The following is a 54982-nucleotide window of genomic DNA, read 5'->3' as shown; positions in this document are numbered from 1 at the left end:
CGGCATCCGTGCAGCGCGCGTCGAGGGCGATCCGCGCCTGCTGGGTCAGCTGCTGCGCAATCTCGCCGACAACGCTGCGCGACACAGTGCAGCACGGGTCGCGATCAGCGTCATTCCGCAGGACTCGTGGGTGTTCGTGACCGTCGAGGACGACGGCTCCGGCGTGCCGGCCGACGAGCGCGATCGCATCTTCGAGCGCTTCGTGCGGCTCGACGAGGCGCGCAGTCGGGATGCCGGCGGCAGCGGTCTCGGCCTCGCGATCGTGCAGGGCATCGCGGCGGCCACCGGCGGAACCGTGTCGGTCGACAGCTCCCGCTGGGGCGGCGCGCGGTTCGTGGTGACTCTGCCCCTGTCAGCCTGACCCGGACGCGATCCCGCGAGAGCAGTGCATCGCCGCATGCGAGCATGGTGGATATGCAGACCCCCATGATCGACTACCTTGACGTGCTGCTCGAGTCGTGCGGAGAGGATGCGGGTGAGGTCGCCTCGTACATCCCCGAGCTCGCGCATGCCGATCCCGACCGCCTCGCCATCGCCGTCGCGACGCTCGACGGGGAGGTCTATGTCGCCGGGGATGCGGACGTGGAGTTCACGATCCAGTCGATCTCGAAGCCGTTCACCTACGCGCTCGCGATCGCCGATCAGGGTCTCGAGACGGTGCTCGAGCACATCGACGTCGAGCCGTCGGGCGACGCCTTCAACGAGATCTCGCTCGAGCGCGAGACCGGTCGGCCGCGCAACCCGATGATCAACGCGGGCGCCCTCGCCTCGCACGCTCTCGTGCGGGGCGAGAAGGCCGATGACCGCGTCGAGCGCATCCTCGACCTCTACAGCCGTCTCGCCGGACGCGAACTCTCGATCGCCGAGGACGTGTTCGAGTCCGAGCTGTCGGCCGCCGACCGCAACATGGCCCTCGCCTACATGCTGCGCACGGTCGGCACCCTCGACGCCGACCCCGCCGACGTCGTGCGTGGATACACACGGCAGTGCTCGGTGTCGGTCACGGTGCGCGACCTCGCCCGCATGGGGTCGGTGCTCGCCGCCGGGGGCCGCACGCCCGACGGCGACCAGGTGATCGACCCGGCCATCAACCGGCAGGTGCTCAGCGTCATGACGACCTGCGGCATGTACGACTCGGCGGGCGACTGGCTGACCTCGGTCGGGATCCCCGCCAAGAGCGGCGTGGCCGGAGGCCTGATGGGCGTGCTGCCGGGGCAGGTCGGCATCGCCGTGTTCTCGCCGCGCCTCGACCCGCACGGCAACAGCACGCGCGGCGTGCGCATGTTCGAGCGGATGAACCACGACCTCGGCCTGCACCTGATGACCTCGACCGACACCGCCCGCTCGGTGTCGCGGCGGGTCGAGCATGACGGTGCGACCGTGCACGAGATCGCGGGCGACCTGCACTTCATGGAGGCGGAGCGCGTGCTGCGCGGCTTCGCCGAGGAACCTGCCGGCGAGGAACCTGTGATCGTCGACCTCGACCGCGTGCAACGGGCCAACGACATCGCCAAGCGGATGCTGCTCGAGGGCGTCCGTCGCCTGCACCTCGACGGTCACGACGTGCGGATCGTCGACCCGTGGGGTGTGCTCGGCAGTGCCGAGACCGGGTCGGGCGAGCTCGTGCACGGCGAGCAGGCGCACGGCGGGTATGTGCCCGCATCCTTCTCCGACGTGGCGAGCGCGGTGCGCGGCTGACCCGGCGGTCGCCGTCTTCCTGCCCCGATCCTGTCTGCAGGACCGATTCCGGCGGACACTCCCCCTGTCCCGGCCGTCTGCAGGACCGATTCCGGCGGATACTCCCCCTGTCCCGGCCGTTTGCAGGACCGAAGCACGGATGCAGGACCAGACACGGGTTTTCATCCTGCATCCGTGCCCGGGTCCTGCAGGCGGTAGATGGACACCGACCCGGGGCGAGCGCGGTGCGCGGCTGACGACCGCAGTCCTTTCCTGAAGGGGGCTTCAGGACGCTTCAGGGTGGCTTCAGCACTGTCGCGAGAGCATCGAGACATGAACGACAAGAACCCGACCCCCGACCAGACGCCCGAGAACCCGTCCGCGAACTCGACTCCGCCGGCACCCCCCGCACCCCCTGCGCCGACGCCGGCCCATGACGCCGAGACCGTGCCCGTCGCACCGCTCGCCGCTGACCCGGGCGCTCCGGCAGCCGCTCCCGCAGCCCCGGCGAAGCGCGGACGCAAGCGCGCACTGCTGATCGGCGGCGGAATCGCGGCCGCGCTGGTTCTCGCCGGCGGCGGCGTCGCCATCGGCGCCGCGATCGGCGACGATCTCGGTGACGACGACGACCGCCCCTCGGTCTCCGACGGCCCCCGCGGAGACGACGCCGACAATGGCGGACAGCCCGGCGACGACCGGGATGACAGCGATGACGGCGACCAGCAGGGCGCACCTCAGGGCGGCGGACCCGTGACCGGGATCGGGACCGACTCGGCCGACGAGCTCGTGGAGATCGCGGATGCCGCTCGCGGCGCAGCCGACGGAGATGTCACCTCGATCGACGCGAAGCGCGACGGCACCTGGGAGGTGCAGCTGACCGCGGCGAACGGCAGCGAGACCGAGGTGCGGGTGGATGCGGACTTGACCGCCACCGTGATCTCCACCGAGCAGGACGACGACGACACGGCCCCCACTCACACACTCGACGAGGCGGCCATCCGCGCCCTCGTCGACGCGGCACTGGCTGAGGCCGACGGCATGATCACCGACCTCGACGCCGACAACGACGATGTGAGCCCCTACGACGCGTCGGTGCTCACGAGCGACCGCCGCTCGATCGACATCGACTTCAGCGCCGACTACGCCGTCGTCGGCACCGACATCGACGACTGAGCGACCAGCGTCGTTCCTCGAGCCGCCGGCCCCACGGGGTCGGCGGCTCGACGCATTTCAGACGGGTTCGGTGCTTTCGCATCATGATCCGTTCACCGCGCGGTCTCTCTAGGTGGGTACGGTCTCGATCGCAGACCGAAGATGCTGTCGTCAGGGGATTCCATGCCGGTCACGGTGCACACGTACTTCTACACCCCCGCGCGGGCGGACTCCGTCGTGCGGGTGCTGCAGCAGCTCACGACGGAGCTGAAGCACGTCGAGTGGCGAGTATCCGATCAGCGTTCCGTGGCGTTCAGCACACGACGGACGCTGTTCGAGGGGCCGGCCGATGTGAGGGTCGTCGCGACCCCGATGACCTCGGGCGGGTCGGACGTGAGGATCGCTCTGCAGTCGCCCACACGTCGGCGGACGACCTCGAAGGCCGCAGATCGGCTCAGCGAACGGATCCAGCGGGCGCTCGGCGGACCACGTCGCCGCACTCGGTCGCGCGGATCGACGCTGATCAATTCGGAGTCGAGGCGAGCCAGACGTAGCCGAACGGCGCGATGCGAAGTCCCTCGTGAAGCGCACCGGTGAGCAGATCGATGCCACTCAGCGAGGGCAGGTCGACCGTCGAATCGCTGACGTTCACCACCGCGGTCACCTCGTCGCGTGTGCCCGCCGCCCTGTGGATCACGAGCACTCGATCATCGAGCGATTCGACCTGCTGTGACGCGAACGGCGAGAACGCGGGGGTTCTCCGGCGCACGGAGAGCATCGCCCGCACCCCGTCGAGCATGCCCGATCTGCGATCCGAAACCTTCAGCTCGTCGCGCAGGCGGTCGGCGTCGAGCACCTCGCGGTTGATGCGTCTGGCTATGTCACTCTCCTGCACCCCCGCGTGATCCTGCTCGGAGCCGAACAGCGAGTGGTGGTAGATCGCGGGCACTCCCACCACCGACAGCAGGATTGCGTGGGCGGCAAGGCCGCGCACGACAGCCGATGCGTCCGGTTCGTCATCCTGAGGGTCGACCAGCGCCTCGAGGTAGTTGGTGTTGAGCTCGTAGACGCCTTCAGTGCCGTCAGGGCGACGCGCCATCGACACCCGGCCGCCCCGGGCGAGCGTGCGGTCCACGAGCAGTGCGCGATCACCGTCGGTGAGCAGTCCCTCTGTGGGGCGCAGCCCGATTCCGTCATGGCTGGCCAAGAAGTTGAACCAGGTCGCGGTCCCGCTCACCGGCCCCACACGGCTGGCCCACTCTGCGAGAGCGGTCGCCCGGCCTGTCACGAACGCATGCAGCACCAGCGGTGGCAAGGCGAACTGGTAGACCATGTTCGCCTCGTCACCTCCGTCGCCGAAGTAGGTGATGTTGTCGGAATGGGGCACGTTGGTCTCCGTGAGCAGCATCGTGCCCGGCGCCAGTTCGTCGACGAGCGCACGCCAGATGCGGATGATCACGTGAGTCTGCGTCAGATGGATGCAGCTGGTGCCCGACTGCTTCCACAGGTAGCCGATCGCGTCGAGGCGCACGGTCGTCGCTCCGTGAGCGAGGTATCCGAGGAGGATGTCGGTGAGCTCCAGCAAGACCGCGGGAGTGCTCGGATCGACGTCGACCTGGTCAGGCCCGAAGGTCGTCCACGCCCGGGCCGTCGAGCCGTCCGATCGCCTGTACTCGTGCACGAGAGGGGTGGTTCGCGGTCGCACGACGTGCGAGACATCGAAGTCGGGGCCCGGGTCGAGGAAGTATCCGGCGTATCGCTCGTCCCGATCCAGCCAGCGCTGGAACCAGTGCGATGAGCTCGAGATGTGGTTGGCGACGAAGTCCAGGGCGAGGGCGTACTCCTCGCGCAGATCGGCGACATCGTGCCACGTGCCCAGCGCCGGGTTCACCTCCCGGTGGTCGAGCACTCCGAAGCCGTCATCCGAGGTCCACGGGTAGATGGGCAGCAGGTGCACGTCGCTGATGACGTCGCCGATGTGCTCCCTCAGCACTCCCGCGAGAGTGCGGAGCGGCGCTTCGCCGGCCCTGCGGAAGGAGTCGCCGTAGGTGATCAGGTAGGCGGTGCTCTCATCCGGTCGCGCCTTCGCCGCCGGCGACAGTCGATCACGCCAGGTCTCGGCGAGATCGAGCAGGGCGGCGACCACCTCGGGTGCGGCATCCGGGTAGAGCTGCTCGACGAGAGGAGTCAGACGCTGCTCGAGCTGAACCATGGTCCTCATGCCACCGACTCCTTCAGAAGCTCGCGGACGATCTGCATGCCGCGGGCATCGAGACCCTCTATGCGATCAGAGAACCCGCGGATTCCCGGAGCATCGAGAACCACGTCGGCCCACTCCTCCCTGAGGACGAATTCGGGTCGCGCGACCAGGCAGTCGGGGTCGTTCACCCAGAAACGACCGTGCTGCCATGACCTCGCTTCGAGCGACATCCGCCCTCGGAGACCCTGCGAGCCGTCTTCTCCGCCCTCGTGGAAGGTGTCGCCCGACACCCGCATCGCGTCGACGAGCCCGACGCTCGGCAGGATCGGTGCACCGCAGCCCAGGAGGAAGGCGTCGTCGCCGAGCGTGTCTCGGATCAGTTCGAGCCCGGAGCGGTACGCCGAGATCGGCGTGGCCTCCGCATCCCAACGCGCCCCCGGGATCGCGCCGGAGTAGAGGAAGTCGAGCTTGACGTAATCGATCCCGAGATCGCGGATGTCGGCGAACACCCGCGCGAGGTACTCGCGCACGCCCGGATGCGTCAAGTCGAGGCCACGGAGATCGTCGCCCCAGTTGCGCCCCGCATCGCCCACGAGCCAGTCCGGGTGCTCCCGGGCGACGGTCGAGCGGGCGCCGACCGAGAAGGGCGCGGCCCAGATGCCCGCGCGGCGCCCGCTCTCGCGAATCGCGTCGACCGCGGCCGGGAGAGACCCGAATCGCGGGTGGGGCGCTGTCCACTCGCCGGTGCCCAGGCTCCAGCCGTCGTCGATCTGCACCACGTCGACGTCGAGCCCCCGATCGTCGATCGCTCGGAGGTTCTCGAACACGTCTGCGTCCTGCACCTCTTCGAAGTACTCGTACCAGGTGCACCACACGCGAGGTGACCGAGCGGCGGTCCTGGCACCGGCGGCTGCGCCGAATCGCTCGCCGAACGCGGCGAGCGCAGCGAGGCCCGCGCCGTCACCGCCCTCATCCGCAGTCCACGACGAGACATCGGCGACATCGCCGACCGCGTCCACGATCACCCGGTCGCCATGCCGGCGGGCGCGCAGTGTCGGAACCTCGCAGCGGGCGTCGAGCGTGCCGAAGACGCGAGCGGGAGCGCCGTCGCCCGGATCGACCACGAGAAGACCCTCGCCCTGCGCGGCATCCGTCGCCACTTCGACCCCCGGACGGAAGCGCATGGCGTGCTGCCACGGCTCTTGGGGCCGGTGGATCGTGTCGCCCTGCGCCTGCCAGGTGGTCGGACTCCAACTCTGCCAGCCCTCCGCGTACACCCGGGCGCCAGGCCCGACAGGGATCTCATCGAGGACGGTCACTGTGCTCCACTCCGCCCGGTGAGGGCTGTCGTCAGTTCGAGATCGTGCGGGCGCACGGGCGCCCCGCCGAGTTCGGCGGATTCGACGGCGGCGAAGGTGGCGCGCACCGTCGCCACGACGTGGTCGGCGGAGTTCTCGGGCTCCCGCCCCTCATCGATCGCGCACTGCAGCTCGCCCATCGCACCGGCGAAGCCGTCGGTGAACCATTGACCGTCGAGGGCGAGCTCGGTGCTCTCTCCGTCGGTCTCCAGCACCAGCCGGTCGGATCCGAGCAGGATGCTGCCGCGGAGGGTTCCGCGCGTGCCGTGGATCCAGAAGGGGCATCCTCCGGCGTCGGTGCGGGCGCTGCCGACGATGCGGATCGACGCGCTCGCCCCCGTCGAGGTCTGCATCCGCACGTCGGCACCCCAGGGATTCCTGGCGGCCGACGGCTGATCGGGCACGCGGTGGTCGCGTGCGGCGATCTCGACGACTCGGGCGCCCTCGAGCCAGCAGCGGGTGATGTCGAGCCAGTGCACGAGGTAGTCATTCAGGAGCATGTGCGGCACATCGTCGAACGACGTGCCGACCAGCGGAGGAAGAGGTTTGTCGTGCAGATGCGTCACACCGACCACGTCTCCGATCCGACCCTCGCGGATCAGCAGCGAGGCGAGACGCCACGCCGGAGCCCACCGCGCGTTCTGATTCACCGCCACGCGGATCCCGCGGGAGCGCGCGTCGGCGAGCACCTCGAGCAGGCGCGGCAGATCGGCGGGGTCGCTGATCAGAGGCTTCTGTGCGAGGACGTGCTTTCCCGCCGCCACCGCGGCGGCGATCAGCTCGACGCGACCGGTCGGCCCGGTCGCCAGATCCACCACCTCGACGCGCGGGTCGGCGAGCAGAGCGTCGACCGACGCGTGCACGGTTCCGACCTCGAAGTCTGCGGCGAGCGCCTCCGCGGCGGCGCGCGTGCGCGAGGCGACGGCCACGACCGGAAGGCCCCAGGTGCGGTATGCCGGGAGGTGCGCGCTGCGGGCGATGGCGCCTGCACCGATGATGCCGATCGCGCGACGCCGCTCCGGGAAGCGCGGACGATGGTCGGGGATGCCGTTCACAGGACTCGCTCGGGCGCGGCGTCGAAACGGAGCACGGCCTGCAGGATCGCGGGGTCGCCCTCGTCGAGTCGCTCGAAGACGCCGGCGACGTCGGTCGCGGGCACGATGTCGGAGACGAGGGCCGCCGCATCCACCGATCCGTCGAAGATGAGCGACATGACCGTTCGCACGAGGCGAGACTGGTCCCATCGGCCGCCGAGTGCGGCGGGCACTCCCGAGATCTGGCTGGCGACGATCCGCACCCGATTGTGGTGGAACTCCTCCCCCAGTCGGAGGTGGGCTGCACCGCCCTGGTAGAAGCCGGAAGCCGCGACGAGACCCTCCGTCACCACGCACCTGATCGCCTCGTGCAGGGCCCGATCGGTGCCGGACAGCTCGATCGCGCTGTCGGCGCCGCCGCCCGTGAGCTCTCGGATCAGTGCGCCCGCGCCGCCGGGGCGCAGTGCGTCGACCGTGTGGATCGCGCCGAACACCTCGGCCATGGCCAGGCGGGTCGAGAGTGTGTCCACGGCGGTGACGCGACCACCCGCGAGGGTGCCGAGGCGTGTCGCGAGAAGCCCGATCACGCCCTGGCCGAACACAGCGACCTGCTCGCCGAGCCGCACGTCGGCAGCGAGGACGGCGTTCAGCGCGATGGCCCCGACGCGGGCGAACGTGCCGAGCACAGGGTCGGCCCCGTCAGGAACAAGGCGTCCCGCGACCGTGGACGCCGGGACGACGGCGTCACTGCGGTGCCCCCAGATGCCGTGCACCACGTCTCCGGCCCGCACTCCGCTCACGTCGTCCGCGACCTCGGTCACCTCGCCGACCTCGGAGTATCCCCAGCCCGAGACCGGGTAGCCGAAACTGGGCTCGCCCGGTACGAAGAGCCGCAGGTCGGAGTCCCACGTGGAGGTGAGATACGGGTTGGTTCCGCGGTAGGCGGTGAGCTCGGTGCCGGCCGAGATGCCCGAGTACCAGGTGGAGATCCGCACGCTTCCGGGTGTGAGCGGCTGCGGCGCGATCTCGACCAGCTCGACCTCTCGGACGGCGGAGAACTGCACGACGTGGGGCACGGGGGGCCTTCTTTCCAGCGGAGACTCAGCCCTTCTCCGCACCGGCGGTGAGGCCTCCGACGAGGAGCCGCTCGGAGGCGAAGAAGAGAAGGATGATGGGCAGGGTGAGGATCACGGATCCGGCCATGAGCACCGTGGTGGGGACCTCGATGCTCCCGGAGAGCTGCGAGAGGCCGAGCGAGACCGTCCACGAATCGCGCTTCTCGACGAGGAACAGCAGCGCGAAGAGGAACTCGTTCCACGCGATCATGAAGATGAACAGGCCGTTCGAGACGATCGCGGGCATGGCGAGCGGGATGCTGACTCTGCGCATGATCTGGAACCGGGTGCAGCCGTCGAGCGCCGCAGCCTCCTCGAGCGACACAGGGATCGTCGCGAAGTAGTTGCGCAGCGTGTAGATCGACACCGCCGCAACCTGCGACACGTAGACGATCAGGAGTCCGACGAGGGACCCGCGCAGGCCGATCTGGGTGAAGAACACGAACAGCGGCACCGCCAGCAGGATCGCGGGGAAGAAGTACACCGCCAGGAACAGTCCGGAGACCTGTCGGCGTCCGAAGAACGCCAGCCTGCTGACGGCGTACGAGCCGGGGATCGACACCAGGAGCGTCAGCACCACGGTCGCGAGCGCGACCAGCAGCGAGTTGCGCATGAAGACGATGAAGCCCTGCCCCCCGGCGTCGACGGGTGCGAGGACGTCGAGGTAGGTCGAGAAGTCGAGCTCCTCGATCGTGATCCACAGAGCGCCCGGGTTCTGCAGCAGCGAGTCGAGTGACCTGAAGCTCAGGAGCACATGTAGTAGAACGGCACGACGGCGGCGAGCACCAGCAGCACGATCACGATCGGTCGCAGGATGCCGAACAGCCCGTTCTCGAATCGATCGCGGTCGAATCCGCTCCTCGCGCGCCTGGTTCCGGTGGCGGCGTCGGTCGAAGCGCTCATGCCTGTTCCTCCTGTCGGCCGAAGATCTTGAGATAGACACCGACGAGCACGGCCAGAATCGCCGCGAGAACCAGGGCCTGAGCCGCCGCGGCGCCGATGTCACCGCGAGCCGTGAGCAGGTCGAACACCCGCACCGAGACGACCTCGGTGCCGGCTCCGCCACCGGTGAGCAGGTAGATGTCGTCGAAGTTGTTGAATGTCCAGATGAACCGCAGCACGCAGAGAACGGCGATCGTCGGAAGCAGCTGGGGAAGGAGGATGTGCCGGAAGCGCTGCGTGGGCGTCGCGCCATCGACCCTGGCGGCCTCATCGAGCACGCCGGGCACCGCCTCGAGGCGTGCAGTGAGGAACAGGAAGGCGAACGGGAACGAGCGCCAGGCCTCGAACAGGATGACGGTGATGAGCGCCATGGGCAGCTCCACCTGCCAGCCGAAGATGCTCACGGGCAGGGCGCGGTCTGAGAGGAACGCGATCGGCTCCTCCCATCCGAGCACGGTGGTGCCGAACCAGTTCACGATGCCGAACTGGGGATTGAGCATGGTCGACCACACGAAAGTGGCGGCGACGACAGGGGCGACGTACGGCAGCAGCAGCGACGCACGCACGAGACCGCGTCCGCGGAACGGCTTGCGCAGGGCGAGAGCCGCGGCGAGGCCGATGCCGATCGCCAGCGCGGTGCCGCACACGGCGTAGACGATCGTGGTCCACAGGGCGCTGAAGAACCCGGGTGACGTCAAGACGTCGATGAAGTTGTCGAGGGTGTAGTCGCCGATGATGCCGGTGCCGCGGATGTTGATCAGGCGGACGTCCTGGAAAGCGAGGGAGATCGCCCAGATGATCGGGAGGACCACGGCCACCAGGATGATGACGAACGTCGGCGAGATGAGCAGGAGTCCGGCGCGGTTCTCCTCCCGGGTGTGCCTCGAGCCGCGCCGCGGCTTCGCGGCCACGCTCGTTCTGCGCGGGGTGGTGCCGGGCTCGGGGCTCGGTGCCCCGAGCCCGGATCCCTCGACGACTCTGCTCACTTCAGCGACTCTGCGATCGAGCGCACGGTCTCCGCGGCGGTCGAGGCGGCGTCCGTCGGGTCCCCGCCCTGGGCGACGTCGCTCACCGCCGTCGCTACGGGGAGCTCGCCCTGCAGCGCGCCGAGCAGCGAGCCCTGTCCCTGGGTGATGCCCCAGCGAGCGAGATCCTCGGGACCGGAGGCGACGGCCTCGAGAACCTCAGGCGTGTAGAAGTCGGACAACGGCGCCTTGGTGTCTACACCGGCGGGCAGCGTGGCCCACATGTCGGAGAAGCGCGTCGGCTCTTCGGGTGTCCCGGTGCGGACGGGTACCTTGCCCTCGGGGGCGATGGCGATCCAGGGCTCGTAGCCGTCGCTCATCATGTACTCGACGAACGACTGCGAGGCGTCGGTGTTCGCACCCTCGGTGATCGTCCACGAGGTGATCTCGCCGAACTGCGCCGCGGCGTCGGCATCGGGTCCGGCGATCGAGGTGACCACGCCGGTGTTGGCTGCGAGGAAGGCCGGGTCTGCGAGGCATTCGGGGCACGACGGCTTGGCATCCTCACGCAGGCCCGCCAGCTCGTCGAGCACGAAGCTCGACCAGATGAACATGGCGGCGTCTCCGGCGAAGTACGTCGCGCGGGTCGTATCGACGTCCTGCGCACCCGGCACCGAATAGTCTCCGGTCAGCTCGCCGTAGAACTCGAACGCGCCCACGCAGGCGTCGGAGTCGAGTTCGACGTCGCCGTCTTCGTTCACGAGCTCGCATCCGTTGCCGAGCGCGATCTGCTCGAAGGTCTGCTCCGTGAAGGCGTCTCCCGGGGCAGTGGCGCCGACGAAGCCGGCGATCTCCGGCGAGTCGAGGGTCTTCGCCGCTTCGAGGATCGACTCGTAGGAGTCGGGGGCGTCCAGGCCCGCGGCCTCGAAGAGATCGGTGCGGTAGAAGAGCATCTGGGTCCACGATTCGCTCGGGATCGCCAGGCTGGTGTCGCCGTCGGAGGTCAGCGCGAGCGCGTTCTCGGAGAACGTCGTGGCGTCGAGCGCGTCGATCGTCGCCGCCACCGCATCCGTGTCGACGAACTCATTGGCAGACAGCGTGCGCACCTGAGGCAGCGAGATGCCGCCGATCACGTCCGGCAGGTCACCTGCTGCGGCAGACGAGGTGATGAGCTGGGCGAACTGGTCTTCGGCGACCGAGACGACCTCGACCTCGATGCCGGTCTCCTCGGTGAACGCGTCGACGATCTCCTGCGTCGCCGCCACCCGATCGGGGAGGTCCTCCTGCAGCCAGAAGGTGATGCCGGCATCGCCGCCCTCGTCGTCTCCGGAACTCGTGCATCCGGTGAGGGCGAGCGCCGTCACGCACACCGCGGCCATTGCTGCTGCTGTCGCACGGGTATTCACTATGCGCCTCCTTGCGCTGGAAATGCAGGACAGAGCCGTCGGGGCGACTCCCATTAAGACTAAAAGCTAGACATAAGTCGCCTAGCTGTCAAGCATTAAGCTGAACTCGTCGTCAGGAGGTTCGATGTCCGGTCCCGGTGAAGTCCTCGATCTCATCAGAGAGCGCCGTGCGGTCACGCGCGGCGACGTGCTCGATGTGACCGGAATGTCACGGATGACCGTCGCCACGCGCATCGACGCGTTGCTCGATGCAGGGCTCATCATCGAGTCGGGAACCGAGAAGGTCACATCTGGTCGACCATCGCGGCGCCTCGAGTTCAACACCGCGCACGCACACATCATCGCCGCCAACGTCGACACCACGCACACCACCGTGGCCCTGACCGACCTGGCCGGTCGCGTGACCGCGGAGGACCGCATCGAGGTCGCCGTCGCCGACGGGCCCGACGTCACCCTCAACGCGATCGCCGAGCATGCGAAGCGGCTCCTGTCGCGTGCCGGCATCAAGCGGGAGGACGTGGCGGCGATCGCGCTCAGCATCCCCGGTCCGGTCGATCCCGATACCGAGCGCCCTTCCCAGCCCCCGATCATGCCCGGATGGGACGCCTATCCGATCCCCGATCATCTGCACGACGCACTCGGAGTCCCGGTGCTCGTCTCGAATGACGCCGATGCCGCCGCCCTCGGCGAGCAGCGCGCCGCACATCCCGACTCGCGGTCGCTGTGCTTCATCAAGGTGTCGTCCGGAATCGGCACGGGCATCGTGCTGGGCGGCAGGGCCTACCGCGGCGCCGATGGAGGTGCGGGCGACATCGGTCATGTGAAGATCGCCGGGCACGACGACCTCCTGTGCCAGTGCGGCGCACACGGGTGCCTCGCCGCAGCGGCATCCGGCCGCGCCGTCGCCAGAGCTCTCTCCGAGCTCGGCAAGCCCGCCTCATCGGCATCCGACGTCGGCACCTACCTCGCCGACGGCGACCCCGATGCGGCACGCCTCACTCAGGCAGCCGGTCGAGTGATCGGCGAGGTCGTCGCGACGGTCGTCTCGCTCCTCAATCCGTCCGAAGTCGTGCTCGGCGGGATGCTGGCGTCGCCGCCATTGCTGGCCGGCGTGCGCGAGACCCTCTACCCCCGCTCGCTCCCCCGCGCCACCCGGCACCTGAGCATCAGCCAGTCGACACTGGGCGAGAGGGCGACGGCCGTGGGCCTCGCCGCGATGGTCGTCGAGCGGGAGTACTCGGCGTCGGCGGTCAACGCGGCGCTCGCTCGCGGCTGAGCGGAGCCGGATACCATCGGAGTCATGACGAATTCCGGCCGTATCGACGATGTCTCCATCGGCGGCGAGATGATCCGCCTCGGGCAGTTCCTGAAGTACTCGGGTCTGCTCGACTCAGGCGGCAACGCCAAGGAGGTCGTGATCGACGGGTTCGTGAAGGTCAACGATGAGGTCGATCGTCGCCGAGGCCGTCAGCTGCACGACGGCGACCTGGTCACCTTCGAGGGCCGCACCGTCCGCGTGCGCCCCTGACGCCGCCCGCCGCCTGCCGCGGTCATCGCCGCGTCGCGTAGCGGAGGAACATCACCCCGCTGCTGAAGCGCCGATCGTCGAGCAGTTCGAGATCGACGTGCACATCGCCGGGGAAGAACGGCTTGCCGCCGCCGACGATCCCGGGGCCGATGAACAGACCGAACTCGTCGACCAGGCCCGCGCGGATCGCCTCGGCCGCAAGCGTCGGCCCGTCGACCGTGAGGTCTCTGTCGGACTCGGCCTTCCACCGTTCGATCGTCTCAGGGTCGAAGGTCCGCTCGAGCCGCGTGCGCTCGCTCGACACCTCGGTGAGAGTCTTCGAGAAGACGACCTTGTCGGCCGCCTGCCAGACCCGTGCGTAGTCGATGCCGACCTGCGGCTGATCGGGCTCGAGGTGGGCGGTCTCCCAATAGACCATCGTCTCGTACATGCGTCGGCCGTACAGATACGTGCCGACATCGGCGAACTGCCGGTTGATGAAGTCGTGCAGCTCTTCATCGAGCGCCCAGTCGAACCCTCCATGGGGCCCGCTGACGTACCCGTCGAGTGACGTGATCATGGAGTAGACGAGTCGGGCCATGCGGCGAGGCTACTCCGGGCGCCCGGGGCTGGTCGACCCCTTCGCCTCGCCCTCTCGGGAGGAGATCACCCGTTCGGGAGGAGGAATTCCGCGCATCTCTCCTCCCTACCCGGAGATCTCCTCCTCACGCGACCTCGGTCAGTCCCGAGACTCGCACTAGCGACCTGACTGCCGAGACGCAAGGCGCTGGCCCACATCTCCGCCTCGGCGCAGGCTGGGGACATACCCCAGACCGACGACCGAGAGGACACATCATGTCTCGCGACCAGTACACCTTCGTCAACCCGGCCGAGCTGTATTCCGACATCGAGCCCGAGAAGCAGCACATGCCAGAACCCGGACTCGACGCCGATCTCGCACCGAAGGCCGACCTGGGCGAGGAGAGCTACCGTGGCACCGGCCGTCTCACCGGTCGCAAGGCTCTCATCACCGGCGGCGACTCGGGCATCGGTGCGGCGACCGCGATCGCCTTCGCTCGCGAAGGCGCAGATGTGGCGCTCTCGTACCTGCCAGAAGAGGAAGAGGATGCTGCGCGCATCGCCGGCATCCTTCGCGATGCAGGCGCGACCGTGGCGCAGATCCCCGGCGATCTGCGGGATCCCGAGTACTGCCGCACTCTCGTCGCAGAGGCGGTCGGGGCTCTCGGCGGTCTCGACATCCTCGTCAACAACGGCGGCAAGCAGGTCTACCAGGAGTCTCTGACCGACATCACGGACGAGCAGTTCGACGACACCTTCAAGACGAACGTCTACGCGATGTTCTGGATCACGAAGGCGGCGCTGCCGCACCTCCCGGCCGGTTCGACGATCATCAACACCACGTCGATCCAGGCGTACTCCCCGTCGGGAATCCTCGTCGACTACGCGTCGACCAAGGCCACGATCAACGCGTTCACCAAGGGCCTCGCCGAGCAGCTCGCACCGAAGGGCATCCGCGTGAACGCCGTGGCTCCGGGCCCGATCTGGACGCCGCTGCAGCCGAGCGACGGACAGCCGCAGGAGAAGCTCCCGGAGTTCGGGGAGGACACGCCTCTCGGCCGCATGGGACAGCCCGCCGAACTGGCACCCGCCTACGTGTTCCTCGCCTCGGCCGAGTCGAGCTACGTCGCGGGCGAGACGCTCAACGTCAACGGCGGCATGCCCACCCCGTGAGTCGCTGATCGCGAACGCCCCCTCCCGAATCGATCGGGAGGGGGCGTTCCGCTTTCGGCAGCCCTGGGAGATGTCGGTGGAACGAGGCAATATGGCGGTATGCCAGACGGATACGACCCCGACTTCCTCCCGACACGGGTTCCCCTCCCCCGGCCGGCGCAGGATGCGACAGAACTGACGTATCCGCGTTTCTCCGTACTGCTGGACGCCGCCCGGCGGCTGGCTGCGGTGACCGGCGTGAACATCGACGGAGCGCTGCTCCGCGAGCTGCCCCGCACCGGCGAGTGGCGGCTCGATCCCCGGGTCGACGCCGGCCTGCAGACCGGGCCCGAGGTGTACGCGCGCAACGACCTCGACCGCGGCCACCTCGTGCGGCGTCGCGACCCCGGCTGGGGCGATGTCGACGATGCCAGATCGGCCACCGAGGCGACGTTCTTCTACACGAACGCCGCCCCGCAGGCAGCCGGCTTCAATCAGTCGAAAGAACTCTGGCTCGGGCTCGAAGACCACGTGATCGAGTATGCCGAGGCGACCGATCAGCGCCTCTCGGTCTTCACCGCTCCTGTGCTGGGCGACGATGACCCGCCGTATCGCGGCATCCGCATCCCCGTCCGGTTCTGGAAGATCGCGGCGTGGCAGGGGGACGAGGGCCTGTCCGCCACCGCGTTCGTGCTCGACCAGTCCGAACTCGTCGACACCTCCGACGGCCTGCTCGCCGCGCCGCCATTGGGTGCCTTCCGCACGTTCCAGGTGCCGATCGCCGAGATCGCTCGAGCCACGGGGCTCGACGTGGGGCCGTTGCTCGACGCCGACGTGCTCGCCCAGCGCAGCGCCCGATCGACGGAGTGGCGGCCGCTCGCCTCCGCATCCGACATCATGCTCTAGCCGTCTAGCCGTCGAGCCGTGAGCGAATGGATGAACGCCGCCACGATCCGGGGAGGAAGAAGTCGCGATCGGGGAGGAATGCGACTCTGTGGCGGCGTTCGCGCGGATGATCCGCGGTGATCCGACTGGGTGATCGAACCCTCCAACAATCTCTCGCACCGCGTGCCCGCGCCCGGAGATCGGGCCGGATTCCGAGCCGCAGCGGCGGTCTTCGGTGCCGATCCCTGACCTTTCAGTGGCGCGGAGCGACCGACGCAGTAGTGCCGTGTGCGGCGCACTCGCTGACGAGGATGCTACGCCGCGTTCTTCAGCACCACATGCTCGAGTGGCGGAAGACGGCACGGCGCTGCATACAGCACTTGCGGTCACGCAGGGGTTGCCTGCAGCCGTGAGAAATCAATGGCTGTCTCCCAGCGGTTCAGCAGTGGTCCGCGCGGATCTCAGTGGCCGCCCGTCGCCGTTGCGTAGCCCGAACGGGGGCGCCTGCAGGGTCCGAGACGATCATGCTCAGTACTCACGACCCCGCTACTGCCCTGCGCCTCTCATCCCGCGGATCATCACCGAGCGGTACGCAAGCTGCTCGGTCGGTCCGCGTACCATGCCGCATTCGAGGCAGCATCCGCTCGGTCGTGCGGAAGGCTCTCTGTGAGGAGCAGCAGCGTCGGCTCGCCATTGTGTCTATCCCGTCTCGGGTCCTGGAGTGTACGTTTTGCAGAGGAACAGCGCGTGAGGAAGCGGGATCTCATGGTGGTCGGTCGCGAAGAGAGTCTCGCTGCAGCAGTGGACCTCATTCAGGCGGGTGTCAGCGTCGATGTCGTCGGCAGCCGCGGTTCCGGTCGCAGCGCATTCCTCACAGCGCTGCGCGCCAGGGTCGAGCAGGACGAGTGGACGGTCGTCTCCGTGCGTGGGATCGCTTCACTGCGCCAGCATCCTCTCGCCGCGCTGCACCTCGCCGGGATCGGCGCCACCCCGGGGCAGCGGCCGGGACCGAACCTCCACGAGACGGCCGACTCGCTGCGCCAGGCGCTCCGCGCGTCCCGCTCGGTGCTGTTCCTCGACGACTGGGACGACCTCGACGAGTCGTCATGGGGCGTCTCGGAGTCGGTGCGACGCGAGTACGGGGTTCCGATCGTCCTCTCGCGCCTGCAGGGCCTTCGTGCCAGGCACACTCCGAGCGGGCTCCCCGCGTCGACTCTCGAGCCCTCGTATGTGATCGACATGACTCCGCTGCGATTCGAAGAGCTCGAGACGGCGCTCGAGACGTATCTCGCGCACCCGATCGAAGCGAGCACGATGAGCCGGGTGTTCGCGAAGTCGGGTGGAAACATCGGCCTCGCCCTGAGCCTGGTGGACGCGACCGTCCGCGAGCAGCGGCTCGTCCTGCGCGGCGGCGAGTGGACGGCGACGCGCGACCTGTGGAGCAGTGGGCTTCGAGCGGTGCTGGAGGCCCACCTCGAGAGCCTCGACGATGCGACTCGCGACGCGCTCGAGATCATCGCGATCGTCGGGGTCGCCGATATCGACACGGCGAGTCAGCTCGTCGACTGGAGCACCCTCGAGCTGCTCGAGGAGCGACGGATGATCACCTTCATCCCCAGCGGCGACCGTCAGCTCGTCGCCGTGATGCCGCCCCTGTTGGTCGAGTTCTTCCGGCATGAGCCGCTGACAGCGCGACGCACCCGACTCACGAGTCAGATCGTCCGTCAGCTGAGCACCCCGGAGTCGGTGTGGTCGGTTCTCACCGACCAGCAGTCGTCCCCGACCGCGGCGGGTGGTCAGGACGCCCTGTTCGTCAGGCTGCTGCAGGAGCGCGCCCGCGCACGCCGCATCGTCACGGCCGCCGAGTGGGAGGCCAACCCGACCGCCGCGAGCGCCGTGCGTTACATCCGCGCACTCATGCACACGCACACGGCGAAGGTGCGAGACGTGATCGCCGAGGTCCTCTCGTCTCCTGCCGCCCGCACAGGCGACGACGCCAGTCGCGCCGAGTTCGCCGCGCTCAAGGCCGAGTGGACCGCCTACGTCGACGACGACCTGAACGGGGCCGTCGTGCAGTTGCAGGAAGCCGCTCCGACCGTGGGGACCCATGCCGGGATGCTGAGGGCAGCAGAGGTGCAGCTGCTCGGGAACCTCGACACGGTGCCCGCCGACTTCGGCAATCGGCTCGAGGTCTCCGACGAGCTGCCGGTGACGGTGAAGCTGGCCATGTTCGAGACTCAGATGAGCGTGCTGGTCAGCCTCGGTCGTTTCTCCGATGCGTTGCGCGTCTTCGGTCTCATCGAGGCTCTCGACAATGAAGAGCAGAGGCACACGCCCCGGGTGCTCCTCGGAATGGCGCTCTTCGGTCAGGGCGACCCCGACGCAGCTCTCGACGTGCTGCAACGCGGATTCGATGAGGCCCACGGATACCTCGACATCGACGCGGTTCGGGCCTTCGGCACCGCCGCGTCCGTGTGCCATCTGGCAGCAGGGGATCATGCCGCCGTCGACGAGCTGCTCGAGGTGATCTTCTCTGCAGGAGAGCCCTCGCCTCTACCTCCGGGAGTGCAGCTCTCGCTGCTCGCGGTGGCCGCCGTGGTCGCGATCCGGCGGGGGCAGGTGGCGACCGGTGAGCGGCTGGCCGCCGACCTGGAGCAGCTCGGCGCTGAAGACGGCCCCCTGCCCGGGCAGAGCGGGGCGTGGCCCCAAGTGCAGCTGCTCGCGTTCGACGGGAGCAGCGAGAAGGCAGCGGAACTGCTCGCACGGTCCGGCAACGCTCTCTGGAATCGTGGAGCACGGGTCGCGGGGCTCACCGCCGAGCTCTCGGCAGTCGAGCTCGACCCGACGCAGGCCCGACTGGCCGTCGCGATGGCACATGCGAAGGAACTCCCGGAGGCGGCGGGATTGGCCGCGCACGCTGTGTTCGTGAGCGCCCTGGTGCAGCGCGACCCTCAGGCGATGCTCGACGTCGCAGATGAACTGGACGTTCGCGGGCTCGCCGGCACGGCTCTCTCCGCCTGCCGCTTCGCGCGGGCCTGGTTCGCAGAGAGCGGAGACGAGTCCGGACAGCGGAATGCCGTCGAACGCGAGGAACAGATCCGTGCGCGTCACCCCGGGAAACACTACGACCTCGCACGGTTCGGAGCGACGGCCGTCACCCTCACTGACCGCGAGAAGGAGGTGGGGCGCCTCGCCGCGGGCGGGCTCGCCAACGCCGAGATCGCCTCCCGGCTCGTGCTGAGTGTGCGCACGGTCGAGAGCCACATGCATCGGATCATGCGCAAGCTCGACGTCTCGAACCGCAGGGAGCTGCGCCGTCACGCCGAAGCGCTGAACTGATCGGCGACCGGCACCGATCGGCGGCATACCGGTCGACAATAGGGCTTGTGCGCTGAGGTCGGTGGTGTCACGCTTGCGTCACAGCTCTGTCGCGCTGTAACGCGACAGCTGGGGTGCCGCCCATTGACGGCATCGGATGGGGCGCCCTTTCTGCCGCCTCCCCCGTGGTGGGGGCGTCCCGTCCTCTCCCGGCTCAGAGTTCTGTGGGAAATCCCGGCAGGCCGTCGATACTCAGTGCGTTGCGGGAGGCGCGGTACTCGGCCATGCCGTCCTCGCCCTTCTTCTCCGCCTGAAGGCGCAGCAGGTCGCGTTCGCCCTTCACCTCCATGACCGGCACACCCCATCCGCACGAGTCGCTGATGCGCGTGACGTTCACCGTGATGACGGCTCTGGTGCTCGGGTGCTCAGGATGCCGCGAGGCCACCTCGTCGAAGCCGGGCTGTCCAGGCAGGAAGACCTCGCCCCGACCATGCAGCCGAACGATGCGGGGACGGATGTCGACCGAGGTGAACATGAGACACACGCGGCCGTTCTCCCGGATGTGCGCGATCGTCTCGATGCCGCTGCCGGTGTAGTCGACCCAGCCGACCCGATGCTCGTCGAGAACCGAGAACGAGTCATGGCCGCGGGGCGACATGTTGACGTGTCCCTCCGCCCCGAGGGGCGCTGTCGCCACGAACCACAGGGGTTGCTTCTCGATCCACTGCGTCAGGTTCTGGTCGATGGAATCGAAGACTTTGGCCACGATCGAAGGCTACCCCTGCGGCGTCCGCGTCCGTCGCCCCGGCGGCGAGGGACTGCTTCGCCGGTCCGCCGCAGACGGCACACTCATCGAGCACGCGGAGACCGGGGACCGACCGACTCGGGTGCAGGAACCGCTCAGATATGTCCGCGCGGACGCGACGGTTCCTGGCCCCGATCAGATGAAATGTCCACGTTCGGCGGCAGTTGGCGGCAAGCGATTTGTCCATCTCGAGGCTCGCTCGGAGGGTACGCCAGACACGGTAGGTTTCACGTATGGCGAAGAACCGGAAGAGCGAACAGCAGATCGCTGTCTTCGGAGAGAGCGGCAGCGGCAAGACCGTCCTGGCCTCATCGTTCTGTGGTGCGACGCAGCAAAAGGCATGCAAGGAGTACTACTGATGAGCGGGCTCGAACCACTCATCGCTTCCGGATTTACCGCCGCTGGGAAGGCTGCCCCGGCGGCTGTGGGACGGCTCGCCGCCGCGATCGGGCTGAAGCTCGCGAAGTCGTGGACATGGCGATGGCGAGTTGCCCGTGACGTAAGACGACAGACTGGGTCCACATTTCCGGCCAAGCGCTACCGAGCGTGGCTGAAGGGCGTGGCGGGAAGAGATCTCCGGAGACCGATTGGCGAAGCGGGTGCAGAGCTGACCGTCACTCTCGATGAGGCACTGTCGGGTGACAAGTCCTGGTCCGTGCGGGACGACCGGCACTCGGTTGCACTCATGCTTGTCCAGGCGACGTATCTTGCCGCCGTGGCCCTTTCAGAGCCCGGAGACGCGGCGCTATTGCAAGAAACATGGGCGCAGGCTCGTCATGACGAGCTACTTGGGCATGTGGCTCAGAAGGCTTCAGGACGACCGCTTCTCAGCCGCGAAGATCGTGGCGCATTGCTCTTGACTGAGTCATCGGCGCGGCGTCGGCGCAGACTGGCTGCGCTCGGCGTCTCGGAGGACCGCGTCACCAATGCACTAGACCTCCTCAACTCGAACACCCCCGTAATCAAGCCTGGAAATCTCTTGATTGTCGTCGGCTCGTTCGGCGCTGGCAAGTCAGAGTTGGCGGAGGCTTGGATCCGCCAACGCATCGGCGACTATGAGGGCGGTTCGTCACTCTCAGTACCCGTGTGGCTCCACGCTAGCGATCTGGGCCACCGACCTCTTGATGAGAGCCTGTCTCATCACGCGAAGCTCGATGAACCCTGCGCAATTGTAGTCGACGGGCTCGACGAGGTTGACGGTCAGGTCGCAGCTCGGATCGTAGAACGCGTGGGAGTGTTCGTCGAGACAAACGCCCAGTCGGTCGCGCTTCTTACGTCCCGGCATGGCGTGCTTCCCAAATCAGATGAGCAGCAGCCGTGGGACGGAGTGACTGCGGATCAAGCTCGCCTACTGATCGAGGCGGTATCTGGCACGAGCCATGCAACCTGGGACTGGAATCCGATGCTCATCGAATCGGTGAGGCGGCCATTCTTCGCGATCGGGGCGGGAGTTCTGCTCGCAGAGGGGGCACGCCCCTCTAGCCAGGCTGACCTCGTTCGACGGCTGGTCGAACTAGCCCTCGCGATGCCTTCGTCTGCTTCGGTATCAGTACAAGACTCCGAGCTGTATCAGCTCCTGGTCCAGGCCGCAGTAGCGCTCGTCACAAACGGTGGGACCTCGGACAGTCTTACGTTTCAGGAGCGTCAGAAGATTCGGACGACCCGCCTCATCACGGGTTCAGACAGTTGCGCTGAGTTCACCTTGCCCATCTTCCAGCAGTGGTTCGCTGCACAAGCCTTGCTGTCTCAGGATGGGCTCTTGACCGAGGCAATATCCGGTCCAAGTTCTTTCGACCGATGGCGCTGGTCGATGTCGATAGCTGGGCTGTCGGCGCCCACCGCAGATGCATTCGACGCATTCGCTCAGACCATCCTGCAAGCCAACCCGGGTGCCGCTGCCTGGGTTCTCGAACAAGTCTCGTCTGCCCGCGGCTGGCCTAACAGGAAGGCAAATCAGTTTGTCGACCCCTCCACAGCCGGTGCGCGGATCCTCCACGCCACGCGAATGTGGATCAATGCCACCGGTGTCTAAGCCGCCAAGTTGTTCCCAGTTAGACACCCGGGTCAGCCGATCTCTCTTCGCATATCGGTTCATGGTGGCACTGTCGGCACTGTCTGGGACAGCATCGCGCCGACGACTGACACCGTGACGTACCTTGACGGTAACTTGAAAGTTCCTCACGATGGCACGTGGACCGTGTATGAGGAAGGCGGAGCGATTCAAGGCCATGAGTGGCCCTGGGCGCGCCAACAGGATCGCGTTGCGAAAGGAATGGCGAAGGCGCTCGAATCAACCTACAGATTGGGACCTGTCGGCGGTATCTGGCACAACGAGTCTCGATACCGTCTCGCACGGGTCATCGCCAACGATCAATCGTTTATGTTCAAACCGCTCGATCGACTGACCATCGCGACGGCTGTAGACGCCCTTCTCGCAGGAGTGGATGATCCACGCGATACTCAATTTTCCCTAAACCGGGAACTTCTTGATGGAGCGGATTTGGTGGACCTCGCCTCATGGCTTAGGAGCCTCCCCGACCCATTCCTCTTTCGCTCCGTGCCTGCGCCCGACCAGGACCCCCAGACAGGGTGGGTGTGGAGCGTGTACTCCGACGCCCAGCTGCTGCGCTTCGTAGCGGAAGCGTACGGGCAAGCGTGCACCGCATATGATGAAGCCCGCAGCGCGGCTTTCCTAGACTTCGACTGGTCGATGGGTACGGCCACGCCGGGTCAATTCGGAGTGGTGGCCGCCGTAGACCCCGGGGATCATACCGATGGCCTAAGCGGTTCCCCCTCGCTAACTATGAGCGTGGTGCCGCTCTCTGTCGTCGAAGCGGAATCGACACGATTCGGCGACTCGGCCCGATTCTCAAGCAATCGGAGGTCGCTGGTTGTTGCTCGGTCAAGTTTCGGACCGCTCGACGACCCTGATGCTGAGCACGACTATTTCATGAGCCTTGCCGAGCGAGGTTCGATATCGAACCTCGCTCCCTTCGGACACCGATCGGTCGTCCATCGCGTCCTGGATCTTACATCCCATCCACGCCCCGCGACCGAGATCGCACTTGAATGGATCTGGGACGACTTGCAGAGGGTGAAGCTCGCACACGGCGCACGCCCTATGCTCCGTTGACGCTGTCCTGGATCGTTTGTCGGAACCGAGAGTCGACTCGCGTTCTCGCCGGTCGCTCGACCGAAATATCCACGTGGGAACACCGTGGATATTTCATCTGCGAAACGGAAATTTCCAACTAGTCCCTACACCTCAGTCGTAGTCGCGGTGCAGCAGGATCACCATGTCGGCGTCCTGCTCGATCGAACCGGACTCGCGCAGGTCGCTGATCGCGGGCTTCTTGTCGGTGCGCTGCTCGGGACCACGGTTCAGTTGCGACAGTGCGATGACGGGAACCTGCAGCTCCTTGGCGATGAGCTTGAGGCTTCGGGAGAACTCCGAGACCTCCTGCTGACGCGACTCGACACGCTTGCCCGACGTCATCAGCTGCAGGTAGTCGATGATGACCATCCGCAGCCCCTCGCGCTGCTTGAGTCGACGGCACTTCGCGCGGATCTCGACGAGCGTCATGTTCGGGCTGTCATCGATGTAGAGCGGAGCAAACCGAAGGCTCAGGTGCGCGAGCCCGTTGCCGGACAGGACTACTTCGCTAGTCGACTACGGACGGCCCGTTCGGTGAGCACGGTGAGATAGTCGGTGACTTTGCTGTTCGAGATCTTCCCGAGTTCCTCGACGGCGAGCGACGAGATGTGCTCATTCTCGACGTCGGGATAGCGCTCGGCCAGTCGGTTGGTGACTTGCTTCACGATCTCTTGAGGGTCGATGTTTGTCGCCACAGCAGCATCGTATGACGAACGCCCTGCTCACACTAGAGCTGAGCGTGGGTTGCGATGCTCAGTTGAAGTCGCCGCCCGGGGCCATGTCCATGAAGCGCGAGTAGTGACCCTGGAAGGCCACGGTGATGGTCGCCGTCGGGCCGTTACGGTGCTTGGCCACGATCAGGTCGGCCTCACCCGGACGCACGTCCTTGTCGTAGACCGAGTCGCGGTGCAGCAGGATCACCATGTCGGCGTCCTGCTCGATCGAACCGGACTCACGCAGGTCGCTGATCGCGGGCTTCTTGTCGGTGCGCTGCTCGGGACCACGGTTCAGTTGCGACAGTGCGATGACGGGAACCTGCAGCTCCTTGGCGATGAGCTTGAGGCTTCGGGAGAACTCCGAGACCTCCTGCTGACGCGACTCGACGCGCTTGCCCGACGTCATCAGCTGCAGGTAGTCGATGATGACCATCCGCAGCCCCTCGCGCTGCTTGAGTCGACGGCACTTCGCGCGGATCTCGACGAGCGTCATGTTCGGGCTGTCATCGATGTAGAGGGGAGCATCGTTGATGCGTCCTCGTGTGGCGGCGACGGTGGTCCAGTCCCGGGGGTCGAGGTTTCCCTTTCGCATGTTCTGCAGCGGGATCTGCCCCTCGGCGCTCAGCAGACGCATGGCGATCTCGCTCTTGCCCATCTCGAGCGAGAAGAAGACGGAGGGGATGTTGTGACCGATGGATGCCGAGCGGGCGAAGTCGAGCGCGAGCGTCGACTTACCCATCGCAGGACGCGCGGCGACGACGATCATCTGCCCGCCGTGAAGGCCGTTGGTCAGCTCGTCGAGCTCTTTGAAGCCTGTCGGAACGCCGGTCATCGATCCGTCGCGGCCGCTGGCGGCCTCGATCTCCTCGAGCGCGGCGTCGACGGCGATCTGCAGCGGCACATAGTCTTCCGCGGTCTCAGAGCCGGTGATCGAGTAGATCTCGGCCTGCGCGTTGTTGACGATGTCGGTCGCGTCGCCCTGCCCGTCGTAACCGAGCTGCACGATGCGGGTCCCCGCGTCCACGAGACGGCGCAGGATGGCACGCTCCGACACGATGCCCGCGTAATAGCCGGCGTTCGCCGCAGTGGGGACGATCGAGGTGAGCGTGTGCAGATAGTCGGCTCCGCCGGCACGGCTCAGCTCGCCCGTCTTGATGAGCTCGTCGGTGACGGCGACGACGTCGGTCGGCTCGCCGTGCGAGTAGAGCGACAGGATCGCCTCGAAGATGAGCTCATGCTTGGGGATGTAGAAGTCGGCGCCCTTGAGCGTCTCGATCACATCGGCGACAGCATCCTTCGAGAGGAGCATTCCGCCCAGCGCGCTCTGTTCGGCGAGCGTGTCGTGCGGGGGCGTGCGCTCTGGTGGGCGCTTGCCCCCGAGGCGCTCCTCTGAGATGTCGGCGATCGACACGCTGCTCCCTTCGATGCGACGTTCTTCCGGTGTGCTCGGTGCCGACTGCGTCGGTCACTCGATGCGATTCAGCTCGAGAAGGACCGTTCGCACAGCAAACCAGGCACTTCCGACATCGGGTCGCTGCACCACGCTACGAGCGGGGGTTTTCGGTCGCAACACGCCCTGTGGATAACTTTGTGGAAAGAGTGCGAACAAGTCCGGAGAGTCTGTGCAGAACGCATGTGGATAACTCGGTGGACTACCTGGATACCGACTTCTATTTTTGCTTCTGAACTGGCATTTAGAGTTTCCCCACCCTGTGGATGAGAACGTGCTTCAACCGGGCCTTGAAGGTTCATCGAATCCGAGTCGGGATGTGTACAACCTGGGGAAAGTCAAGCCGAGATTCAACCGGGCGCGTCACACTGCGCAACCCTCCGAAATGTGGGCGAGATGTCATCGTTTTCGAGCGGAACCCTCTAGACATCGCGATATACCGGGAGTATCGTCACCGGCAATCGACGCGGTGTGCGTCGACGACGAACGATGGCTCTCGGGGGAGGGAAGTCGACGTGAACGCTCAGGAAACCCGGCGCGGCCTACCGGCTGTCGCCCTCTGGGGTGGCCTGGGCGCGGTCGCGTGGGCTGCGATCACGATCTTGACTGGAGGGGCGTCTGCGAGCGCGGACGACGGCTCGAACGATTCGCTGCTCGACGGCGTCTCCTCCGTCGTGAGCGAGACGGTCGAATCGGTCGAAGACACCGTGACGGCAGCGACCTCGCCGATCGTGGTGCCGGTCGCACCCGTCGTCACCCAGGTCGTGGCCCCGGCAGTCACCCAGGTGGTCGAGCCGGTCGTCACCCACGTCGTCGAGCCCGCCGTCGCGCAGGTCGTCGAGCCGGTCGTCGCGCAGGTCGTCGAGCCGGCCGTCGCGCAGGTCGTCGAGCCGGTGCAGCAGGTGGCTCAGCCGACCGTGGAACACGTCGCGGAGACGATCGCGCAGGTTCCGGTCGTCGGCCCGGCGACGTCGCCGATCGTCGACATCGTCGCCGACACCACCGAGGCCGTCGCCACTCCTGTGACCGATCTGGTCGACGGATCCCCGGTGGCGCCGATCGTGACACCCGTGACGGACCTGATCGCAGGGCTGCCGATCGTCGGAGCTGTGACCGACGATCTCGGAGTGCCCGCGGTGATCGACGTGGTCGTCGGAGTCGTCGATAGGACGACACCGATCGTCGGCGGGGTCATCGACAACACCGTGCCGCCGATTGTTCCGGGCGTCACGCCCACTCGGCCAGGCATTGCCGCATCCGAGCCGGACTCCGATCCCGTCGGAGCGATCCCGCTCGGCTTCAGCCCTGCAGGAGCGATCTCTGCGGCAGCCGATGCACGAACAGGCCTCCACTCCCCTGCGGTCGCGCGCCTTCAGCCCGTCGACCCGGCAGCATCCGGCCTCCAGCCGGCAGCACCCATCGCTGTGCCCGCCACGTCTGCGCCGGCATCCGATGACCGGCACTCACCTTCGTCACCGCCCTCGGGTGCTCCCGCGGCTCCCTCTTCCTCCGCCGGTTCGAGCGGAGCCTCCTCACTCTCTCCCGCGCACCTCAGCGACGCGGGTCTTGTTGCGTTCCGTGCTGTGGAGCGCACTCCCGGTGCACCCGACGACGTCCTGCCGACGTCTCAGGTCGCCGACACCGACGTCTCTCCTGACTGACGGGTTGTCCGGTCGTTCCTCGTGAACGACAGATGCCGTGCTGCGCGCGCACATGCTCTTCGCGTGCACCCATCCAGACACACCCAACTCCAGTCAGGAGAAGAACATCATGCGTACATACATCAAGCGGGCCCTGTGGGGCACGCTTCTCGCCGGCGGGATCACCCTGCTCGGCGCAACAGCCGCCAACGCGGCAGACACCTCAGGAGAAGACGGTCTGCTCTCGGGCACCCAGGCGGATACCGCGATCACGGCGCCCGTCACGATCGTCGACAACGCCGTCTCACTGCTCGGAGATTCTTCCGCGCAGCAGGCACCGGCACCGGCATCAGCGCCCGCACCGGCCCCGGCACCCGCGCCGGCACCAGCGCCCGCACCGGCCCCCACCACGAGCGGCGAATCCGGCACGGCGTCCGGCACCCAGGCCGTCGTGGACGTCGTCGTGCCCGTCACGGTGACCGGCAACGCGATCACCGTGCTCGGCGACTCGTCCAGCGAGTCGGCGGCGCCGGCCGAGGCTCCCCAGGCACCGGCCCCCGCCCCCGCTCCGGCGATCACGACGAACGGCGATGACGGTCTGCTGTCGGGCACCCAGGCTCTGATTCAGGTCGACGCTCCGGTCACCGTGTCGGGCAACTCCGTCGCAGTACTCGGCGACAGCGAGACCCTCGGACAGGATGCCGCAGCACCGGCGCCCGCGAGCGACAGCGCAGCCGGATCCGCGGAGCCGTCCACCTCTGGCGACGACGGCATCGGAAGCGGCACCCAGGTCACCGCACCCGTCACCGCACCGGTCACCATCGGCGGCAACGCGATCTCCGTCATCGGAGACAGCGAGAGCGCCGGCGACACCGGCACCACCTCACCCACCACGGGAAGCCCTAGCCCCGGCAGCACCACCACCGGTGACGACGGAATCCTCGGCGGCACCCAGGTCACCGCGCCCGTGACCGCTCCGATCACCGCCGCCGGCAACGCGATCTCCGTGATCGGAGACAGCGAGTCGACGAGCGGAACCGGCTCGACCGGAACCACCGGGGGAACCCCGACCACCGGCAGCACCACCACCGGTGACGACGGAATCCTCGGCGGCACCCAGGTCACGGCGCCCGTGACCCTTCCGATCACGGTCGGCGGCAACGCCATCTCCGTGATCGGGGAGAGCACGGCGACGGTGCCTGCGGCCGATCCGGGCACGGACCCGGGAACCGACCCCGGCGCCGACCCCGGCACGGACCCTGGGACCGACCCCGGGACGGACCCTGGAACCGACCCGGGCACGAACCCGGGAACCGACCCCGGAACCGACCCGGGCACGAACCCTGGAATCGACCCCGGAACTGACCCCGGATTCAATCCCGGCACGAGTCCCGGCGCAGTGGCGGGAACCGGCACCGACGCCGGCACGACCGAGCCCGCGGCCTCTGTCGCACGCGGCGCTGCCGTGACGGCATCCGCGCCGGCAGAGGGACTCGCTGCCACCGGTGACTCCACCTCGCTCGGCTTCGCAGTCCTCGCCGCGCTGCTGCTGCTTCTCGGAGCAGGGGTGCTGCGCCGTCGCCCCACGACGGCCTAGCCGCAGACCCCGGCGGTGACGTCATCCTCGGGGGAGGAGATGCGTCACCGTCGGTGTGCGGATCCCGTGATGCCTTGAGCAGGGTCCCCAGCCCTGCCCGCGTCTGCGATGCCGCACAACTCACGGATGCTCCGCGTCCCCAGCGCGGGGCATCCGTCGTGCCCGGAATCCGAGGGAAAGCGCTGCGGATCGGCCGGGCACGATACGCCTAGAATCTCTGGGGGGAGGTCATCATGCAGGTCGATTACGGTCAAATGGCGCTCGCGTCGCAGGTGCTGCGGAGGCAGCAGGACACGCACACTCGAGCGGTCGCCGACTACATCCAGCGCTACGGCATACTCACGCCATCGGACACAGGAATCGTCATGCTTCCGTTCACCGGTGTCTCGCTGATGGTCGCGATGCTCGGGGTGCAGGCGGCGGAGACATTCGGGCAGGTCTGCGCGCTGGCGGCCGATCGGGTCGACGATGCCGCGCGCTCGTACGAAGCTCATGAACAGCAGGCCCATCAGGCCGCGCAGCAGCTGATGCAGCAGATCGGCCTGAGCCTGCCTCCGTATCAGAGCCCTCTGTCGTCCTCGCCCACGCTCGGCGCAGCCGGTTCTGCGGCGGATGCCGACCACGGCGCACCGGAATCCAATCTCCTCGTGGAGATCGTCGAGACACCGGGAACACTGTCGGACGGCGTCACCGACCTCTACGAGAACGCGACCTCCCGCATCGACGGATGGACGGGAGCCGGTTCGGTGAGCGAGCGATCGGATGCGTCGTCGTGGCTGGTCGCCCCGAACGCCACGAAGAGCGAGATCGAGAACATGCGCTGGGGCGCCGGGCCGATCCTGGGCGGTGTCGACTGGCTCATCGAGCAGCTCATCGGCATGAGCCTGCTCGAGGACGTCATCATGAAGCCGTTCGCCGGAGACTGGACGGGCATCGAGGAGGTGCAGCAGGCGTGGACCCATGTCGGGGAGGCGATGCGCGCGATCTCCGACAACGGCGCCGGCCTCGCCGAGACGGCCACCTTCTGGGAGGGCGATGCCGGGACCGCCTATCAGGGCGGGATGACGGCGATCGGACTCGGGGCCTTCGGACTGGGAAGCGTGGCCGATACCGTCGCCGGTCTCGTCGGCCAGCTGGTCCTGGCGTCGAAGACCGCGGCGGCGACCATCGGCTTCGCGATCAACCAGCTCTCGCAGACGCTCCTTCGCATGGCGGTGGAAGCGACCGTCCCCATCGCCGGGTGGATCGTCGCCGCCGCAGAGGGCGCTCTCGCCGCAACCAAGATCTTCGGAGTCATCCGCCTGATCTACTCCATCATCAACATCATCTACGACGTGATCGAGAGCGTCGTGTCGGCCCGCGCCCAGTTGGCGGAGAACCTTCTCCGACTCGAGGATCTCGCTCAGGTCCTCCTTCACACCACGAGGAAGTACGCATGATCTCTGCGAACGACCCTGCTGCGTGGCGGGAGCGACTCGCCGCAGTCCGATCGGAGCTCGATGCGCTCTTCCCTCCCGGGGAGGCGGAAGACGCGGACGAGGCCTTCGCCGCGCAGGCACGCGCGGGAGCGCTGGGCCGCGAATGGCAGGTGCTGCAGGGCCGGATCGATCTGAACCTCACGACGCGCGAAGCCGTGCTCTCGGGGGAAGACGACTCGGTCGAGGCCGCCTTCGTGAGGGAGACCGGAGCCCGACAGTCGGAAGCGCTCGTCGAAGCCCTGCGACGCACCGCACCGGGCGATCCGCGTGATCCCGGAGCAGAACTGCGTGCTCTGCACGCGGAGACGACCGAACGCGGTGCACGCATCGATGCGATGCTGCGCGACATGGCGGCACGTGAGAGGCGGATCTGATGGCAGTCCTCAAGGCCGAGCCCACGCAGATCACTGCCCTGGCGGCGGAGATCTCCTCGGGCAGCGCGCAGATCAGCGCGGCACTCGCCCGGTTGGAGTCCATGTCCGACGACCTCTCCCACCGCTGGAGTGGTGAAGCCCAGTCGGCCTATGCCGCAGCGCATCGCCGGTGGACGAGCCAGATGATCGAGCTCGCCGCCATCGCGAAGGCCGCCGGCGAGCTGGCGGACGAATGGTCGACGGGGCTGCGCGACCTCGAACGGTCGCTCGCTCAGGGGTGGCCGCGGTGACTGAGGATCCGCGCCGTCTGCGGTGGGCGGTCAACGGCGCACGGACGTTTCGCATTCCGGCTGATGCGGCCGATGTCGCCCTGGTCGAGGTCGATCGCGCGCTGCAGGCCGCCCATTTCCGTGCAGAGACGCCGGGTGCCGAGGCGGGAGTGCAGCGGGTCTACAGACGCGGATCGGTTGTCGGTGATGTCCTGATCGGCGGCAGCGGACTCTCCACCTTCACGACCAGGCTCGGTCCGCTGTCTGCCCGAGGCGTGGCCGTCACCTGGATCGGCGCGGTCGACGCGCACTTCAGCCGCGTGATCGTCTCGCTCGTCGCCGGATCCCACGTCGGAGGAGATTTCGTGGACGGGGTCGACGACGCCGTGGGCGCTCTCGTCTCCCGCGGCGTCCCGGTCGAGGACGAAGGGTGGTCACGGTCCGTCGACGTCGATCAGACGCTGCCGGCGAATCCCCGACGCGCCGCTGAGCTCGGACTCACCCGCTAGCCGACGTCACCAGAACGATCTCGGCCGGCCGCTCACGCAGAACGCCCCCTGTCCCGAAGGACAGGGGGCGTTCGAGAGCGTCGCGCCTTACTTGGCGGCGACGACCTGCAGCGTGATGACTGCGGTCACGTCGTCGTGAAGACGAACCGTGGCCTCGTGCTCACCGGTCGTCTTGATCGCCGACGGGATGTGCACCTTGCGCTTGTCGATCGAGCCGAGACCCGCGGCTGCAACAGCATCCGCGATGTGATCGGTCTTGACCGAACCGAAGAGGCGACCCTCGTTGCCGGCCTTGACGGCCAGGCGCACCTTGGTGGCCTCGAGGGAGTTCTTCAGTGCCACGGCCTCGTCGCGGTCGTGGATCGCGCGCGCCTGACGAGCAGCCTGGATCGAAGCGACCTGCTTTTCGCCACCGCGGGTCCACGCCGTAGCGAAGCCCTTGGGGATGAGGTAGTTGCGGGCGAACCCGTTCTTGACCTCGACCACGTCACCAGCGCTACCAAGCCCGGCGACCTCGTTCGTGAGAATCAGCTTTGCCATCTCGTTACCCCTTACCGGCCGGCGCCAGCGTAGGGCAGGAGTGCCATTTCGCGTGCGTTCTTGATCGCGGTGGCGATCAGACGCTGCTCCTGCACCGAAACACCGGTGATACGACGGGCGCGGATCTTGCCACGCTCCGAGACGAACTTGCGGAGGGTGGAGACATCCTTGTAATCGATGACTCCGACCCGGATCGACTTCGCGGGAGCGGTGGGCTTGCCACCCTTCCGCGGCTTGCGGCGGTCGCCGCTAGACTTTCCAGCCATTGTTTTTCCTTAATGATGAGACGGATGCCGAAGCATCCGGAGATCCTGTTTCAGAAGGGGGTGTCGTCACCGAAGCTGCCCGGAGTGCTCCAGGCATCTGCGCTGGTCGACGAGCCGGGCGTTGACCACGGCTCCTCCGACACCTGCTGCTGCTGTGCGGGGCGCGACTGTCCGCCGCCACCGCCGCCGCCACCGGTCGACGCCGCACGGGTGACCTGCGCGGTCGCGTACCGAAGCGAGGGGCCGATCTCGTCGACCTCCAGCTCGATAGCGGTGCGCTGGTTGCCCTCGCGGTCCTGGTAGGAACGCTGACGCAGACGGCCCTGCGCCATGACGCGCATGCCCTTGGTCAGCGAACCCGCCACGTGCTCGGCGAACTCGCGCCAGACCGACGCACGGAGGAACAGCGCTTCGCCGTCCTTCCACTCGTTGGCGGCGCGGTCGAAGTTCCGAGGCGTCGAAGCGATGGTGAAGTTCGCCACCGGCAGTCCGTTCTGCGTGTAGCGCAGCTCGGGGTCGGCCGTGAGGTTGCCCACCACGGTGATGACTGTTTCGCCGGCCATCGGACTCAGGCCTTCGCAGCCTTGGCGGCCTTGCGAGCAGCCTTCTCTTCGGAGCGCTTCGCTTCGAACGCGACCATCGCCTGAGCTTCCTCAGAACGGAGGACCTTGGTGCGCATGATCTGCTCGTTCAGCTTCAGCTGACGGTCGAGCTCCTGCGTGGCCTCGCTGGTAGCGGTGAAGTTGACGACGGCGTAGATGCCCTCGTTCTTCTTCTGGATCTCGTAAGCCAGACGGCGCTTACCCCAGATGTCGACCTTGTCAATCGAGCCACCATCGTTGGTGATGACCTTCAGGAACTTGTCGAGCGTCGGGGCGACCGTGCGCTCGTCGATCTCGGGGGTCAGAATGACCATGAGTTCGTACTGGTGCGTCACTTACCCACCTCCTTCGGACTAGAACGGCTTCCGGGACGTTCCCGGAAGCAGGAGGGTGTGTGAACGTCATCCGCCGAGCCGCCCGAGTGGGCGCCTGATGGCAGACAACCTTGACAGTCTAGCGGAGAAACCTTCGGTATGCCTCCACGGACTGGCAGTGCGACTTGGCATGCTGGAATGCGTGTGCGCTGACACTCAGTGCTCACGCGACCGAAGGGGGAACGCCATGCGCGTCAACAAGTGGGGGGTTGGCATCGTCCTGACCGCCACCGTACTGCTCACCGGGTGCACCGCGGGTGCCGAGGAGCCCGCCGAAGAAGAGCCCACCGCGGCGGCGGAGGAGACCACCGCGCCCGAGTCCGACTGCCCTGAGCTGGCCGAAGGCGCGACCGTGGACGGCACCGCGCTCGGCGCCTGCATCACCGAGGCGATGACCGACACGGCCGGATACCAGGCCAAGACGTCGATCCTGGGCATGGACACCACCGCCCGCTACAACCCCAAGACGGATGCCGTCGAGACGATCACGCCCATGGGGTCGCTGATCCTGATCGGCGACGACGCATGGGTCAAGACGCCCACGAGCGAGTGGCAGGTCGCCGACCCCAACTCGAGCGACCCGATGATCGCCGCGCTCAGCAGCGGTGCGGCGACGGCCGCCGGCACCGACCCGGCCACGGCCGCGGGCGCCCTCACCGGCGAGTTCACCGTCACCGGCACCGGCAGCCGCCTGGGCCAGGACGTGTACCTGGTGAGCGGCACGTCCGAGGCACAGGGCGTCCCGGTCGACGTGGTGTTCGAGGTCACCGACGACTACGTGGTGCTGGCGACGACCGGCAGCACCGAGGCCGCGGGCCAGATGATCGAGACCTCGCTCGAGATCACCGAGTGGGACGTCGAGCAGGACATCGTCGCACCTCTCTGATCCACGAGCGGATGCTGCGGGCCGGGGCGATCGCCTCGGCCCGCAGTGCGTTTCTAGGCTCCTGGCGCAGCATCCGCTCGGGTGCCCTCTCGGGGCCTGCTCGGGCCGCCCTCTCGGCTGCCCGCTCGGGAGGAGAACTCCCCGTTGGGAGGAGAACTCCCCGTCGGGAGGAGTCTCAGGCTCGGTATGTCCTCCCCAGAGGGAGATCTCCTCCCCAGGTGCGGGCGCGACGGCCTCAGCCCGATTCACCCGGTACCGCGGGAGGCGCCCGTCATGCTGAGGCGTCGGCGATACGCCGGTCGACCTCAGCGAGCTCGGCTCGGATCTGGGCCAACGATCGCGGGGTGAATCGCCGCACCTGCATGTCGAGGATCGCCTGGGCCGCGTCGTCGCTCACATCGAAAGCCTCGGCCACGGCCACCACCGCCGATGCGATGTCCCCGGGGGTATCTGCGCAGATCCGCAGCAGTTCCTCGGGCCGTTCGAGAGCGACGACGTACGCCGCGATGATCTCCCGACGCTTTCGCAGATTGCCACGATCCTCAGCCATGGGGCCACCCTACGACGTGGGGCTGCACCGATATCTCATTCGCAGCGTTGTGCGGCCCCACCCTGCTGGGCGGAGAACTCCCCGATGGGCGGAGGCTAGACACCGCAGGATCCGCCCAACACGGTGAAGTCAGCCCAACACGGTGAAGTCAGCCCAACACGGCGAAGTCAGCCCCACACGGCGAAGCCAGACCGACCAGCCGAGTGGCTGCAGACCGCGGACGCGGGCGAACAGACGACGCGCGCGTCAGTCGATGACGGGTGCGACCTCAGACCAGACGATGCGCTCGTTCGTCGACGGCGCGACCGGGATGCGGCCGGCTCCGTCGGGCTCCGGGATCGCCGCGAGCAGCGCCTGAGTGTACGGATGCTGCGGCGCAGACCACACGCGATCGGTGGCGCCCGCTTCGAGCACCCGTCCGGCGAACATCACGAAGGTGCGGTCGGCGATGCGCCGGACGACGGCGAGGTCGTGCGAGATGAACAGCATCCCCGCGCCGGCCTCGGCGACCAGGTCTCGCATGAGACCGGCGACGCTCGTCTGAGTCGATGCGTCCAGAGCCGAGATCGGCTCGTCGGCGACGAGCAGCGACGGTCGAGCCGCGAGCGCACGGGCGATCGCGAGCCGCTGCTTCTGTCCACCCGAGAACTGGTGCGGGAAGCGCGTGGCGACCTCAGTCGGAAGCCCGACCCGTTCGAGCCACTCGGCGACGGTCGATCCTTCGGCGCCGCGAGCGCGCGCGGTGGCGATGCCGTCAGCGATCTGGTCGCCCACGCGGCGCCGCGGGTTGAGCGACGTCGACGGATCCTGGAACACCATCTGGATGCCGGTGAGAGCGAGGTCGCGTCGACGGATGCCGAGCGGCTTCACGTGCTCGCCCCGGAAGCGCACCTCTCCCCCGGCGAGCTTCTCGATGCCGACGACCGCGCGAGCGAGGCTCGACTTGCCGCTGCCCGACTCGCCCACGAGCGCGACCGTCTCTCCGGGGGCGACGGTCAGCGAGACTCCGTCGACGGCGACCACCGGCGGGCTTCCGGGGTAGCGCACGACCACGCCCTGCGCGTCGAGGACGGCGATCTCACTCATCTCTGGCCTCCTCTTCAGCATCCGTCAGCACCGGATCCGACAGCACCGGATCGAGCAGAGCGGGATCCGCATCCGCGATCGCGAGCTTCGACCCGGGCAGCGCCGCGAGCAGCGTGCGGGTGTATTCGTGCTGAGGGTCGCGGAACAGCGTCTCGCGGTCGGCCCGCTCGACGATCTGCCCGTTCTTCATCACGGCGACCTCGTCGGCGATCGCACTCATGACACCCAGATCGTGCGTGACGAGCAGCACCGCGAGGTTGCGCTCGGTCGCGAGGTCGCGCAGCAGCCGGAGGATGCCGGCCTGCACCGTGACATCGAGCGCGGTGGTCGGCTCATCGGCCAGCAGCACCTCGGGGTCGCACGCGAGAGCGCAGGCGATCGCGATGCGCTGGCGCTGACCGCCCGAGAACTGGTGCGGGTAGCGCTTGAGCGCGGCATCCGGGTTGGGCACCTGCACGGTCTCGAGCAGCTCGACGGCCCTCGCCGTGGCCGCGGCGCCCCGAAGGCCGAGGTGCACGCGCATGTGGTCGGTGAGCTGCCGACCGATCGGCAGCTGCGGGTGCAGCGACGCCGACGGGTCCTGGAAGATCATGGCGATGCGCTTGCCCCGGATGCGGTTGAGGGCGCGACGGCGCATGCCGACCAGCTCCTCCCCCGCGAGCGTGATGGATCCGCCGGTGCGCGCCTGCCGGGGCAGGAGCCCGAGCACGGCGAGCGACGTGAGCGTCTTGCCCGATCCGGATTCGCCGGCGAGACCGTGGATGCGCCCGGCCTCGAGGTCGAGAGAGATGCCGTGCACGAGCGGACGGCCGATGTCGATCGTCAGGTCGCGGATGCTCAGAGCACTCATGCTGCCGCTCCCTTCGCGGAGGCCACATGCTCGGCCTGCTTCTCGTGCGTGACCTCGGCCGTCGGGTCGAGGATGTCGCGCATCGCGTCACCCAGGAAGTTGAAGGCGAGCACCACGGTCAGGATCGCCAGTCCCGGGAAGACCCCGAGCCACCACGCGTCGAAGTTCTGCATCGCCGCGGAGATCATGGATCCCCACTCCGCGGTCGGCGGCTGCGCGCCGAGGCCGAGGAACGAGAGGCCCGAGAGCAGCAGGATCGCGGCTCCGATGTCGAGCGTCGCGAGCACCAGCACGGGGCCGGCGATGTTCGGCAGGATGTCGATGAACAGGGTCCGCAGCGGCGAATGGCCGAGCAGACGACCGGCGATCACGTAGTTCTGCCCGCGGAGTCCGAGCACGATGCTGCGAGTGACGCGTGAGTACTGCGGCCACGAGACGACGATCGCCGCGATCACCGCGTTGAACAGCGACGGTCCGAGGGATGCCGCCACCACCATCGCGAGGATGACGGTCGGGAACGCCATGAACAGGTCGGTGATGCGCATCAACGTCTCATCGACCCAGCCGCCGAAGTAGCCGGCGACGGCACCGATCACGGTGCCGATGATCATCGCGGCGATCACGAGCATGAGGGCGAGCGGAAGGCTCACGGTCGCACCCGTCATCAGGCGCGAGAAGATGTCGCGGCCGTTGCCGTCGGTGCCGAGCAGCGTGTCGATGCCCGGCGCCTGCAGTCGCGGGAGCACCTGGGCATTGGGGCCGTAGGGCACCCACCACTGGGCGGTGAACGCGACGATGATCCACGCGCCCGCGATCACGGTGCCGATCACGCCGAGAGGCGTGCGCCACGCGCGGGGCCAGCGGAACCGGAACCGCCAGGGGCCGGATGCCGAGTCGATGCGGCTCATGCGATCCTCACTCTCGGGTCGAGGACGCCGTAGAGCAGATCGACGACGAAGTTGATGAGGAGGTAGATGAATCCGACCACGAGGCCGACGCCCATAATGCCGGGGAGGTCGAGGTTCGCCGCCGAGTTGTAGGCGTAGGTGCCCAGGCCGGGCCACGCGAACACCGATTCGACGAGCACGGTGCCCGAGAGCAGCGACCCGAACGCGACGCCCACGACGGTGAGGATCGGGAGGGATGCTCCGCGGAGCACGTAGTCGAGGATCACGCGCATCGCCGGGAGGCCCTTCGCCCTGGCCGCGCGCACGTAGTCACTGCCGAGCACCTCGAGCACCGAGGTGCGGATGAAGCGGGTGAGCAGTCCGATCGTGACGAGCGAGAGCACCATCACCGGGAGGGCGAGGTGGGCGAGCGCATCGGCGAACCCGACGCCGTCGCCGTTGAGGAGGTAGTCGACCGTGTAGAGCCCGGTGATGCGGGGCGGCGGGGTGATCGACGGCGAGATGCGACCGGATCCGGGCGCGATCCGCAGCTCGAGGAAGAACACGTAGAAGCTGACGAGGGCGAGCCAGAAGGTCGGCACGCTGAGGCCGATCAGCGTCACGATGCGGATGACCTGGTCGGTGACGAGTCCCCGGCGGTAGGCCGCGAGCGTCCCGAGCACCACACTCACCGCGAGGCTGAGGATGATGGCGCCGATCGCGATCTCGATCGTCGCCGGCACCGCGGTGGCCAGGTCGCTGGTGACCGGGCGACCGGTCACCAGCGACGTGCCGAGGTCTCCGCGGAGGAGGTTCCCCATGTAGATGAAGTACTGCACGAACAGCGGCTGATCGAGGCCCTGGGCCTTGATGAACGCCTCGCGCGTCTCGGGATTCTGCGATGCTCCCTCGCCCAGTGCCGCCGACACGGGGTCGCCGGGCACGAGGTTCGTCAGCGCGAAGGTCACGATCGTGACCCCCACGAGCAGGAGCAGCGAAGTGCCGATCCGGCGCAGCAGGTATCCGACGAGCGGCGACCTGCGACGCTGTGCTTGCCGCCGCACGGCCACCGTCGTCATGAGTCAGCCCCGAATCAGCCGGCGGGCGTGATCTCGGCGATGTCCATCTCCCACACCGAGTTGTACACGGCGCCGGTGACGGCATCCGCCGTGGCGATGTTGCGACCGGGGACGATCAGCGGAACGAAGGGACCCTCGGTCTGCATCGCCTCGGCGAACGAGGTGAAGGCCTCGCTGCGCTGGGCCTCATCGGTCGCGGCCGCGGCGCCTGCTGCGATGCCCGCGATCTCGGGGTTGGCCTCAGCCGCCCATCCGGCGCGCAGACCGACCTTCAGTCCGGGAGCGAAGGGCAGGAAGTTCGCGGAGTCGGCGTAGTCCGGTCCCCAGAACCACAGGCCGAAGCCCTCGGTGCCGTTGACGTACGCGTCGAGCTCGGTGGCGAACGGGGCAGGCGCGAGTTCGACGGCGATGCCGGCATCCTCGAGCTGGGCCTGCACGCGCTCGGCGAGCGGGGTGAACTCCACGCCGCCGACCGGGTAGTCGTTCGGGAACTGCAGCTTCAGGGTCTGACCCGTGTAGCCGGCTTCCGCCAGGGCGGCCTTCGACTTCTCGAGGTCCTGCTCCACACCGCTGTCGAGGGCGCCCTCGAATCCGGGCGGGATGACGCCGGTCGCCTGAACGGCGCCGGCACCCGCGAGCTCGAGCAGCGCGTCGTAGTCGAGGGCGTAGCGGATCGCCTCAGCGATCTTGACGTTCGCGAGCTCACCAGCGACGGCCTCGGACTGGTTGAGCAGCAGGAAGATGGTCTGACCCGACGGCACGGACTCGACGTTCAGTCCGTCGCCGAGGCCCGAGACCTGGTCGCCGTTGAGGTCCATGGCGACCATCGAGTCGCCGCCCTTGAGGTTCGCGAGCTGGGTGGCGCTCTCCGAGACGTTGCGCACGACGACGCGACCGTAGGCGGCCTCCTCGTCACCGTTGTACTCGTCGCTCTTGGTGAGCACGACCTGCGAGGAGAGGTCGAGCGTGTCGAGCACGAACGGGCCGGAACCGGCGGAGGTGCCGTCGAGGAACTCCTGCGCGCTGTCGGTGCCGTCGATCGTTCCGCCGTTCTCGATCACGACGTCGGAGTTGACGATGCCGAGTGCCGGGTTGGCGAGGATCGCGGGGAGCTGCAGGAGCGGCGTCTCAGAGACGATCGAGACCGTCTTCTCGTCGACCTCGGTGATGGTCAGGCCGCCCAGGAGGAAGTTCGGCTTGGCATCGGTCATGCCCTGGATGCGCTGCAGGGTGAAGACGACGTCCTTCGCCTCGATCGGCGAGCCGTCGGAGAAGACGCGGTCGCCCTCGAGCGTGAAGGTGAACTCGGTCGCCTCGTCGTTCTGCTCCCACGACGCGAGGCCGGGGACGGGGGTCGAGACGTCCGAGCCCTCGAAGTCGACAAGGGTCTCATAGAGCGCCTTGGCGATCATGTTGCCGGTCGGGTCGTAGGTGTGACCCGGGTCAGCTGTCTCGATCGAGAACGCGGTGTCGATGACCAGCGAGTCGGAACCGGAGGATTCTCCCCCGTTGTTCGCCGAGTTGCCACCGGAGCAACCGGCGAGAGCGAAGAGCGCGACGGCTCCGATCGCGATGACGGACGTGCTGCGACGTGACGACATATGGGCCTCCAGGGGCGAGGAGTTTCATCGGGTTCGGTCGACGCCGGGTGGACGACCGGTGATCAGATTCGCATTGTATGGGACTATGTGTCCAGCAAGAATGCAGACGCCATCACAGTCTGTCCAAGACCCCGCCCGTGAGGAGCATTGTGTCCACCAAGAGCGACGAAGCCACGAGGCAATCTGGACGAAGTGCCGCCCCATTGGACGACATCGGATACAGAATCCTCGAGACACTGCGTGATAACGGTCGCATCTCGATCGCCGCACTGGCCGAGACCGTGGGGATCTCCCGCGCGAACGCCTACACGCGCGTCGAGACGCTGATGCAGGACGGCGTCATCACCGGGTTCAGCGCCCGGGTCGACCAGTCCAAGGCCGGGCTGTCGATCGGGGCGCTCGTCTTCGTCACGGTGCACCCGCAGGCCTGGGCGTCGTTCCGCGAGAGCGTGCTCGAGATGCCCGATGTCGAGTGGTGCGCCATCACCACGGGCGAGCACGACGCCATGCTGCTGATCCGCGCCGTCGACGTGAGCGGCGTGCACGAGTTCACGACCGGCGTCATCGCGCAGCTTCCGGAGGTGCGCACCGTCGTCAGCGTGGTCGTGCTCGACGAGGTGATCCGCAGGTCGTTCCTGCTGCCGAGCGACCTGCCGGAGCGCGACCTGGCGACACCGCTGGGCATGACTCGGTGGACACCCGCGACGCCGGGTCGCGACATGCTCCCGCCGCGCTGATCAGGCGGCTGCGGCCTCTTCGCAGACGCTCAGCTGCGGCAGGCCGTGCATCTCGTAGTGCTCGACGAGTCGGATGCGACCGTCATCGGTGAGCTCGAGCCGGCTCTCGCCGTCTCCGGTCACCACGGCGCCGTCTGAGACGAGCACGTGCACGAACGACACCCAGATGGTGTCGCCGGTGCGGGTGCCGACGAAGCGTCCGAAGGTCACGGTGTCACCGGAGTAGTCCCCCCAGATCGCCCCGTCCTTCTCCCAGTAGACGAACTCGCTGGGCGACTCGGGGTCGACAGCCGAGGTGGTCGAGGAGACCATCCGGAACCGGCGGCCGTCGAGCGAGGGAATGGTTGCAGTCGTGCTCACCCTCCGATTATGGAGGGCACTCCTGGGTGCGCTGAAGCCGCCCCGGCAAGCGTCTTCCCGGCCCACTCGCGGAGCAGACCGGGCGAGACGAAACAGCCGCAGGCCCCGACGCCCGCGGCGTTTCGTCTGACGCTATTCGAGGTCGAGTCGAAGGAGTTCGGGCAGGTGCGCGGTCTCGGCGCGCACCGCGAGCAGGAAGTCGGAGTAGTCAGGCGTCATCTGCACCCGCCCGGATCCGAGCACGTGCGTCGAGGGTCTGCCTGCCGCTCGCTCGAACTTGACGCGCCTGACGGGATAGCCGGTGGGGGTCAGCCAGATGCGGGTCAGCTGGGCGAACGGCAGATCGACATCATCGAGCCGGATGCCGTGGTGGCTGACCTCGATGCGGGCGGGGATCGCCTTCAGCACGCGCCGGCGCAGAACGGCCCCGATCGCGAGGCCGATGCCGGCGAGGCCCGCGAACGGAACCATCAGCACGAGTGCCGAGAGCTCGCTGTCGAGAAAACCGGGCGATGCGGCGACGATGGCGACCGCCACTGCGGCCACGAGCGAGACCGCTGCTCCGATCGCGAGCCCTGAAGCGAGGCGCCGCTCGCCAGAGGAATCGACCGTGAAGGATGACGGAAGCTGTGCCCTGGCGCGCGCCGCCTCGACGGGATCCGCCACGGGTGGGTGCGCGATCGGGTTGAGCATCGCCATCAGGTCGTTGAAGGTCGAGCGTGTGAAACCGGCCAGCTCGACGGTGATCTCGCGACCGCTCGTGTAGATGATCAGCGCGCGGGTGATGCCGCTGCGGAGTCCGTTCGTGCGGTGCTCGGTGATCTTCGATCGGAAGCCGGTGGTGGCCCGGTCGTACACCTCACGGTTGCCGGCACGACCCACTTCGACGCTGTCAGATCGCACGACGACTCGCGTGTTCCGCAGCCAGAAGATCGACGCGAACACGACGAGGGTCAACGCGATCGCCACCACCAGCACGATCGTTCCGCGTGTCGAGATGTCCATCCGGCGCGGAAGGAACTGGGGCAGGATGAACAGCGCCGCGGCCGACAGCGCGGCCGACACCACCACTGCGCTCACCACCGCGCGCGCCGGGTGACGGCGGAAGACCCGCTCGTCCGGCACCACAGAGACCCCACCGACCATCAGACGCCCTCCCGAACATCGTTCAGCGCGACGGCCGACTTCGGCGATCCGCGCACCCCTCCGCATATTCTGGCCCCTCCGCCGCGCGAGCAGGTGAACCGATATCTCGCAGGTACCGTGGGTCGCATGCACTGGATGTCTGACACCTCGGCCGGCGACTGGCTGCGCGAGCGACTCGACGACCCATGGAACGCGACGATGCACTCCGTCGTGCCCCATGGCTTCCCGGCCTACGCCCGCATCCTGCATCCCGGCATCGTGCGCTCTCTCCCCGACCGGCCAGTGCCGACCTACGACGAGTACGACGCCATGTCCGAGGCGGAGCGGCAGGCTGTCCTCGATCAGTTCATCGATGAGCCTGCGACCTGGGCCGAGACGGCATCCGCCTTCGGCACGACTCTGCATCCCCTGGCGCAGTGGCAGCGCATAGTGCGCACTCCGATGGACGGGGACTGGAATCTCCGGCTCTCCCCCGACGGTCGAGAGTTCACGGCCCCGATCGAGGGCGATCTGACGCCCGAGATGCTCTCATCCATCGCGTCGCTTCTGGTCGACCACACGACGACTCCGGATGCCGGCTTCGCGGCGCTCTGGGAAGGTCGAGGCGGTCTGGTCGGCCACATGGGGCACGGCCCTTCCCGCGCGTTCCTCACCTTCAGTGACGAGCCGAATCACCAGGCGATGCTCGATCGCAGCGTGAAGGATCCGTTCAACAACGTGTTCCGCAAGCAGACCTGGCAGGAGGGCATCCTGTCGCGTGAGGTCTCGGAGGGGCCGCGGTTGCAGCTGCTGAACCGCGATCACGTGCTGTTCCGAGGCGCGGTGAGCGACTTCGCCCGCGCGGACTGGATTCTCGACGTGCCGTGGCGCGACCGACCGGGCGAGGAGCACGGGTTCGCTCCGTCAGCGCAGAGCCCCGCGATCCTGTGGCCCGACGACCACGCCTGGGTGATGGTGAGCGAGATCGACTACGACTCGACGATCGTCGCAGGGTCTGCCGAGCTGGTCGCCGCGATCTGCGCCGATCAGCGGCTCGAGGCGTTCCCGATCCCCGAGAATGCCGAACTGACCTGGGATTCCGACGAGGTGAACCGATGACCGCACCGCAGCCGGCCCCATCGTTCGACGCCCGCCCGCTCACCGATCCCGTCGATCCACGGGCCGTCAGCGCCTTCAACACCGAGCTCCGCTCGCGGGGCGCGACGGGCCTCTCGGCCACGACGATCATTGCGGTCGTGGTCTTCGGCCTCGTGTTCGTCGTCGCCTTGACGTTCGTCGGGGCGACCATGGCCTCGCTGTTCACCGATCGGGGATCATCCTCGTTCGTCGGCCTCGGCATCCTCGCGGCGGCGGGTGTCGGGATCACGATCGCCGTCCTGGGCTTGCGACGCTCCCGCGTCGCGCGGTACCGGCTCGACGCCTTCGCCAGGGCGAACGGCATGGCGTATGAGGCCAAGGTCGCGAACCCTGCCCTGCCGGGCATGCTGTTCGGCCTCGGTCGCTCCCGCGAGGCCACCGATCTCGTGCGCGGCACGCAGCCCCGCTTCGTCGAGTTCGGCAACTACCAGTACACGACCGGATCGGGTAAGAACTCGACCACCCACCGCTGGGGCTATGTCGCCGTCAAGCTCGACGTTCCGCTGCCCAACATCGTGCTCGACGCCAAGGGCAACAACGGATTCGGGTCGAACCTGCCCGCGTCGTTCCAGAAGGAGCAGCGCCTTTCACTGGAGGGCGACTTCGACCAGTACTTCACGCTGTACTGCCCCGAGGGCTACGAACGCGACGCCCTCTATCTGTTCACGCCCGACATCATGGCGCGGTTCATCGACAACGCCGCCGAGCTCGACGTCGAGATCGTCGACGACTGGCTCTTCCTCTACACGCAACGCAGGGCCTCGACGCTCGACCCGGCGACCTGGGCGTGGCTGTTCGGCGCAGTGGGAGCCGTGATCACCAAGCTCGACCAGTGGGAGCGCTGGCGAGACGAGCGGCTGCTGCTCGAGAACCCGACGGCGGCCGCGGCCGCTTCGTCGAGAGTCGCACCGCAGTCAGCGAGCGAGCGGCTTCCGTTCGCTCCGCCGGCCGGTCTGCTCTCGCCACCGCCGGGCGTCGCGCACGAAGGGCGCAGGCTGAAGCGCAGCTTCCAGTGGGTGCCGATCGTCTTCGTGATCGGATTCGCGCTGTTCTGGTTCTGGTCCAGATCGTTCTGAGCGCGACCCCCGAGGGCGGGTTGTGGGGGTGGGTGCTGACTGGGGATCAGCGTTCCCACCCCATCCCCCCTCGGGATCAGAAGGAGATCTGACACTCCCTCCGCAGGACGGTCGAACCGTCCGTACGCGCGGGTCAGCTGGGGACTGACGACTCTGCGCGTATATGAGTAATGGTATACCGGCATACGTTGCATTCCGTTGCGTGGAAGAGACTCGACCGAACACGTTGCATCGCGTCCGAAAACGTGCGGAATGAGGGCCTGCAGCCTCATTCCCCTGCGGCATTCGTGCATGCTCGAGAAAGCCCCTCCGGCGTGGGGTCGCGCATTACCTCGGGTGACGGAGTCGGCCCCACCCGCACCTGCATGCAAGAGAATGGAAGGTGATGTCTGAACGCGAAGAGCACACCCACTGGCAGGCCGAGCGCCGCGCCTCCGTCACCTCGGCGACCGGAAACCTCGCCCTGATCGAAACCCGCTGGACGGGCGAGGCCCCCGATCTGGACGCCGAGCAGCAGGCGGCATCCGACACGGTGACCGTGACGCCGATCCAGCGCACGAACATCGAGACCGGCGAGGCAGAGCACGGAGTGCGCCTGTGGGATGCCGATGCACCCGCGATCCGCGCCTTCGATCGCATCGACACCTACGACTACGACCCCGCGTGGGTGCTCGAAGGACACTTCACCCCGGTGTCCGGCGATCGCCGCGTCTCGTTCGAGCACATCCGTGACAACGGCGGCACGCGCGAACTCGTCGTCCCCGGCGACATCCACTTCGAGCTCGACGGCCACGAGTACGACCTGGCCGCCTTCGACGACGGCGGCACGCTGCTGCTCGTGTTCGGCGACCAGACCAACGGCTCCGAGACCTACGGGTCGGGTCGCTTCCTGTTCGTCGAGCTGCGCGACGACGAGGGAACCGTGGTGCTCGACTTCAACCGCGCCTTCGTGCCGCCCTGCGGATTCAGCGCCCAGTACAACTGCCCGCTGCCGCCGGCATCCAACCGCTTCCCCCTGCCTATCCGAGCAGGCGAGAAGAACGTCGTCTTCCGCGACGGCTTCGACATCTACGCGGCGTGACGCCGCACACCCTCACCCTGGGAGCACTCATGAGAAGAACCCGAATCCTCGGCGCGCTCGGCGCCGTCGCGACGCTCGCCCTCGTGGCCGGCTGCGCCTCGGGAGCCACCGACGACACCTCGAGCGAAGACGCCACGATCTTCATCGGGTCGCTGTACGAGCCGACCAACCTGAGCAACACCCAGGGCGGCGGCCAGGGCGTGACCGAGACCCTGACCGGCAACGTCTATGAAGGCCTCTACCGCCTGACCGACGACGGCGAGGTCGAGCCGCTTCTCGCCGAGGACGCCCAGGTGTCTGACGACGGGCTCACCTACACGATCACGCTGCGCGACGACGTGACGTTCCACTCGGGCGACCCGCTCACCTCCGCCGACGTGAAGTCGAGCATCGAGGCCGTCACCGCCGAGGACTCGGTCTCGGCCCGCAAGTCGAGCTTCAAGACCATCGCCGACATCGCGACGCCCGACGACCAGACGGTCGTCTTCACGCTGTCGCAGCGGTCGATCTCGTTCCTCTACAACCTCAGCTACGTCTGGGTCGTGAACGACGAGGCCGGTGACATCACCGGCACGGAGGACGGCACCGGACCCTACACGCTCGACGAGTGGAAGAAGGGGTCGACCCTGACGCTCGAGCGCTGGGACGACTACTGGGGCGAGCCCGCCAAGAACGCCGAGGTCGTCTACACCTACTTCACCGACGCCACGGCCGAGAACAACGCTCTGGTCACGGGCGAGATCGACGTGATCACCAGCGTGCAGAGCCCCGACTCACTCACGCAGTTCGACTCCGACGACTACGTCGTCAGCGAGGGCACCTCGACCACGAAGGAGCTGCTCGCGTTCAACGACCGCGTCGCCCCGTTCGACAACGCTCTCGTGCGCAAGGCGATCTACTCGGCGATCGACACCGAGAAGCTCCTGGAGTCCATCTGGGGCGACTACGGCACGCTCATCGGCTCGATGGTGCCGCCGACCGACCCCTGGTACGAGGACCTCACGAAGGTGAACCCGTACGACGTCGAGCTCTCGAAGGATCTGCTCACGCAGGCCGGCTACGCCGACGGCTTCACGTTCACGCTCGACACCCCGAGCTACGACCCGCACCCCGCTGTGGCGGAGTTCCTGCAGTCGCAGCTCGCCGAGGTCGGCATCACCGTCGAGATCAACACGATCAGCGCCGACGAGTGGTACACGAAAGTGTTCAAGGAGCAGGACTTCGAGGCCACCCTGCAGGAGCACGTGAACGACCGCGACGTGGTCTGGTACGGAAACCCCGACTTCTACTGGGGCTACAACGACGCCGACGTGCAGCAGTGGGTCGCCGAGGCCGAGCAGGCCGCCACGACCGACGAGCAGACCGCTCTGCTGAAGCAGGTCAACGAGAAGATCGCCGAGGATGCCGCGAGCGTATGGTTGTACCTCTACCCGCAGATCGTGGTCGCCTCGAGCGACCTCAGCGGGTACCCGGTCAACGGCCTGAACTCGCAGTTCTTCGCCTACGACATCGTCAAGTCCTGACGCGCGAGGGGGATGCCGCGCGTCGGCATCCCCCTCCTCATCCTGAACAGTCATGCTCGCTTATCTGATCCGCCGTCTCGCCTTCCTCGTGGTGTCGCTCGTCGTCGCGATGATCGCGATCTTCGTGCTGCTCCGTCTGCTTCCGGGCGACCCGGCGAACGCACTGCTCTCGGTGAACGCGACCCCCGAGCAGATCGCCGCGGCCCGCGCGCAGGTCGGCTCCGACCAGCCCCTGCTGCAGCAGTTCACGACCTGGGCCGGTCAGCTGCTGCGCTTCGATCTCGGCGAGTCCTTCCTGAGCTCGCGTCCGGTCGGCCCCGACATCGCCGACCGTCTCGCCGTGACGCTGCCGCTCACGCTCCTCGCGTTCACCGCAGCCCTGCTCGTCTCGCTCGTGATCGGCATCACCGCCGCCGTGAAGTCCGACCGCTGGTACGGCATCGCGCTCTCGGGCTTCGCGCAGCTGGGCGTGGCCGTGCCCGTCTTCTGGGTCGGCGTCGTGCTGGTCTGGGTCTTCGCACTCGGGCTCGGCCTGCTGCCCTCCGGCGGTTTCCCGCGCGACGACTGGGAGGATCCGGCGGATGCGCTGCGCTCGCTCGCACTGCCCATCACCACGATCGTGATCGTGATGAGCGCCTCCCTCAGCCGCTACGTGCGCTCCGCCACCCTCGACGTGATCGGCAGCGATTACCTCCGCACCGCCCGCGCCGGCGGCTCGGGGATGGGTGAGGCCCTGCTGCGGCATGGAGTGCGCAACGGCGCAGTGCCCGTCGTCGCGATCCTCGGCATCGAGCTGTCGACGACGCTGCTCGGCGCGGTCGTCGTCGAGAGCGTCTTCACTCTTCCCGGACTCGGCAGCCTGCTGCTGTCGGCCATCGAACAGCACGACTTCCAGGTGATCCAAGGCGTCCTCGTCGTCAGCACGCTCTTCGTGCTGCTCGTCGGATTCGCCGCCGATATCGTGCAGCGACTGATCGATCCGCGCCTGCGCACGAGCGTCTCGGGCAACCGATGAGCCGCGTCGCCGAGCAGCTGGTCACCGGCTCCGTCCCCGTGCGGAGGCGTCCGAAGGCGACCCTGCTCATCGGACTCGTGCTCACCGGCGCCATCGTGCTCATCGCCCTGGTATCGCTGTTCTGGTTGCCCTATCCGCTCGCCGACACCAGCGGCAGTCGCCTCGAAGGACCCAGCGGCCTGCACCTGCTCGGCACCGATCGACTCGGCCGCGATCTGCTCTCGCAACTCATGTGGGGCGCGCGGATCGCGCTCATCGTCGGCGCCTTCTCGGTCGCGATCGCCGCCGTGCTCGGCACGATCGTCGGCCTCCTGGCCGCGTTCTCCCGCCCCTGGGTCGACGACACGCTCTCCGCGGGCCTCGACGTCGTCATCGCGTTCCCGGTGCTGCTGCTCGCGATGCTCGTCGTCGCCGTGCAGGGCGCCTCGCTCTGGTCGGCGGTGCTCGCGATCGGCCTCGCGATGTCGGCTGTCGTCGCGCGGCTCACCCGCATCCTGTCGCGGCGCGTGCTGCAGGAGCAGTTCGTCACCGCCGCTCGCACCAGCGGCACCGGCGTGCTCGGCATCGTGTTCCAGCATGTGCTGCCCAACATCGCCCCGACCCTCGCCGTCAGCCTCGCGCTGCAGTTCGGGGCAGCTGTGCTCGCCGAGGCGAGCCTGTCGTACCTCGGTCTCGGCGCCCCGCCGCCCAACGCCTCGTGGGGTCGGATGCTGCAGGAAGCACAGGGCACCGTGCTCACCGCCCCCGTCGGAGCGATCGCCCCTGGCATCGCCATCATCGCCCTCGTGCTGGGAGTCAACTTCCTCGCCGACGGCCTGCGCGACCTCGCCGACCCGACCCGCAGGAGGAGCCGATGAGCATCCTCGACGTCGCCGGCCTCACCGTGCGTTCAGCATCCGGCGCACTCGTGCGCGATGTCTCGTTCTCGCTCGCACCGGGTGAGCGCCTGGGCCTGATCGGCGAATCCGGATCGGGCAAGTCGCTCACCTCGCTCGCGGTGACCGGGCTGCTGCCCGACGCTCTGCACGCATCCGGTTCGGTGCTGCTCGACGGGCACCAGGTCGTCGGAACTCGGGATGCCGACCTCCGCCCGCTCCGTGGACCCGTCGCGCAGATCGTGTTCCAGGAGCCGCTCACCGCGCTCGACCCTCTGATGCGGGTCGGCAGGCAGATCGCCGAGCCGCTGCGTCGTCATCTCGGCCTGCGCGGAGCCGAGCTGCGCTCCGCGGTGGCGACCGCGCTCGACGAGGTGGCGCTGTCGGAGCCGCGGTTCGCGCGCGCCTACCCGCACGAACTCTCGGGGGGTCAGCGTCAGCGGGTGGCGATCGCGATCGCCCTCGCCGCGCGTCCTCAGCTGCTCATCGCCGATGAGCCGACGACGGCCCTCGATGTCACGGTGCAGGATGCTGTGCTCGCCCTGCTCGAGCGCCTCGTCGCCGAGCGCGGCATGGCGCTGCTGTTCATCAGTCACGACCTCGCCGTCGTGTCGCGCATGGTCGATCGCATCGTCGTCCTGCGCGATGGTCTGGTCGTCGAGGAGGGTGCCGTGGCAGAGGTGCTGCGGCATCCGACGGAGCCGTACACGCGGATGCTGGTCGACAGCGCTCGGGCACTCGACGCGTTCCTCGACACCGCGGAGGGTGAGCGATGAGCCTTCTCGAGCTGCGAGGCGCCGGCTTCGCCTACGGATCCCAGCGGGTGCTCGACGATGTCTCGCTGAGCCTCGACGAGGGTGAGTCGCTCGGCCTCGTCGGCGAATCCGGCGCTGGCAAGTCGACGATCCTCCGGCTGCTGCTCGGTCTCGCAGGGCCGCGCGACGGGCAGGTGCTGTTCGACGGCGAGCCCCTGTCGCTACGGGACCGCTCGCAGATGCGCCGCTTCCGCGCGAGCGTGCAGCCGGTGTTCCAAGATCCCTACTCGTCGCTCGACCCCCGCCAGCGGATCGACCGCATCATCGGCGAACCGCTGCGGTCACTGCGCCTGGCATCCGGTGCCGACGCCCAGCGTCGCATCGCCGAGGCCCTCGAATCCGTCGGGCTTCCCGCCGACACCGCCCGCCGCCACCCTCACGAGTTCTCGGGCGGGCAGCGTCAGCGCATCGCCATCGCCCGCGCCGTGGTCTCGCGCCCTCGCGTGCTGCTCGCCGACGAGCCGGTCAGCGCGCTCGACGTCACGACCCGCGTGCAGGTGCTCGAGCTGCTCGACCGACTGCGTCGCGAGAACGGCCTGTCACTCGTGATGGTGTCGCACGACCTGACCGCCATCGCCTCGGCGTGCGACCGGACGGTCGTGCTGCAGAACGGTCGCGTCGTCGAGCAGGGCGCCACGGCATCCGTGCTGCACGCCCCCCAGGACCCCTACACCCGCGCGCTGGTCGACGCCGTTCCGCGCCTCCCCCGCTGAGTTCCGTTCAGGCGAGGCTCGAAAGAATTCTGTTCTGCCCTGACTCGGCTAGCCAAAATCGAGTTGGTGCCTGTCATGAGCCATACGTGAAGCACCGATGTCGTGCATGTTTTCTTCGGCCCACTTCTTCATCTCGAAGACGATGGGGAGCAGCGAGCGTCCTCGCGATGTCAGTTCGTAGTCGGTTCGTATGGGGGTTGTTACCGTGATGCGCCGCGAGATCAGGCCGTCGCGTTCTAGCGAGCGCAGTGTCGAAGTGAGCATCTTCTGGCTAGCGCCCGGGATGGTCTTCCTGAGGTTGCTGTGGCGCTGCGGGCCTTCTACCAAAGCCAATATGACCAACGTGACCCATTTGCTACTGATCGCTTCAAGAAGTTGACCTGCTGGGCACAGCGCTAAGGAAGCGTTGTAGTCCTTCTGTGCTTCGTTGCGCTTTTGTTCAGCGGTGTATGTCATCTACTAAGGGCCTTTTCGGGGGAGACTCGATCTTCCACACGGGAGATCCTATGCGGTCTCCCGCTACTCGCGAACCAGTCTCGCGAGGCACTTTGAAGTTCCTTAGGCACAGAATAGTGCGCCCTTACGACGTATGAGGAAATCAGCCAGGATCGTCTACGAGGCACAACATGCCCTCTTCCTAGAGCTTCGGAAGGAAGCCCCATGACTACCCTCCTCCACATCAACGCTTCTCCTCGCTACGTCCACAGCGACTCACTTGCTCTGGCCCGATACTTCATCGATTCTGTTCAGGATTCCACGCAGGACAGCTTCGAGGTGGACACCCTGAATCTCTTCGACGATGGAGTGCTACCTGTTTTTGGTCGGACGGCGGCAGCCGCCAAGATGGCAGTGTTCTCTGGCCAGGAGCAGACGACGGAACAGATCGTTGCGTGGCAGTCTGCGCGCGCGGTGTTTGACCAGTTCGCGGCCGCAGACGCGTACGTCTTCAACATTCCGATGTGGAACTCGGGTGTGCCGTATGCGCTGAAGCAGTGGATTGATATCATCACCCAGCCCGGTTGGAGTTTTGGCTTCGACCCGGAGAAGGGCTATCGAGGCTTGATGGAAGGCAAGCATGCACTCGCCATTCACACCAGCGGTGTTTATGCGCCGGGCGTGCCAGCTGCCTTCGGCTCCGATTTCAGCAGCACGTTCTTCGCTGACTGGCTGAACTTTGTGGGCATCCATGATGCTACTCATGTTCGTTTCGCTCCCACCGTCGTGAACGGAGATGTGGACGGCACACGCAAGGCTGCTGAATCAGAGCTATCCGAGGCAGTGACCGCGTTCGCCAGCAAGCTCGACGCAATTGGGAATCTCCAGTTGGCGAACAGCTGAGACGACATCATGCCCGACAAACGTACGCCCACCACTCCGCGGGTTGCGCCGCCGAACAATCATCAGCTGGCCCTAATGATTTGGCTGGCTGTGTTCCCCACGCTCACATTCATCAATCTTGTGTTCGGCGAGTGGCTCGCCACTCTGAACGTTGTGATTCGTACTCTTGTTCTCGTCTCCGTAGCCGTTCCCATCGTTGTCTACGGTCTCATGCCCCTCCTGCATCGGGTTCGCGTCTGGGTCATCCTTCGCAGGCAAGCCATCGGCAATGCGGGGGCGACAGGCTCCGACTCGATGCCGTTGGCATAGATGACCGCCGCTGGGTCTCGGAGATGTAGCTGGCTTCCCTGTGGCTCCCGGCGCCAGCGCCAGCCGCATCTCAGGCGCTCGCCTGCCACGCTTTCCGTAGCGCAGACGCCGACGCATCGATCTCCGCGTCAGGGAGATACGCAGGGCCGTCGGAGATGTCCACGTTCCGCAGCGGGTCATCCTCGAGATGCTGCGGGAACACATGGCAGTGAAGATGCGGGGCCCGATGACCCATCACCAGGTAGTTGATCTTCCGCGGGTCGAATGCTTTGCCGACGGCCCGGCCTGCGCGCTGGACGTCGCGCCAGAACGCACTGAGCTGACCGGCGTCCAGCAGACCGAGGTCAGTGACATGCTCGCGGAGGATGACCACGGTGTAGCCGGGATGCGCCTGGTTGCGCACCAGTCGGATGTGAGTCGCCTCTGTGGAAGCGACGAGGATGCTGTGCTCGTTCTCCGGCAGATGAGCGTCGGCGCACATCCCACACAGCTCAGGGTCCGCGAGTTCTGCCCACTCATGATCCGACCACCACATCGGCCCATGGTAGCCGCGAGAACCCCGCCGCCGGTCGCCTCGAGCGTCCAACGTCACTATCCTCGACCTATGCGTTTCACCGTTTCGTCGTGGTGGCTGCACGAGCAGCCGTAACGCATTGACGCGCGGGCTGCACGGCAGCCCGCGACCCCTATGCGGACCCATGTTCCGTGCAGCTCCTTTCGAATCAGGAGCAGATCATGGACTCATACGCCGCAACCCTCGCCCGCATGCCCGACCTTCGAGAGGCGATCGAGCAGCATCCCGAGAGATACCGCGTGCTCACCGGGGAACGCCCCACCGGCAGGCTGCATCTCGGCCACTACTTCGGCACCATCCGCGAACGTGTCCGTCTGCAGGATGCCGGTGTCGAGACCTTCGTCATCTTGGCCGACTACCAGGTGATCACCGACCGCGATTCGGCCGGTGACGTGCGCGGTGCCGTGTACGGCGCGGTGCTCGACTACCTCGCCGCTGGTCTCGACCCGACGTCGACGACGATCTTCACCCACTCCTCGGTGCCGGCCCTCAACCAGCTCCTGCTCCCTTTTCTCAGCCTGGTCAGCGAGGCAGAACTGCACCGAAACCCGACGGTCAAGGCCGAACTCGCGGCATCCGGACGCACCCTCGGCGGACTACTGCTCACCTATCCCGTCCACCAAGCGGCCGACATCCTCTTCTGCAAGGGCAACCTCGTTCCGGTGGGCAAGGACAACCTCCCGCACGTCGAGATGACACGGACGATCGCGCGTCGCTTCAACGACCGATACGGCAACGTGTTCCCCGAGCCTGCCGCACTCGTCACCGAGACCCCTGAGCTTCCAGGCCTCGACGGCCGCAAGATGTCGAAGAGCTATGGAAATGCGATCGCACTCGGGATGACGGCTGACGAGACCGCCGACGCCATCAGGCGCGCTCCCACCGATTCGGAACGCGTGATCACGTACGACCCCACCAACCGGCCAGGAGTCTCGGGGTTGCTCGCGACGGCCGCGGTCGTTCTGGACCGCACTCCGGAGGTGATCGCGGAGGAGATCGGTGGTGCGGGAGCCGGTGCGCTCAAGCGCCTCACCACCGAGGCGGTCAACGAGTTCCTCGCCGACCATCGTGCCCGTCGTGCGGCGCTCACCATCGCCGATGCCGCCGCCGTGCTTCGAGAGGGCAATGAGCGCGCGGAGTCCATCGCGAACGACACGCTCGATGAGGTGAGGGCGGCGATGGGGATGACGTATTGACGGAAGGCGCGGCCCAACAAAAGGTCAGTTCATGCCGGGAGCCGGCGGTCGATACGCGTCGCGTCGGTGCCTCGCACGCACCACGATGAGTTGGTCCGGCTCCTCGAGATAGAACAGCACCCGATAGTCGCCTCGGCGCGCCGATTGCAGTCCTTCGAAGTCCTCCAGTAGCGGCTTACTCATCCGGAGCGGGTTCTCGGGCAAGGTATGAACGGCGAACTCCACAATCGCCTGCGCGATCTTCGGCGGTAGTCCATCGAAGTCCCGCCAGGCGGAATCGGCGAATGACGTGACCCAGTTCACCGGGGTCGAACGCCGTATCGCTTCATCGTGTCTTCGGCGCTGCGGAGCTCGCCGGCCCCGGACTGCCGGCGAGCGTCATCCACGTCTTCACGAGTCCCCACCTGGGAGAACCAGAACAGGGTCTCATACAGCGAGTCCAGAGCATCCTTGTTCACCAGCACCGCTGCGCTGCGTCCGTGGCGAGTAATCTCGATCGTCTCGTGCTCACGTTCCACTTGGTCGACGAGACGTGACAGGTGATCCTTCGCCTCACTGAGCGGTATGGTCTGCATGGAGAAAGATTAGCCTGAAGTCTGGCCTATATCTAGCCTGACTCCAGGCCATATGTCCGCTCAGCCCGCCGAAGGCGCCAGCCCGAAGTACGCCAGCTCCGCGTCGTTCAGCATCCGTGAGCGGATCAGGAACCGCATGCCCGTCGGCCCCTCGACCGAGAAGCCCGCACCGCGCCCCGGCACGACGTCGATCGTGAGGTGGGTGTACTTCCAGTACTCGAACTGCGACTCCGACATGAAGACCTCGACCGGAGCGTCGAGTCCCACGTCGAGCGCGCCCAGCAGCACATCTCCGGGCCCCGTGATGAACATCCCGACTGGATAGCACATGGGCGACGAGCCGTCGCAGCATCCGCCCGACTGATGGAACATCAGGGGACCTTGCTGCACGGTGAGATCGCGCACGAGGGATGCCGCGGCATCCGTCACGTCGACCCGCTGGTAGGTGCCGATGCTCACCATGGTCCGTGCCTTTCTGCAGATGGTCCGGGTGCGGATGCTTCCGGGCG

59 protein-coding genes and 1 pseudogene (1 of these 60 only partly in view) are annotated in these 54982 nt (G+C 67.3%); 30 read left to right on the top strand and 30 right to left on the bottom strand.

What is annotated here, in order from left to right; translation table 11 throughout:
- The 3 genes from ACIP5T_RS12490 to ACIP5T_RS12480 form a co-directional block, all read left to right on the top strand.
- A protein-coding gene (locus tag ACIP5T_RS12490; protein ID WP_400863571.1) for a sensor histidine kinase crosses the window boundary here: on the top strand, positions 1 to 361 show its final stretch. 998 nt of this gene lie to the left of the window's left edge; only the last 361 of its 1359 coding nucleotides appear in the window; the start codon falls outside the window, past its left edge; the stop codon is at positions 359 to 361.
- A gap of 65 nt (positions 362 to 426) precedes the next feature.
- A complete protein-coding gene (locus tag ACIP5T_RS12485; protein ID WP_400863568.1) occupies positions 427 to 1698 on the top strand; it encodes a glutaminase in 1272 nt (423 codons plus the stop codon).
- A gap of 312 nt (positions 1699 to 2010) precedes the next feature.
- Complete coding sequence (locus tag ACIP5T_RS12480; RefSeq protein WP_400863566.1) at positions 2011 to 2850, top strand: hypothetical protein; 840 nt, start codon at positions 2011 to 2013, stop codon at positions 2848 to 2850.
- 502 nt (positions 2851 to 3352) lie between these two features.
- Here ACIP5T_RS12480 and ACIP5T_RS12475 read toward each other — a convergent pair.
- The 8 genes from ACIP5T_RS12475 to ACIP5T_RS12440 are packed head-to-tail and all read right to left on the bottom strand — an operon-like array spanning position 3353 to position 11849.
- Complete coding sequence (locus ACIP5T_RS12475; RefSeq protein WP_400863564.1) at positions 3353 to 5050, bottom strand: alpha-amylase family glycosyl hydrolase; 1698 nt, start codon at positions 5048 to 5050, stop codon at positions 3353 to 3355.
- A complete protein-coding gene (locus tag ACIP5T_RS12470; protein WP_400863561.1) occupies positions 5047 to 6348 on the bottom strand; it encodes a glycoside hydrolase family 36 protein in 1302 nt (433 codons plus the stop codon). The genes ACIP5T_RS12475 and ACIP5T_RS12470 overlap by 4 nt, the downstream gene beginning before the upstream one ends.
- Complete coding sequence (locus tag ACIP5T_RS12465; RefSeq protein ID WP_400863558.1) at positions 6345 to 7442, bottom strand: Gfo/Idh/MocA family protein; 1098 nt, start codon at positions 7440 to 7442, stop codon at positions 6345 to 6347. Before ACIP5T_RS12465 ends, ACIP5T_RS12470 begins: the two co-directional genes overlap by 4 nt.
- Complete coding sequence (locus ACIP5T_RS12460; RefSeq protein ID WP_400863555.1) at positions 7439 to 8497, bottom strand: zinc-binding alcohol dehydrogenase; 1059 nt, start codon at positions 8495 to 8497, stop codon at positions 7439 to 7441. Before ACIP5T_RS12460 ends, ACIP5T_RS12465 begins: the two co-directional genes overlap by 4 nt.
- Positions 8498 to 8522: 25 nt before the next feature.
- Positions 8523 to 9290 (bottom strand): carbohydrate ABC transporter permease, encoded by a 768-nt coding sequence (locus tag ACIP5T_RS12455; protein ID WP_400863554.1) that lies wholly within the window; start codon positions 9288 to 9290, stop codon positions 8523 to 8525.
- Complete coding sequence (locus ACIP5T_RS12450; RefSeq protein WP_400863552.1) at positions 9281 to 9439, bottom strand: hypothetical protein; 159 nt, start codon at positions 9437 to 9439, stop codon at positions 9281 to 9283. Before ACIP5T_RS12450 ends, ACIP5T_RS12455 begins: the two co-directional genes overlap by 10 nt.
- Positions 9436 to 10464, bottom strand: coding sequence for a carbohydrate ABC transporter permease (locus ACIP5T_RS12445; RefSeq protein WP_400863550.1), 1029 nt, complete (start codon positions 10462 to 10464; stop codon positions 9436 to 9438). The genes ACIP5T_RS12450 and ACIP5T_RS12445 overlap by 4 nt, the downstream gene beginning before the upstream one ends.
- On the bottom strand, positions 10461 to 11849 hold the full coding sequence (locus tag ACIP5T_RS12440; RefSeq protein ID WP_400863547.1) for an ABC transporter substrate-binding protein: 1389 nt from the start codon (positions 11847 to 11849) through the stop codon (positions 10461 to 10463). Before ACIP5T_RS12440 ends, ACIP5T_RS12445 begins: the two co-directional genes overlap by 4 nt.
- A gap of 124 nt (positions 11850 to 11973) precedes the next feature.
- Here ACIP5T_RS12440 and ACIP5T_RS12435 point away from each other — a divergent pair, with 124 nt between their 5' ends.
- Together ACIP5T_RS12435 and ACIP5T_RS12430 are read left to right on the top strand one after the other, a co-directional pair.
- On the top strand, positions 11974 to 13125 hold the full coding sequence (locus ACIP5T_RS12435; protein WP_400863544.1) for an ROK family protein: 1152 nt from the start codon (positions 11974 to 11976) through the stop codon (positions 13123 to 13125).
- A 24-nt stretch (positions 13126 to 13149) separates the two neighbouring features.
- A complete protein-coding gene (locus tag ACIP5T_RS12430) occupies positions 13150 to 13377 on the top strand; it encodes an RNA-binding S4 domain-containing protein (protein ID WP_201470604.1) in 228 nt (75 codons plus the stop codon).
- Positions 13378 to 13399: 22 nt separating this feature from the next.
- Here the strand turns inward: ACIP5T_RS12430 and ACIP5T_RS12425 are convergent, their stop codons facing one another.
- Positions 13400 to 13957, bottom strand: coding sequence for a dihydrofolate reductase family protein (locus tag ACIP5T_RS12425; protein WP_400863541.1), 558 nt, complete (start codon positions 13955 to 13957; stop codon positions 13400 to 13402).
- Between the two features lie 254 nt (positions 13958 to 14211).
- Between ACIP5T_RS12425 and ACIP5T_RS12420 the strand changes: the two genes are divergently transcribed.
- The 3 genes from ACIP5T_RS12420 (at position 14212) to ACIP5T_RS12410 (ending at position 19311) form a co-directional block, all read left to right on the top strand.
- Positions 14212 to 15108, top strand: a complete 897-nt coding sequence (locus tag ACIP5T_RS12420) for an SDR family oxidoreductase (protein WP_400863538.1) — start codon at positions 14212 to 14214, stop codon at positions 15106 to 15108.
- 99 nt (positions 15109 to 15207) lie between these two features.
- Complete coding sequence (locus ACIP5T_RS12415; protein WP_400863532.1) at positions 15208 to 15993, top strand: DNA/RNA non-specific endonuclease; 786 nt, start codon at positions 15208 to 15210, stop codon at positions 15991 to 15993.
- Positions 15994 to 16719: 726 nt separating this feature from the next.
- The gene (locus ACIP5T_RS12410) at positions 16720 to 19311 is read left to right on the top strand and encodes a LuxR C-terminal-related transcriptional regulator (RefSeq protein WP_400863530.1); all 2592 of its coding nucleotides are present in this window, start codon (positions 16720 to 16722) and stop codon (positions 19309 to 19311) included.
- 193 nt (positions 19312 to 19504) lie between these two features.
- On the opposite strand, the gene ACIP5T_RS12405 is transcribed toward ACIP5T_RS12410, so the two are convergent.
- Complete coding sequence (locus ACIP5T_RS12405) at positions 19505 to 20056, bottom strand: pyridoxamine 5'-phosphate oxidase family protein (protein WP_400863528.1); 552 nt, start codon at positions 20054 to 20056, stop codon at positions 19505 to 19507.
- A gap of 272 nt (positions 20057 to 20328) precedes the next feature.
- Between ACIP5T_RS12405 and ACIP5T_RS12400 the strand changes: the two genes are divergently transcribed.
- The 3 genes from ACIP5T_RS12400 (at position 20329) to ACIP5T_RS12390 (ending at position 23228) form a co-directional block, all read left to right on the top strand.
- On the top strand, positions 20329 to 20454 hold the full coding sequence (locus tag ACIP5T_RS12400) for a hypothetical protein (RefSeq protein ID WP_400863526.1): 126 nt from the start codon (positions 20329 to 20331) through the stop codon (positions 20452 to 20454).
- Entirely contained in the window at positions 20454 to 22127 is a 1674-nt protein-coding gene (locus tag ACIP5T_RS12395; RefSeq protein WP_400863523.1) for a hypothetical protein, read from the top strand. Before ACIP5T_RS12400 ends, ACIP5T_RS12395 begins: the two co-directional genes overlap by 1 nt.
- 114 nt (positions 22128 to 22241) lie before the next feature.
- Positions 22242 to 23228: a hypothetical protein gene (locus ACIP5T_RS12390; protein WP_400863520.1), complete on the top strand. Its 987-nt coding sequence runs from the start codon at positions 22242 to 22244 to the stop codon at positions 23226 to 23228.
- 141 nt (positions 23229 to 23369) lie between these two features.
- Here the strand turns inward: ACIP5T_RS12390 and ACIP5T_RS12385 are convergent.
- The 3 genes and pseudogenes from ACIP5T_RS12385 to dnaB form a co-directional block, all read right to left on the bottom strand.
- A pseudogene (locus tag ACIP5T_RS12385) lies at positions 23370 to 23708 on the bottom strand (DnaB-like helicase C-terminal domain-containing protein); the annotation flags it as partial.
- 41 nt (positions 23709 to 23749) lie between these two features.
- Positions 23750 to 23944: a three-helix bundle dimerization domain-containing protein gene (locus tag ACIP5T_RS12380; protein WP_400863517.1), complete on the bottom strand. Its 195-nt coding sequence runs from the start codon at positions 23942 to 23944 to the stop codon at positions 23750 to 23752.
- A 58-nt stretch (positions 23945 to 24002) separates the two neighbouring features.
- A complete protein-coding gene (gene dnaB / locus ACIP5T_RS12375) occupies positions 24003 to 25376 on the bottom strand; it encodes a replicative DNA helicase (RefSeq protein ID WP_042541564.1) in 1374 nt (457 codons plus the stop codon).
- 554 nt (positions 25377 to 25930) lie between these two features.
- Between dnaB and ACIP5T_RS12370 the strand changes: the two genes are divergently transcribed.
- The 6 genes from ACIP5T_RS12370 to ACIP5T_RS12345 all read left to right on the top strand — a co-directional run bounded on the left by ACIP5T_RS12370 (position 25931) and on the right by ACIP5T_RS12345 (position 31282).
- On the top strand, positions 25931 to 27076 hold the full coding sequence (locus ACIP5T_RS12370) for a hypothetical protein (RefSeq protein ID WP_400863514.1): 1146 nt from the start codon (positions 25931 to 25933) through the stop codon (positions 27074 to 27076).
- Between the two features lie 109 nt (positions 27077 to 27185).
- Entirely contained in the window at positions 27186 to 28652 is a 1467-nt protein-coding gene (locus tag ACIP5T_RS12365; RefSeq protein WP_400863512.1) for a chaplin family protein, read from the top strand.
- 233 nt (positions 28653 to 28885) lie between these two features.
- A complete protein-coding gene (locus tag ACIP5T_RS12360; protein ID WP_400863509.1) occupies positions 28886 to 30091 on the top strand; it encodes a hypothetical protein in 1206 nt (401 codons plus the stop codon).
- Positions 30088 to 30504: a hypothetical protein gene (locus ACIP5T_RS12355; RefSeq protein WP_400863506.1), complete on the top strand. Its 417-nt coding sequence runs from the start codon at positions 30088 to 30090 to the stop codon at positions 30502 to 30504. Before ACIP5T_RS12360 ends, ACIP5T_RS12355 begins: the two co-directional genes overlap by 4 nt.
- Entirely contained in the window at positions 30504 to 30794 is a 291-nt protein-coding gene (locus ACIP5T_RS12350) for a WXG100 family type VII secretion target (RefSeq protein WP_400863504.1), read from the top strand. Before ACIP5T_RS12355 ends, ACIP5T_RS12350 begins: the two co-directional genes overlap by 1 nt.
- Positions 30791 to 31282: a hypothetical protein gene (locus tag ACIP5T_RS12345; RefSeq protein WP_400863502.1), complete on the top strand. Its 492-nt coding sequence runs from the start codon at positions 30791 to 30793 to the stop codon at positions 31280 to 31282. The genes ACIP5T_RS12350 and ACIP5T_RS12345 overlap by 4 nt, the downstream gene beginning before the upstream one ends.
- Positions 31283 to 31369: 87 nt before the next feature.
- On the opposite strand, the gene rplI is transcribed toward ACIP5T_RS12345, so the two are convergent.
- The 4 genes from rplI to rpsF are packed head-to-tail and all read right to left on the bottom strand — an operon-like array spanning position 31370 to position 33025.
- Positions 31370 to 31822 carry a 50S ribosomal protein L9 gene (rplI, locus tag ACIP5T_RS12340; RefSeq protein ID WP_400863496.1) on the bottom strand — a complete coding sequence of 151 codons (453 nt, stop codon included), beginning with the start codon at positions 31820 to 31822 and terminating at the stop codon, positions 31370 to 31372.
- A gap of 11 nt (positions 31823 to 31833) precedes the next feature.
- Positions 31834 to 32088, bottom strand: coding sequence for a 30S ribosomal protein S18 (rpsR, locus tag ACIP5T_RS12335; protein WP_042541518.1), 255 nt, complete (start codon positions 32086 to 32088; stop codon positions 31834 to 31836).
- A gap of 50 nt (positions 32089 to 32138) precedes the next feature.
- Positions 32139 to 32651, bottom strand: a complete 513-nt coding sequence (locus tag ACIP5T_RS12330) for a single-stranded DNA-binding protein (protein ID WP_056311050.1) — start codon at positions 32649 to 32651, stop codon at positions 32139 to 32141.
- A gap of 5 nt (positions 32652 to 32656) precedes the next feature.
- A complete protein-coding gene (gene rpsF / locus ACIP5T_RS12325) occupies positions 32657 to 33025 on the bottom strand; it encodes a 30S ribosomal protein S6 (protein ID WP_400863494.1) in 369 nt (122 codons plus the stop codon).
- Positions 33026 to 33251: 226 nt separating this feature from the next.
- Here rpsF and ACIP5T_RS12320 point away from each other — a divergent pair, with 226 nt between their 5' ends.
- Positions 33252 to 33950, top strand: a complete 699-nt coding sequence (locus tag ACIP5T_RS12320; protein ID WP_400863492.1) for a hypothetical protein — start codon at positions 33252 to 33254, stop codon at positions 33948 to 33950.
- 271 nt (positions 33951 to 34221) lie between these two features.
- Here the strand turns inward: ACIP5T_RS12320 and ACIP5T_RS12315 are convergent, their stop codons facing one another.
- The 6 genes from ACIP5T_RS12315 to ACIP5T_RS12290 all read right to left on the bottom strand — a co-directional run bounded on the left by ACIP5T_RS12315 (position 34222) and on the right by ACIP5T_RS12290 (position 40003).
- Entirely contained in the window at positions 34222 to 34500 is a 279-nt protein-coding gene (locus ACIP5T_RS12315) for a hypothetical protein (RefSeq protein ID WP_400863489.1), read from the bottom strand.
- Between the two features lie 246 nt (positions 34501 to 34746).
- Positions 34747 to 35586, bottom strand: a complete 840-nt coding sequence (locus ACIP5T_RS12310) for an ABC transporter ATP-binding protein (protein WP_400863486.1) — start codon at positions 35584 to 35586, stop codon at positions 34747 to 34749.
- Positions 35579 to 36436: an ABC transporter ATP-binding protein gene (locus tag ACIP5T_RS12305; protein ID WP_400863484.1), complete on the bottom strand. Its 858-nt coding sequence runs from the start codon at positions 36434 to 36436 to the stop codon at positions 35579 to 35581. Before ACIP5T_RS12305 ends, ACIP5T_RS12310 begins: the two co-directional genes overlap by 8 nt.
- Positions 36433 to 37344, bottom strand: coding sequence for an ABC transporter permease (locus ACIP5T_RS12300; RefSeq protein ID WP_056275557.1), 912 nt, complete (start codon positions 37342 to 37344; stop codon positions 36433 to 36435). Before ACIP5T_RS12300 ends, ACIP5T_RS12305 begins: the two co-directional genes overlap by 4 nt.
- The gene (locus ACIP5T_RS12295) at positions 37341 to 38402 is read right to left on the bottom strand and encodes an ABC transporter permease (protein WP_053098208.1); all 1062 of its coding nucleotides are present in this window, start codon (positions 38400 to 38402) and stop codon (positions 37341 to 37343) included. Before ACIP5T_RS12295 ends, ACIP5T_RS12300 begins: the two co-directional genes overlap by 4 nt.
- A gap of 14 nt (positions 38403 to 38416) precedes the next feature.
- The gene (locus ACIP5T_RS12290) at positions 38417 to 40003 is read right to left on the bottom strand and encodes an ABC transporter substrate-binding protein (protein ID WP_400863479.1); all 1587 of its coding nucleotides are present in this window, start codon (positions 40001 to 40003) and stop codon (positions 38417 to 38419) included.
- Positions 40004 to 40206: 203 nt separating this feature from the next.
- Here ACIP5T_RS12290 and ACIP5T_RS12285 point away from each other — a divergent pair, with 203 nt between their 5' ends.
- Positions 40207 to 40740: an Lrp/AsnC family transcriptional regulator gene (locus ACIP5T_RS12285; RefSeq protein ID WP_053099313.1), complete on the top strand. Its 534-nt coding sequence runs from the start codon at positions 40207 to 40209 to the stop codon at positions 40738 to 40740.
- On the opposite strand, the gene ACIP5T_RS12280 is transcribed toward ACIP5T_RS12285, so the two are convergent.
- Together ACIP5T_RS12280 and ACIP5T_RS12275 are read right to left on the bottom strand one after the other, a co-directional pair.
- Complete coding sequence (locus tag ACIP5T_RS12280) at positions 40741 to 41100, bottom strand: hypothetical protein (protein WP_400863475.1); 360 nt, start codon at positions 41098 to 41100, stop codon at positions 40741 to 40743.
- Positions 41101 to 41232: 132 nt separating this feature from the next.
- The gene (locus tag ACIP5T_RS12275; RefSeq protein WP_400863473.1) at positions 41233 to 42246 is read right to left on the bottom strand and encodes a hypothetical protein; all 1014 of its coding nucleotides are present in this window, start codon (positions 42244 to 42246) and stop codon (positions 41233 to 41235) included.
- A 135-nt stretch (positions 42247 to 42381) separates the two neighbouring features.
- On the opposite strand from ACIP5T_RS12275, the gene ACIP5T_RS12270 reads away from it, so the two are divergent.
- From ACIP5T_RS12270 to ACIP5T_RS12235, 8 genes are all read left to right on the top strand, one after another.
- Positions 42382 to 43344, top strand: a complete 963-nt coding sequence (locus ACIP5T_RS12270) for a hypothetical protein (RefSeq protein WP_400863471.1) — start codon at positions 42382 to 42384, stop codon at positions 43342 to 43344.
- Positions 43341 to 44459 carry a hypothetical protein gene (locus ACIP5T_RS12265; protein ID WP_400863469.1) on the top strand — a complete coding sequence of 373 codons (1119 nt, stop codon included), beginning with the start codon at positions 43341 to 43343 and terminating at the stop codon, positions 44457 to 44459. The genes ACIP5T_RS12270 and ACIP5T_RS12265 overlap by 4 nt, the downstream gene beginning before the upstream one ends.
- Positions 44460 to 44844: 385 nt before the next feature.
- Positions 44845 to 45540, top strand: coding sequence for a DUF1684 domain-containing protein (locus ACIP5T_RS12260; RefSeq protein ID WP_400863466.1), 696 nt, complete (start codon positions 44845 to 44847; stop codon positions 45538 to 45540).
- A gap of 29 nt (positions 45541 to 45569) precedes the next feature.
- Complete coding sequence (locus ACIP5T_RS12255) at positions 45570 to 47063, top strand: ABC transporter substrate-binding protein (RefSeq protein WP_400863463.1); 1494 nt, start codon at positions 45570 to 45572, stop codon at positions 47061 to 47063.
- A 52-nt stretch (positions 47064 to 47115) separates the two neighbouring features.
- A complete protein-coding gene (locus ACIP5T_RS12250; RefSeq protein WP_400863460.1) occupies positions 47116 to 48078 on the top strand; it encodes an ABC transporter permease in 963 nt (320 codons plus the stop codon).
- Entirely contained in the window at positions 48075 to 48935 is an 861-nt protein-coding gene (locus ACIP5T_RS12245) for an ABC transporter permease (protein WP_400863457.1), read from the top strand. The genes ACIP5T_RS12250 and ACIP5T_RS12245 overlap by 4 nt, the downstream gene beginning before the upstream one ends.
- Positions 48932 to 49729 (top strand): ATP-binding cassette domain-containing protein, encoded by a 798-nt coding sequence (locus ACIP5T_RS12240; RefSeq protein WP_400863454.1) that lies wholly within the window; start codon positions 48932 to 48934, stop codon positions 49727 to 49729. Before ACIP5T_RS12245 ends, ACIP5T_RS12240 begins: the two co-directional genes overlap by 4 nt.
- Positions 49726 to 50481 (top strand): ABC transporter ATP-binding protein, encoded by a 756-nt coding sequence (locus ACIP5T_RS12235; RefSeq protein ID WP_400863452.1) that lies wholly within the window; start codon positions 49726 to 49728, stop codon positions 50479 to 50481. Before ACIP5T_RS12240 ends, ACIP5T_RS12235 begins: the two co-directional genes overlap by 4 nt.
- A gap of 48 nt (positions 50482 to 50529) precedes the next feature.
- On the opposite strand, the gene ACIP5T_RS12230 is transcribed toward ACIP5T_RS12235, so the two are convergent.
- Positions 50530 to 50937 carry a winged helix-turn-helix transcriptional regulator gene (locus ACIP5T_RS12230; protein WP_400863449.1) on the bottom strand — a complete coding sequence of 136 codons (408 nt, stop codon included), beginning with the start codon at positions 50935 to 50937 and terminating at the stop codon, positions 50530 to 50532.
- A 204-nt stretch (positions 50938 to 51141) separates the two neighbouring features.
- Between ACIP5T_RS12230 and ACIP5T_RS12225 the strand changes: the two genes are divergently transcribed.
- Positions 51142 to 51819, top strand: a complete 678-nt coding sequence (locus tag ACIP5T_RS12225; RefSeq protein ID WP_400863447.1) for an FMN-dependent NADH-azoreductase — start codon at positions 51142 to 51144, stop codon at positions 51817 to 51819.
- A gap of 9 nt (positions 51820 to 51828) precedes the next feature.
- Positions 51829 to 52128: a hypothetical protein gene (locus ACIP5T_RS12220; protein WP_400863445.1), complete on the top strand. Its 300-nt coding sequence runs from the start codon at positions 51829 to 51831 to the stop codon at positions 52126 to 52128.
- Between the two features lie 70 nt (positions 52129 to 52198).
- On the opposite strand, the gene ACIP5T_RS12215 is transcribed toward ACIP5T_RS12220, so the two are convergent.
- Entirely contained in the window at positions 52199 to 52663 is a 465-nt protein-coding gene (locus tag ACIP5T_RS12215) for an HIT family protein (protein ID WP_400863443.1), read from the bottom strand.
- A gap of 200 nt (positions 52664 to 52863) precedes the next feature.
- Here ACIP5T_RS12215 and trpS point away from each other — a divergent pair, with 200 nt between their 5' ends.
- Entirely contained in the window at positions 52864 to 53898 is a 1035-nt protein-coding gene (gene trpS / locus ACIP5T_RS12210; protein ID WP_400863440.1) for a tryptophan--tRNA ligase, read from the top strand.
- Between the two features lie 24 nt (positions 53899 to 53922).
- Here the strand turns inward: trpS and ACIP5T_RS12205 are convergent, their stop codons facing one another.
- The 3 genes from ACIP5T_RS12205 to ACIP5T_RS12195 are packed head-to-tail and all read right to left on the bottom strand — an operon-like array spanning position 53923 to position 54935.
- Positions 53923 to 54201 (bottom strand): type II toxin-antitoxin system RelE/ParE family toxin, encoded by a 279-nt coding sequence (locus ACIP5T_RS12205; protein WP_400863437.1) that lies wholly within the window; start codon positions 54199 to 54201, stop codon positions 53923 to 53925.
- Positions 54198 to 54473 (bottom strand): type II toxin-antitoxin system Phd/YefM family antitoxin, encoded by a 276-nt coding sequence (locus ACIP5T_RS12200; protein WP_400863434.1) that lies wholly within the window; start codon positions 54471 to 54473, stop codon positions 54198 to 54200. The genes ACIP5T_RS12205 and ACIP5T_RS12200 overlap by 4 nt, the downstream gene beginning before the upstream one ends.
- Positions 54474 to 54533: 60 nt before the next feature.
- Entirely contained in the window at positions 54534 to 54935 is a 402-nt protein-coding gene (locus ACIP5T_RS12195; RefSeq protein ID WP_400863432.1) for a DUF779 domain-containing protein, read from the bottom strand.
- Positions 54936 to 54982 lie beyond the last annotated feature (47 nt).

Source organism: Microbacterium sp. NPDC088619 (genome assembly GCF_044752825.1).
Classification (GTDB): domain Bacteria; phylum Actinomycetota; class Actinomycetes; order Actinomycetales; family Microbacteriaceae; genus Microbacterium.
Note: the sequence above shows the minus strand (reverse complement) of the source record. Positions and strands in the feature narration are given on the sequence as shown.

Excerpts from the sequence above, each read along its gene's own strand:
- ACIP5T_RS12480 (WP_400863566.1), top strand. The coding sequence starts at position 2,011 with ATGAACGACAAGAACCCGACCCCCGACCAGACGCCCGAGAACCCGTCC.
- ACIP5T_RS12245 (WP_400863457.1), top strand. The coding sequence starts at position 48,075 with ATGAGCCGCGTCGCCGAGCAGCTGGTCACCGGCTCCGTCCCCGTGCGG.
- ACIP5T_RS12310 (WP_400863486.1), bottom strand. The coding sequence starts at position 35,586 with ATGAGTGAGATCGCCGTCCTCGACGCGCAGGGCGTGGTCGTGCGCTAC.
- ACIP5T_RS12265 (WP_400863469.1), top strand. The coding sequence starts at position 43,341 with ATGACCGCACCGCAGCCGGCCCCATCGTTCGACGCCCGCCCGCTCACC.
- trpS (WP_400863440.1), top strand. The coding sequence starts at position 52,864 with ATGGACTCATACGCCGCAACCCTCGCCCGCATGCCCGACCTTCGAGAG.
- ACIP5T_RS12220 (WP_400863445.1), top strand. The coding sequence starts at position 51,829 with ATGCCCGACAAACGTACGCCCACCACTCCGCGGGTTGCGCCGCCGAAC.
- ACIP5T_RS12400 (WP_400863526.1), top strand. The coding sequence starts at position 20,329 with ATGGCGAAGAACCGGAAGAGCGAACAGCAGATCGCTGTCTTCGGAGAG.
- ACIP5T_RS12250 (WP_400863460.1), top strand. The coding sequence starts at position 47,116 with ATGCTCGCTTATCTGATCCGCCGTCTCGCCTTCCTCGTGGTGTCGCTC.
- ACIP5T_RS12350 (WP_400863504.1), top strand. The coding sequence starts at position 30,504 with ATGGCAGTCCTCAAGGCCGAGCCCACGCAGATCACTGCCCTGGCGGCG.
- ACIP5T_RS12290 (WP_400863479.1), bottom strand. The coding sequence starts at position 40,003 with ATGTCGTCACGTCGCAGCACGTCCGTCATCGCGATCGGAGCCGTCGCG.
- ACIP5T_RS12230 (WP_400863449.1), bottom strand. The coding sequence starts at position 50,937 with ATGACATACACCGCTGAACAAAAGCGCAACGAAGCACAGAAGGACTAC.
- rplI (WP_400863496.1), bottom strand. The coding sequence starts at position 31,822 with ATGGCAAAGCTGATTCTCACGAACGAGGTCGCCGGGCTTGGTAGCGCT.
- ACIP5T_RS12270 (WP_400863471.1), top strand. The coding sequence starts at position 42,382 with ATGTCTGACACCTCGGCCGGCGACTGGCTGCGCGAGCGACTCGACGAC.
- ACIP5T_RS12300 (WP_056275557.1), bottom strand. The coding sequence starts at position 37,344 with ATGAGCCGCATCGACTCGGCATCCGGCCCCTGGCGGTTCCGGTTCCGC.
- ACIP5T_RS12235 (WP_400863452.1), top strand. The coding sequence starts at position 49,726 with ATGAGCCTTCTCGAGCTGCGAGGCGCCGGCTTCGCCTACGGATCCCAG.
- ACIP5T_RS12315 (WP_400863489.1), bottom strand. The coding sequence starts at position 34,500 with ATGGCTGAGGATCGTGGCAATCTGCGAAAGCGTCGGGAGATCATCGCG.
- ACIP5T_RS12485 (WP_400863568.1), top strand. The coding sequence starts at position 427 with ATGATCGACTACCTTGACGTGCTGCTCGAGTCGTGCGGAGAGGATGCG.
- ACIP5T_RS12200 (WP_400863434.1), bottom strand. The coding sequence starts at position 54,473 with ATGCAGACCATACCGCTCAGTGAGGCGAAGGATCACCTGTCACGTCTC.
- ACIP5T_RS12320 (WP_400863492.1), top strand. The coding sequence starts at position 33,252 with ATGCGCGTCAACAAGTGGGGGGTTGGCATCGTCCTGACCGCCACCGTA.
- ACIP5T_RS12305 (WP_400863484.1), bottom strand. The coding sequence starts at position 36,436 with ATGAGTGCTCTGAGCATCCGCGACCTGACGATCGACATCGGCCGTCCG.
- ACIP5T_RS12420 (WP_400863538.1), top strand. The coding sequence starts at position 14,212 with ATGTCTCGCGACCAGTACACCTTCGTCAACCCGGCCGAGCTGTATTCC.
- ACIP5T_RS12275 (WP_400863473.1), bottom strand. The coding sequence starts at position 42,246 with ATGGTCGGTGGGGTCTCTGTGGTGCCGGACGAGCGGGTCTTCCGCCGT.
- ACIP5T_RS12260 (WP_400863466.1), top strand. The coding sequence starts at position 44,845 with ATGTCTGAACGCGAAGAGCACACCCACTGGCAGGCCGAGCGCCGCGCC.
- ACIP5T_RS12240 (WP_400863454.1), top strand. The coding sequence starts at position 48,932 with ATGAGCATCCTCGACGTCGCCGGCCTCACCGTGCGTTCAGCATCCGGC.
- rpsR (WP_042541518.1), bottom strand. The coding sequence starts at position 32,088 with ATGGCTGGAAAGTCTAGCGGCGACCGCCGCAAGCCGCGGAAGGGTGGC.
- ACIP5T_RS12195 (WP_400863432.1), bottom strand. The coding sequence starts at position 54,935 with ATGGTGAGCATCGGCACCTACCAGCGGGTCGACGTGACGGATGCCGCG.
- ACIP5T_RS12215 (WP_400863443.1), bottom strand. The coding sequence starts at position 52,663 with ATGTGGTGGTCGGATCATGAGTGGGCAGAACTCGCGGACCCTGAGCTG.
- ACIP5T_RS12355 (WP_400863506.1), top strand. The coding sequence starts at position 30,088 with ATGATCTCTGCGAACGACCCTGCTGCGTGGCGGGAGCGACTCGCCGCA.
- ACIP5T_RS12435 (WP_400863544.1), top strand. The coding sequence starts at position 11,974 with ATGTCCGGTCCCGGTGAAGTCCTCGATCTCATCAGAGAGCGCCGTGCG.
- ACIP5T_RS12430 (WP_201470604.1), top strand. The coding sequence starts at position 13,150 with ATGACGAATTCCGGCCGTATCGACGATGTCTCCATCGGCGGCGAGATG.
- ACIP5T_RS12425 (WP_400863541.1), bottom strand. The coding sequence starts at position 13,957 with ATGGCCCGACTCGTCTACTCCATGATCACGTCACTCGACGGGTACGTC.
- ACIP5T_RS12415 (WP_400863532.1), top strand. The coding sequence starts at position 15,208 with ATGCCAGACGGATACGACCCCGACTTCCTCCCGACACGGGTTCCCCTC.
- ACIP5T_RS12295 (WP_053098208.1), bottom strand. The coding sequence starts at position 38,402 with ATGACGACGGTGGCCGTGCGGCGGCAAGCACAGCGTCGCAGGTCGCCG.
- ACIP5T_RS12255 (WP_400863463.1), top strand. The coding sequence starts at position 45,570 with ATGAGAAGAACCCGAATCCTCGGCGCGCTCGGCGCCGTCGCGACGCTC.
- ACIP5T_RS12360 (WP_400863509.1), top strand. The coding sequence starts at position 28,886 with ATGCAGGTCGATTACGGTCAAATGGCGCTCGCGTCGCAGGTGCTGCGG.
- ACIP5T_RS12450 (WP_400863552.1), bottom strand. The coding sequence starts at position 9,439 with ATGAGCGCTTCGACCGACGCCGCCACCGGAACCAGGCGCGCGAGGAGC.
- ACIP5T_RS12225 (WP_400863447.1), top strand. The coding sequence starts at position 51,142 with ATGACTACCCTCCTCCACATCAACGCTTCTCCTCGCTACGTCCACAGC.
- ACIP5T_RS12395 (WP_400863523.1), top strand. The coding sequence starts at position 20,454 with ATGAGCGGGCTCGAACCACTCATCGCTTCCGGATTTACCGCCGCTGGG.
- ACIP5T_RS12475 (WP_400863564.1), bottom strand. The coding sequence starts at position 5,050 with ATGAGGACCATGGTTCAGCTCGAGCAGCGTCTGACTCCTCTCGTCGAG.
- ACIP5T_RS12330 (WP_056311050.1), bottom strand. The coding sequence starts at position 32,651 with ATGGCCGGCGAAACAGTCATCACCGTGGTGGGCAACCTCACGGCCGAC.
- ACIP5T_RS12365 (WP_400863512.1), top strand. The coding sequence starts at position 27,186 with ATGCGTACATACATCAAGCGGGCCCTGTGGGGCACGCTTCTCGCCGGC.